Origin of the sequence: Chitinophaga sp. S165 (genome assembly GCF_003182155.1) — a bacterium.
Lineage (GTDB): Bacteria > Bacteroidota > Bacteroidia > Chitinophagales > Chitinophagaceae > Chitinophaga.
Genome location: NZ_QGTG01000009.1, coordinates 173015 through 230685, shown reverse-complemented (window position 1 = coordinate 230685; position 57671 = coordinate 173015). Strand labels below are relative to the sequence as shown.

At 42.9% G+C, this 57671-nt stretch carries 42 protein-coding genes (2 of these 42 running past the window's edge); 22 read left to right on the top strand and 20 right to left on the bottom strand.

Annotated features, from left to right (window positions below; all coding sequences use genetic code 11):
- The 5 genes from mobC (C7475_RS27555) to C7475_RS27535 form a co-directional block, all read right to left on the bottom strand.
- A protein-coding gene (gene mobC, locus C7475_RS27555) for a conjugal transfer protein MobC (RefSeq protein ID WP_110056649.1) crosses the window boundary here: on the bottom strand, positions 1-318 show its 5' portion. Its footprint begins 1683 nt before the window's first position; the window shows 318 of its 2001 coding nt (coding positions 1-318); the start codon lies at positions 316-318; its stop codon lies off the left edge, out of view.
- A gap of 56 nt (positions 319-374) precedes the next feature.
- A complete protein-coding gene (locus C7475_RS27550) occupies positions 375-1883 on the bottom strand; it encodes a relaxase/mobilization nuclease domain-containing protein (protein WP_110056648.1) in 1509 nt (502 codons plus the stop codon).
- Positions 1868-2272 (bottom strand): plasmid mobilization relaxosome protein MobC, encoded by a 405-nt coding sequence (gene mobC, locus C7475_RS27545; RefSeq protein WP_110056647.1) that lies wholly within the window; start codon positions 2270-2272, stop codon positions 1868-1870. Before mobC (C7475_RS27545) ends, C7475_RS27550 begins: the two co-directional genes overlap by 16 nt.
- A gap of 604 nt (positions 2273-2876) precedes the next feature.
- A complete protein-coding gene (locus tag C7475_RS27540; protein ID WP_110056646.1) occupies positions 2877-3356 on the bottom strand; it encodes a hypothetical protein in 480 nt (159 codons plus the stop codon).
- A 103-nt stretch (positions 3357-3459) separates the two neighbouring features.
- Positions 3460-4011: a hypothetical protein gene (locus C7475_RS27535; RefSeq protein ID WP_110056645.1), complete on the bottom strand. Its 552-nt coding sequence runs from the start codon at positions 4009-4011 to the stop codon at positions 3460-3462.
- A 420-nt stretch (positions 4012-4431) separates the two neighbouring features.
- On the opposite strand from C7475_RS27535, the gene C7475_RS27530 reads away from it, so the two are divergent.
- From C7475_RS27530 to C7475_RS27515, 4 genes are all read left to right on the top strand, one after another.
- Entirely contained in the window at positions 4432-5457 is a 1026-nt protein-coding gene (locus tag C7475_RS27530; protein ID WP_110056644.1) for an AraC family transcriptional regulator, read from the top strand.
- A 354-nt stretch (positions 5458-5811) separates the two neighbouring features.
- Positions 5812-6810, top strand: coding sequence for a helix-turn-helix transcriptional regulator (locus C7475_RS27525; RefSeq protein ID WP_110056643.1), 999 nt, complete (start codon positions 5812-5814; stop codon positions 6808-6810).
- Positions 6811-6945: 135 nt separating this feature from the next.
- Complete coding sequence (locus C7475_RS27520) at positions 6946-7506, top strand: peroxiredoxin (RefSeq protein WP_110056642.1); 561 nt, start codon at positions 6946-6948, stop codon at positions 7504-7506.
- Positions 7507-7771: 265 nt separating this feature from the next.
- A complete protein-coding gene (locus C7475_RS27515) occupies positions 7772-8008 on the top strand; it encodes a hypothetical protein (RefSeq protein ID WP_110056641.1) in 237 nt (78 codons plus the stop codon).
- Positions 8009-8189: 181 nt separating this feature from the next.
- Here C7475_RS27515 and C7475_RS27510 read toward each other — a convergent pair whose 3' ends face one another.
- The 4 genes from C7475_RS27510 to C7475_RS27495 all read right to left on the bottom strand — a co-directional run bounded on the left by C7475_RS27510 (position 8190) and on the right by C7475_RS27495 (position 17132).
- Complete coding sequence (locus C7475_RS27510) at positions 8190-10877, bottom strand: S9 family peptidase (protein ID WP_110056640.1); 2688 nt, start codon at positions 10875-10877, stop codon at positions 8190-8192.
- 100 nt (positions 10878-10977) lie between these two features.
- The gene (locus C7475_RS27505; protein WP_110056639.1) at positions 10978-12267 is read right to left on the bottom strand and encodes a thioredoxin family protein; all 1290 of its coding nucleotides are present in this window, start codon (positions 12265-12267) and stop codon (positions 10978-10980) included.
- A gap of 53 nt (positions 12268-12320) precedes the next feature.
- Complete coding sequence (locus C7475_RS27500; protein ID WP_110056638.1) at positions 12321-13769, bottom strand: RagB/SusD family nutrient uptake outer membrane protein; 1449 nt, start codon at positions 13767-13769, stop codon at positions 12321-12323.
- A 75-nt stretch (positions 13770-13844) separates the two neighbouring features.
- On the bottom strand, positions 13845-17132 hold the full coding sequence (locus tag C7475_RS27495) for a SusC/RagA family TonB-linked outer membrane protein (protein WP_158286632.1): 3288 nt from the start codon (positions 17130-17132) through the stop codon (positions 13845-13847).
- Positions 17133-17616: 484 nt separating this feature from the next.
- Here C7475_RS27495 and C7475_RS27490 point away from each other — a divergent pair, with 484 nt between their 5' ends.
- The 5 genes from C7475_RS27490 (at position 17617) to C7475_RS27465 (ending at position 21512) form a co-directional block, all read left to right on the top strand.
- Entirely contained in the window at positions 17617-18171 is a 555-nt protein-coding gene (locus C7475_RS27490) for an RNA polymerase sigma factor (RefSeq protein ID WP_110056636.1), read from the top strand.
- A gap of 54 nt (positions 18172-18225) precedes the next feature.
- On the top strand, positions 18226-19329 hold the full coding sequence (locus tag C7475_RS27485) for a FecR family protein (RefSeq protein WP_110056635.1): 1104 nt from the start codon (positions 18226-18228) through the stop codon (positions 19327-19329).
- A gap of 737 nt (positions 19330-20066) precedes the next feature.
- On the top strand, positions 20067-20543 hold the full coding sequence (locus C7475_RS33585; protein ID WP_110056633.1) for an AraC family transcriptional regulator: 477 nt from the start codon (positions 20067-20069) through the stop codon (positions 20541-20543).
- A gap of 39 nt (positions 20544-20582) precedes the next feature.
- Positions 20583-21023 carry a MauE/DoxX family redox-associated membrane protein gene (locus C7475_RS27470; protein WP_110056632.1) on the top strand — a complete coding sequence of 147 codons (441 nt, stop codon included), beginning with the start codon at positions 20583-20585 and terminating at the stop codon, positions 21021-21023.
- A 15-nt stretch (positions 21024-21038) separates the two neighbouring features.
- Positions 21039-21512, top strand: a complete 474-nt coding sequence (locus C7475_RS27465; protein ID WP_110056631.1) for a peroxiredoxin — start codon at positions 21039-21041, stop codon at positions 21510-21512.
- A gap of 578 nt (positions 21513-22090) precedes the next feature.
- Here C7475_RS27465 and C7475_RS27455 read toward each other — a convergent pair.
- The 5 genes from C7475_RS27455 to C7475_RS27435 all read right to left on the bottom strand — a co-directional run bounded on the left by C7475_RS27455 (position 22091) and on the right by C7475_RS27435 (position 32514).
- Positions 22091-24922 (bottom strand): S9 family peptidase, encoded by a 2832-nt coding sequence (locus tag C7475_RS27455; protein ID WP_110056629.1) that lies wholly within the window; start codon positions 24920-24922, stop codon positions 22091-22093.
- The gene (locus C7475_RS27450) at positions 24909-26237 is read right to left on the bottom strand and encodes a DUF255 domain-containing protein (RefSeq protein ID WP_110056628.1); all 1329 of its coding nucleotides are present in this window, start codon (positions 26235-26237) and stop codon (positions 24909-24911) included. Before C7475_RS27450 ends, C7475_RS27455 begins: the two co-directional genes overlap by 14 nt.
- 52 nt (positions 26238-26289) lie before the next feature.
- The gene (locus C7475_RS27445) at positions 26290-27750 is read right to left on the bottom strand and encodes a RagB/SusD family nutrient uptake outer membrane protein (protein WP_110056627.1); all 1461 of its coding nucleotides are present in this window, start codon (positions 27748-27750) and stop codon (positions 26290-26292) included.
- 33 nt (positions 27751-27783) lie between these two features.
- Positions 27784-31116, bottom strand: coding sequence for a SusC/RagA family TonB-linked outer membrane protein (locus tag C7475_RS27440; RefSeq protein ID WP_158286631.1), 3333 nt, complete (start codon positions 31114-31116; stop codon positions 27784-27786).
- Positions 31117-31581: 465 nt separating this feature from the next.
- Positions 31582-32514 carry a FecR family protein gene (locus tag C7475_RS27435; protein ID WP_158286630.1) on the bottom strand — a complete coding sequence of 311 codons (933 nt, stop codon included), beginning with the start codon at positions 32512-32514 and terminating at the stop codon, positions 31582-31584.
- 442 nt (positions 32515-32956) lie between these two features.
- Between C7475_RS27435 and C7475_RS27430 the strand changes: the two genes are divergently transcribed.
- Positions 32957-33559 (top strand): RNA polymerase sigma factor, encoded by a 603-nt coding sequence (locus C7475_RS27430; RefSeq protein WP_110056624.1) that lies wholly within the window; start codon positions 32957-32959, stop codon positions 33557-33559.
- A 2-nt stretch (positions 33560-33561) separates the two neighbouring features.
- Here C7475_RS27430 and C7475_RS27425 read toward each other — a convergent pair whose 3' ends face one another.
- A complete protein-coding gene (locus C7475_RS27425) occupies positions 33562-33861 on the bottom strand; it encodes a hypothetical protein (RefSeq protein ID WP_146217672.1) in 300 nt (99 codons plus the stop codon).
- 483 nt (positions 33862-34344) lie between these two features.
- Here C7475_RS27425 and C7475_RS27420 point away from each other — a divergent pair, with 483 nt between their 5' ends.
- The 11 genes from C7475_RS27420 (at position 34345) to C7475_RS27370 (ending at position 48128) form a co-directional block, all read left to right on the top strand.
- Positions 34345-36744, top strand: coding sequence for a glycoside hydrolase family 2 protein (locus C7475_RS27420; protein WP_110056622.1), 2400 nt, complete (start codon positions 34345-34347; stop codon positions 36742-36744).
- Between the two features lie 234 nt (positions 36745-36978).
- Complete coding sequence (locus C7475_RS27415) at positions 36979-37506, top strand: RNA polymerase sigma factor (protein WP_110056621.1); 528 nt, start codon at positions 36979-36981, stop codon at positions 37504-37506.
- Between the two features lie 72 nt (positions 37507-37578).
- A complete protein-coding gene (locus C7475_RS27410) occupies positions 37579-38769 on the top strand; it encodes a FecR family protein (protein ID WP_110056620.1) in 1191 nt (396 codons plus the stop codon).
- Between the two features lie 100 nt (positions 38770-38869).
- Positions 38870-39229, top strand: a complete 360-nt coding sequence (locus tag C7475_RS27405; protein ID WP_110056619.1) for an AraC family transcriptional regulator — start codon at positions 38870-38872, stop codon at positions 39227-39229.
- Between the two features lie 184 nt (positions 39230-39413).
- On the top strand, positions 39414-40163 hold the full coding sequence (locus C7475_RS27400) for a hypothetical protein (protein ID WP_110056618.1): 750 nt from the start codon (positions 39414-39416) through the stop codon (positions 40161-40163).
- A gap of 309 nt (positions 40164-40472) precedes the next feature.
- A complete protein-coding gene (locus C7475_RS27395; RefSeq protein WP_146217671.1) occupies positions 40473-41756 on the top strand; it encodes a hypothetical protein in 1284 nt (427 codons plus the stop codon).
- Between the two features lie 12 nt (positions 41757-41768).
- Entirely contained in the window at positions 41769-42575 is an 807-nt protein-coding gene (locus C7475_RS27390; RefSeq protein ID WP_110056616.1) for a hypothetical protein, read from the top strand.
- A 5-nt stretch (positions 42576-42580) separates the two neighbouring features.
- Positions 42581-43843 (top strand): hypothetical protein, encoded by a 1263-nt coding sequence (locus C7475_RS27385; protein ID WP_146217670.1) that lies wholly within the window; start codon positions 42581-42583, stop codon positions 43841-43843.
- Positions 43840-46446, top strand: coding sequence for a lanthionine synthetase LanC family protein (locus C7475_RS27380; protein WP_110056614.1), 2607 nt, complete (start codon positions 43840-43842; stop codon positions 46444-46446). The genes C7475_RS27385 and C7475_RS27380 overlap by 4 nt, the downstream gene beginning before the upstream one ends.
- A gap of 10 nt (positions 46447-46456) precedes the next feature.
- Positions 46457-46900, top strand: coding sequence for a MauE/DoxX family redox-associated membrane protein (locus C7475_RS27375; RefSeq protein WP_110056613.1), 444 nt, complete (start codon positions 46457-46459; stop codon positions 46898-46900).
- 877 nt (positions 46901-47777) lie between these two features.
- Positions 47778-48128: a hypothetical protein gene (locus C7475_RS27370; protein WP_110056612.1), complete on the top strand. Its 351-nt coding sequence runs from the start codon at positions 47778-47780 to the stop codon at positions 48126-48128.
- Positions 48129-48236: 108 nt separating this feature from the next.
- Here C7475_RS27370 and C7475_RS27365 read toward each other — a convergent pair whose 3' ends face one another.
- From C7475_RS27365 to C7475_RS27345, 5 genes are all read right to left on the bottom strand, one after another.
- Positions 48237-49727 (bottom strand): TlpA disulfide reductase family protein, encoded by a 1491-nt coding sequence (locus tag C7475_RS27365; protein ID WP_110056611.1) that lies wholly within the window; start codon positions 49725-49727, stop codon positions 48237-48239.
- Positions 49728-49730: 3 nt separating this feature from the next.
- On the bottom strand, positions 49731-51131 hold the full coding sequence (locus C7475_RS27360; protein WP_110056610.1) for a RagB/SusD family nutrient uptake outer membrane protein: 1401 nt from the start codon (positions 51129-51131) through the stop codon (positions 49731-49733).
- Positions 51132-51163: 32 nt separating this feature from the next.
- Positions 51164-54712, bottom strand: coding sequence for a SusC/RagA family TonB-linked outer membrane protein (locus C7475_RS27355; RefSeq protein WP_158286629.1), 3549 nt, complete (start codon positions 54710-54712; stop codon positions 51164-51166).
- A gap of 361 nt (positions 54713-55073) precedes the next feature.
- Positions 55074-56234, bottom strand: coding sequence for a FecR family protein (locus C7475_RS27350; protein ID WP_110056608.1), 1161 nt, complete (start codon positions 56232-56234; stop codon positions 55074-55076).
- Between the two features lie 128 nt (positions 56235-56362).
- Entirely contained in the window at positions 56363-56965 is a 603-nt protein-coding gene (locus C7475_RS27345; protein ID WP_110056607.1) for an RNA polymerase sigma factor, read from the bottom strand.
- A 540-nt stretch (positions 56966-57505) separates the two neighbouring features.
- Between C7475_RS27345 and C7475_RS27340 the strand changes: the two genes are divergently transcribed.
- Positions 57506-57671 carry the start of an AraC family transcriptional regulator gene (locus C7475_RS27340; RefSeq protein WP_110056606.1) on the top strand. The gene runs 872 nt beyond the window's last position, so 166 of the gene's 1038 nt are visible here — the first part of the coding sequence; the start codon lies at positions 57506-57508; its stop codon lies off the right edge, out of view.

Sequence of the window (57671 nt, the reverse complement as noted above, 5' to 3'; positions counted from 1 at the left end):
CCAGAACAGCAGCATCCCAAATACCAGCAAAGCGATAATTGTCGAGACGCTAGCCTTTTCATCTTTTTTGCCTTTTATACCCAATAGCGATAGTGCTAGCAGACCAATTACTGCAGCTTTGGTATAAATGGGCTCTTTGAAAATAGCCGCCCGGGCGATGTTGCTTAAAACCCGTTCTACTATGGATGGCACGAGCCCCCACTGTACAAATGCAGCATAACAGTAGATAAAGAAATGTAATCCAAGCAGGATAATGGATGACTTACGGACAAAGTCAATAATAGCCCGTAGGCCCTGTTCATTTTCACCAGTTTGCATACTTCACACATTTTCAAACTCACAAAATCACGCATGTACCCTGACCAATTGACCGATCAGGACAAACGCCGTTTTTTCCTTTTCTTCTTTTTCGCTTCCCTCAGTAATGCTGCAGGCACCCAATTGTAGATATCTTCAGGTTCCAGCCAGGCGGCAAAAAGACCACAGAATTGCTCGGCCAGTACTTGTAATCCTTCGAGTAGCACTACGGCCGGCGGCGGAAGGGTTGTTCTGTTGCCACCGCCTGTTGTGGCGCCAGCATTCCCTGCAGACCTACCCATTCCTGCAGCTAGCAAATACGCGGTGATGGATTTATCAGCCAGGACAAAATTGGTCGGATCACCGCCTGACCGCCCGAGCCAAAACTGAGGCGCTTCACCCGGGATGGGTTGAATGACAATCTGTAGTCCCGCTTGCTTCCAGTTTTGTAAAACAGCATCGATGCTACCGGTAAAGTTGGTACGCTGCAAGAGCCCACTCACAAAGGAGAGATTGGATGCTAGAGTCGCATTCTCTCCCCGCGGAAGTTTGCGTAAGAGTGCGTGTGCGCTGTATTTTTTTCCCAGGGCATTGCCATTAAATACTGTGCAACTCAAGTGGTCAATGAATGTAAAACCATAGATAATCCCTTGTGGATTGGTGCGTGCTACCAGACTGATATCTTCTTTTTCGAGCGCCGCAGACAACTGCTCGAGCGAAGTGCCGGCTATAAGCAGTTTATCGATCGTGCGCGTGAGGCGCCCTGCAAACGCTTTTCTTTTGCTGGCACCAATGACATAGAGCGGTTGCAGATTTGCTAATGTTGGTGACTTATATAAAATACTGGCTTTGATGCCAACGCCTTTTGGGGCACCGGTGTCATCGAGCAGTCGGTAGACGAGTCCTCCGTGTTCATAAAGACTGCTTCCTGGCTTGCCAGGATCTGCCAGTACCCCAAAATGCCGCAGAACGGCATTATATTCAGAAAGGCTACCAAAACGATAGTTGCTAATAACCCCTCCAACAATAGCAGCGATCGTCGCTTTGGTAGGTCGATCCCCGTACCTGGCCCTTTTAAGCCAGTCGGCAGGAAGCTCTCCTGTAGTTTTCACTCCACGGACTTTTGCTGGTATCAGTCCATACTCTTGTTCTATGGCTATCCTTGCCGGACCAGATCTATCGCGCCCTATGTAATGCGTTGGGATACGGCTGCCATCGGCTCTAATGCAGGTAGTAACGATATGCATATGAGGATGGCCCGCATCGGTATGTTCGTAGACCAGGTAGGGTTGGTCAGCAAAGCCGATACGCTCCATATAGTCGCTGGCAATTTGACGCATAGTGTCCAGCGGCAATATCTCTTCAGGAGGAAAATTCAGTGATATGTGGATGGCATTGGTCTGGGCAATCTCACTACGTTCGGTCAACATGTTAAACCGGTTGATCTTTTGATAAAAATTCAGTCGCTCCGGTCCCAGCCCGAAACCTTCGGCAGCGATACAATGCGCATCACCATTTTTCACCTTGACTTCATTGTAGCTCAGCAAGCGCCGAATGCCTTTTCCACAAATCACTTTTGCAACCATTTTTCCGCGAGCCTTTCAATGACAGGAAACAATTCTTTCTTGACAGCTTCTACCCCACCCAGTAGCGTCGTTAACGATAATGCATGAAGTAGCTTTTGAGACGCTTCCGGTGTGCTGTTGATCTGACGCGTCACTTGATTGATATTGATACCGATGGCGTTGATTTCTTTTCGAAGCCTGACAAGTTCTTCCATTAAGGCTCCAAGGCTGTCATCTTTGTTATAGAGGGTAATTGGTTTGTCACAGATGATTGCACGTAATAGTTCGCTCATATTCTTATGGTGTGAAGACAACAATAGCTGCTGCAACTTTTGGAAATTGCGCTGATTGATCCGTGTCTTTACATCATAAGACAACGCGTCCTGCACTGGTACTTTCTTTCTTGCCATAATGTTGTTTGTCGTTAAAAAAATCCGACTTCGGAGGATTTTGAGGCGCCGGATACCGAAGGCCGGCACCAACCAGTTGCGCAATTTGTGCGCAACTGTACATCTTGCTGGACACACCGATCGTGGCCGAAACGACCATAGTTATTGTAATAACATTGATTGTTGCCACCATTCGATGAATTAGGAAATTGATACAGTGAGACCCACAATTCGCCTGACACCATTATATATAGCATACTATGGCGCCTAGACATTGGCTATCGCCAGGAAATCATTATTTGTTATGCGGTGAACAAATAGTTGTGGCAATAGCATTATTTAACCAACCTTTTGGAATCGCAATAGGATGAGGCAATCCTCGTGGTGACTAAAACCTCAGAGATTTGATAAGAAAAAGGGGAGGCCGTTTTCTAATAAATGCCATATCCTACATCAAGTGAAGGCCTCTCCTATCATGAGTTAAATATTCCTAATTTTTTGTCGAAAGGAATAGGTGTGCAAGATCAGTTACTGGAGAAAACAGATTGGCACTTAGCTTTATGATTTCTTACTAAATATTTGTTATAGCTGCCGGTGGACAGGGACAGCAACTAAATTAAAACGGCTAATAAAACCTGTTACGCGGACCTTTCTTTTTATTAGAAGGCTGGACCAAGCGGTGATTTAAATTATTGGGAACATGAATTTTTTTTCCAACAGCATACACGATGGCGGCATCAATGGAAGGCATCACAGCGGGAGACTCCACTGGTACATGTGACGTTTGTCCGTCTGCCAGTCTTACAGAGAGACTACTGATAGTAAGTTGCCGGGTGTCAGTCTCAAGCTTAAAGTATATCAGAAACTCAACTTGTTGTCCATTTAAATTGGCACGGATTGGCAGGTCAAACAATTCCCATTCTCCGCTCTGGGTAACTTCTGCTTGCCCCGGAAATTGTTTATTCAGCAAAAGTTTGTGGATTTGGCCGCGCAGCTCATGTTCAAAATCTGCACTCGTCGTGCCGTATCCATTATCCAGGTAGCCCTTACTTTTCAGCAAGGCAATATTGGTCTTTATTTGATCATCTATACTTTTAATTGCCATGATCACTGGTATTTTCACACGTTATAGATGTAGTTGAATTGGACTATTCAGGCTGGCTGGCACCCACAAAACCTGATCAGATGGCCTGGTCTTGAAAACTCCATTATTGTAAAAGTATCTGAAGTAAGAAAAACGGGATATTTTGATTCAATATCCTTTCTCCGGAACTCAAGTAGGGCACGATTCCTCGAAGTGCAATTTCCAAGATCTGGCACCCCTTTTTAGAAGACAGCAGTTCTTCAATCGGCGTGGAGAGTTGATGACAGTATAGAGGTCCATCTATACCGCCATACAAAATGGCCGATTCCATCATCATAGCAAGTTCAGGTTGTTCCTGCCACATCATCCTGGATTGCACGAGTTGACAGACCTGGTGTTCTATGAAATGGGCCAGGGCGCTTTGCTGCGTATAGACGCTTCCCAGCTCCCACGCGTAAGTCACCTGTAGCGTATAGTGTAGGGCGCAAAAGCGACTGGCTTCAGCAATTATCTGTGCATCGCTTTTGCGTAAAGGCAATATTTCTATACCTTCCCCTACTCCCTTGTCCCGAACCAAAGCCACAACCTGATCATTAACCAATAGCACTGCCGTAAATGCCAGAGAACGCGCACATTCCAACTCATTGATATCTATGTTCTTTATCTTCAGTTGCATGATTGATACTGTTAATGATCCGACTCCATTATAGCTGCCATCGTCGCCGTCCTGTCATAGTTTAACCTTTATCGTAGCTCAAAGGTAATTGTGCACAAAACCACGCCCGGGAACCTTTTCCCAGTTGGGAATAATTTTTTTCCGGGTGCCGCCATCAAAGTACGAGCTGTGTTAATACTCATTTTGTCGAAAATCAATGGCCTTTAGCGAGCGCTGCAACCCTATCTCAGCCGTATATATTAAATTGCCACTTTATGTACTCATGTCAGACTGAGATGCAATAATTATTTAAGGTCTATGCTGAACTTTAGTATAGGTAGGGAGTCATTTAATGTCTATCTGTTTTTTGAGGGAGTATACTAGCGGTAACCAATCTAACAATACCACTGCTAAAGAGAAGGCAACAAACTGTCTTTGCAAATGCACCGAATTTTACGTGCGGAGCAATATGTGCCCGTGAAAATTAATGGGAAGGACTCCCCGTTTACGACGGCGGCGCCAATTCCCAAAAAATATGAAGCGAAACTATATCGTTTTGCCCCCGCCTTTATGGACCGGTCCGCGGAATGTGATGTACTCTACCAATCATTATTAATTGACGGATGGGCTGTACGCAGTTACCAAAATTACGCGCGGGAGGAGCACATTCTTGAATTAAGCGTGGAGGAGCCTTTTTTCATGCTTCATTTTAGCCTGGAGGGGTATGTTGACCTGGAGATGAGTGATGGCAAAAAACATCGTTTGTTGCCCGGGCAGTACCGGCTCATGCAATTCAATACCGGAAAACACATGTTGAAGTTTAAAGGAAAGCGTTGGTACGAGGCCTTTTTTATCGATTTCCCCGGAGACTGGACCACTCAGATGGCATCAAAGTCAAAGGTGCTTAAATGGCTACTGGACAGGATGGAAGAAAACCAAAATGGGATTATCCCTTGCGCCAGCAGGATAATGGGAGATCAGGTTTATGAACTTATCGAGGCCATACGCAACCGCCAACCAGCTGCAGATTCAATATCCCTAGCCCACACGGAAGCCCAGATCCGAGATTTAGCACTTTATGCGATCGAGCAACTACCTCCGACTTTGGAAAGGCTATGTATGGAATCCCCATCTCAAATTGGCACTATTAAGAGTTTCATGACAAACAATATTACCCGATTCTATAGTGTTGAAGAAATTGCCGCCAATTTTGGATTTAGTGTTCGCTCCTTTCAGCAGTTATTTAAAAACAGCACTGGGGAGACAATCCGGGATTTTATCCTACGCAGCAAAATGGAGAAGGCCCAAAAGCTGCTATCCCGCCCTGGGTTTAGCATTAAGGTAATTGCGGCAAAACTGGGCTATCAGCATCCAGGCAACTTTACACGAGAATACAAAAACTTCTACAAGCGTCCTCCCCGCCCTGCCGGGAACAATACCAACTTGGTTGCAGAAAATGATCACTAAGCTCAGCTTTTAAGGATAAGTCTGTCTGCCAGCTAAACCCGATTTTTACGGCTGATGACCTTTAACTTATTTGTAATAGACGCACATGCTTACCGTTTTTAACCTGTCAAACAGATTCACTGTCCCTTGACGCGGAATGCATATCTATCCTATTTAGTGGGTTTTAAGGTCAACGTTTGGCTCTCCTCTCGGAAAGCAAGGGGAAATTCAAGAAAACTACATACACAACATTTATCCATTCTTCAACGCAACCTTTTATCGAACTACGCGCGTTAGGGCTTTTTTGGCAGAACGTGGTATGACCACAGCTAACAAAGCTTATGCGGCTATTGGTAGTGGGCCCATTTTATTACCATGCATAGATTTCTCAGAAATAACCACCACGACAATGTACGCGTCACTGACCAACACGCACCATTTAGAACAGTCGCTTCCATTCCAAAGAAGTATAAACCTTACCAATATAGCTTTGCGCCGGCCCAACTGGACAAAAGCTCAGTTATTGATGTTCTTTATCAAACACTCATTATCGATGGTTGGACCATCCGTAACAACGTTTTGTTTGTCAAGAAAACACACAAATTAGCCCTCGAGATAAGTCGACCTTGTTTCATTTTACATTTTAACATTCAGGGAGCTATCGACATGAAGTTTGCAGACGGCCAAATCTTCCGGGAAATCCCAGGAATGTACCAATTATTACAATTCAATATCGGAGATCATATTATTAGCTACGAACCAGGTATCTACGAAACTTTTTATATAGATTTTTCAGAAGATTGGGTCAATAAGCTGGCACCGGATTCCCAATTACTTAGCCATGTCCTGAACAATATTGCTACCAACAAATCTGAGGCGATCCTCTCTAACAATGTGATCATAACCGAAGAAATTCGGGAAGTCTTGGATATCATACGAAACTTTTCAAGAGGTAATGCTTTGTCCACAGCTCGCATAAGCGCTAAAATAGTCGCACTGGTATCACTCTCTCTAATAGAACTAACTAAAACTGAAAATACAGCAGAGGCCTCAGATCAAATTTTAATCCAGTCAATTACATCATACATTCAAAATAACCTGGATGACACAACGCTCAGCGTGAGACGACTGGCAGCAATCTATGGATTAGGCACTAGAGCATTCCAGACATTCTTCAAAAAACATCTGGGGCAAAATGTCCGAAAATACATTTTGTCGACAAAAATGGAAAAGGCAAATGTTTGGCTAAGTACAACTGAAAAAACAGTTAAGGATATTGCCTATGAATTAGGATATGAACATCCTGGTAATTTTACAAGAGAGTTCAATAAGCATTTTGGATATTCGCCCACACAGATTCAAAAGAAAAATTAACCGTGCATAAAATGATCAATAGAATCGATTTTCATGAATGCTGTATTTGATAAGAAATTAGCAATTTTACAATGAGCTGATAATAGAAAGTATTGACTAGCTGTTAATCCACTTGAGTAGCAAGATGCCAATGTTATGAAAAAACAAATTTCACTCAAAAAAGAGTCTCGGGTAACCAGTTCATCGTTAATCGACAGTCATTTATTCATCCTAAAGTTCGCTGCAGTATTAATTTTTGCAGTAACAAGCTGCAAAAACAGTGTTTTGAAGAAGGACGCCGCGCTTCCGCACTTTGCGGTGGATGGTATTTTTCAATCACAAGATACAGCTAAGGTAACAAGCATTGAGTTTAACAATGGTCATCCTTTAGTGATGATGTATTTCAATCCAGACTGTCCATCCTGTAATAAAGAGACTCAAAACATTATTGCCAACATGAGTATGTTGTCAGACATTAAATTCCTTTTCGTAACCAGTAGCCCTTTAGAAGATGTTAAGCGATTTGAACAGCAGTACAAATTGAAGCAGTTTCCAAATGTCAAATATGCCCACGATTCAAAATTAGAGATTTACAGCTTGTACAAAATTCGGGCAATCCCGTTCATGGCCGTTTATAATAGAGAACTAAAACTGTCCAAAGTCATAATTGGAGACATCGATGCTTCGATAATTAAGTCATTTGCTCTTCAGATTTAAGACAAACAAATCCTTCCCTTCATTCTTTTTCTCAATTACCGAAATTATCCGGATACTTCATCGATGTGAAAGTCTGCTACGTCGCTTGAAGTTATGAGAAAAAGCAGACCTTATTAAATTGCTGCTAACAACAAAATTTATGACGCAAACCGTTTCTATGATTGATTCAAAACAACTTTTAGACTAAGGTTCAAGAGCGTCATCATTTTTTTGCAAGCCGTACCAAACATTACTGGACCACACTCCAGTTAAAAACTTTAAAACCATGAAAAGAGCTAAGATCATCCTAACAGCTATAGCTGTATTAGGAGTTACAGCTGGTGTTTTTGCCTTCAAAGCTGCAAGGCAAACCGATGTAATTTACACAGGTCCTGCTGTAGGTGAACCATGTACCGTTACGGTACAATTCAAGAAAATTGATGCCAGTGGTATCAACACATTCGCAACCTTGGATTTTGGCGCCGATTGTGAACAAGTGAAAACAATCAACAGTAATTTGTAGGCCGTTTAGGCCCACTACGCCTGTCCCGCAACCCCAGCGCAATTAAGTGCCAGCGGCTGCGGAGACAGGCGTAGCTCTTTTTTATACAGTTAAAATCAAATTTTTCGTACTCTGCACAGCCAAAAAATCCACCTGGAGTTTCTTGAAAAATGAATTTTCACTCCCACTACTTCCAGCTTCGTTACCGCTTCACACCATCAATTTGCAATGAGCGATCATAGAGATCTTGGCTGAAAACAGGCTTTACTTGCATCCACAGTGGTAACGGCCGTCCTTTTAAACAATAGTCGAAAAATTGCATCATTCGTGTTGTATAGTCTACCGCCGGCGGTCCTAATAGCATATGATCTTCCGTGGCATAATTTAATAACCAGGCGTGCTTTCCCATTCGGCGAAGTGCATTGAAAAACTCGAGCCCTTGGCTAAAGGGCACAATATTATCCCCGGAATTGTGCATAAGTAGTAAAGGCGTTTGCACATTGTTGGCACGAAAAATAGGAGAATTGTCAATGTAAATTTGAGGACTTTCCCATAGTGAAGGCCCCATCCTGATCTGGCCGCTTTCGTAAAAATAATTACGGCTTTTTTTTCCATGACTGATCAGTCCGTAGTCACTGATTAAATTACTGAGGCCAGATCCGGAACAAGCAGCACTAAAGCGGCGGGTGTGAGTAATGATATAGTTGGTCAAATATCCACCAAAGCTATGGCCCTGCAAGCCGACTTTTGCCGAGTCCACATAGGGGAGTTTATTGATATAGTTCGATACGCCTAATACCACATCTAATGCATCTTTACCGGTAGTTCCTTCTCCAAAATATATGTCTGGAGTAACAATCAGATACTCATTACTAACAAATGTGGGGATATCCAGCGGCCCTGTACACGCTGTTGGGTATCTAAAAACATGCATTAGATCACTCAGTCGCTCATAATAGTAAATAATTACCGGATATTTACGAGTACTATCAAAGTTCTCAGGTAAATATAAAACCGCGGCGGTACTTTTTGAACTGTTAAGTGGAATACGTAATAATCTCGCAGAAATCCAATTTATCTCCGCTTGAGGCCGATAATTAGAAAGTGAAACAAAGGTTCGGAAGTCTCGGGTAAAGTATTGATTGGGGGCCTCTCCTGTGTTCTGACGTGTTACTACATAGGCATCGGCACCTGTTGCCTTTATGGGCCGTGCTCCGAGGGTGCGGTCTAAATGGTAAAACAAAAAGGGATCCATGGTCAACATAACAGGAGCAGCCCTCCCGGAATAATCTGCTTGGTAAAACCCATTGTCTTTTGAAACAGTGTTAAATGCAGAAACGATGACTGGTCCGCTGTTCCCTATGGTTTCTATAGAGGTTGACATTGCAAACCTAAAGTTGATCTTGTTTGTAGAACCGATAAAATGGGTAATATTGACCGGCTTGCGCTTACCAGTCAGGTCACATTTCCAGATATCGTACCGGTCATATAAATACACTTCTTCATCGTCCGTCCACCCAGCAACGCCTACGGGATTCCGGCTGGGCCGTGGCACATCACAATTGTCATCAGTTATCCAGTCCGTTTGTATACCAGCGGTTAAGTTAAAAGAAATAGCTGTTTGAACATTATAACAAAAATAGGTATTCGCTAACCTGTCGAAGTACACGTTAAATGAGCCATCCGGGGAAATGTTATTTAAATACGTGATTGGCGCAGGTTGACGCTCCGCAGTTGAGGCATCGAAACGAAAATAACGCGGAACGGCAGCGTCGTTCCAGTAATGTTCCGTGTAATCTCCAGCCAGCCTTTCTATCAGGTAGCAGTTATTGACCTGGTGATTGTTATTTTTCAATGGCAACAGTGTTGACTCATTGCTTGAATCTACCACTTGTAAATACCCGGTTGAGAGGTCAAGTAAGCAAAATCGACTGCTTTTGAGTGCTTCTTCGCTATTATTCTTGTATGACTGTATCTGCTGCGATTTCAGTCGAATATCGGAGGTTTGCCAGACCTCCAATTCAAAAGGAAACTTATCCTGCACCGCCAGTACACCTGGCCGTAGGAAAAAAGCGAAAGCACGCCCACGATTGACAAACCCGAACGCTGGCTTTTCGCTGATGCGCCACTTACCAGATGATGTATCAGCACTGAAAGTGTCGTATATTTTGTGCACGTCCATCCCCCACTGCTGAAGCCAGATCTGCCAAGAAAACGGATCTTTTGTGTTTTTGATAACTAACAATATTTGCCTGCTCTCAGAGTCAAAATGCACATCACTTACCTGTAATAGGCTATCCGTTGCTGCGGCATGCCAAAGCTTGTTTTCGACCAGATCGTCGATCATAACTTTGTTCAACTGTTCCCCACCATCAGTCGTCCTAGCAATCACAATGTTGCCACTCATATCAGACCAGTAGCGACGTACATTTTTGAAAGTGTGTTCACGACCAGTCTTAAAATCATAGCAAATCACGGCCTTTTCAGGTCCTTTGACTGTAAATAACAGATAATCCTTTGCCTTGTAAGAAACTAAAAGGTATTCACTCACCCTAGGAAATGCTATCATTTTGCCGGTCCTTAATTCCAGTGCTTTCAAACTATCACCATTCTGAATGAATAGCAGATAATCCCCATTTAACGAAAATGACTGGCGGGACACTTTTGAAAATGTGGTCTGTTCAAGGGTACGTAGATTCTTTAATACCAATAGCCTTTCGAAAGGTTTTTTGCGAAGCTCAATCCAAAGGCAATAGGACCCGGATTTGTTAATCTTCGCATTTAAGACGGTAGGCCAAACATCATAATCGCTGGTCGAAATAGGTCTTTTCTGTGCAGAAACCAACAGGGACAAAAACAATAGGGCGGACAAAGTAGCAAGTTGTTTCACAATTATACATTTTAAGATCCAAGCATAGTTGCGTGTTGTTGCATATATAAACAAAAATCCTGGCTCCCTACTAAGGAGCTAAAGAATATGTTATGGCAAACTACCAGGTGGGCAGTCCCTGTTTCATCTTATCCAAAGTTTGTTGATATCGGTAGTCGGGTTTTCGTTTGTCCAGTGCCGCATTTTTTTCATCTACCAAAATGGCAACCTGCTGCCATTGCTTTGCATTAGCAACATCACCAACCTTATAGAGAAGGTTAGCATAAGTGTCGATGGTAGTCGGGCGCCTGGTCTTCCACAAAATGTCCTCCATCCAATTTATGGCCTTTCGGAGTATGGTGGTATCTTGACTATGTGCAAAAATGACAGAAAATATGGTGTTATTCAGCATAGCCATGCCGATGGTAGTGGTATCGTACCCAAAAGCATCAATTCGAGCTACGCTATATTTAACCACGCTGTCCCACTCTTTTTTTTCGTCAAACCAATCGATCTTTGCATTCACCATCGTTTCGCCGATATAGGGAGATTTATACTTTATTTGCAGGTCATTGCCAATGCGTTGCCAGTCAGGGGTCAGCCCTGCACGGCGCATACTCTCGATATAAGGCTGAACGGTTTCTTTGCGCATAATTGCCCCAGCAACAGAGCAACTGTAACCTTTTTGGGCCATACTGCTGTCGATACAGGCACCTCTTTGCTGGAATACGCTAAAGGCCTGCTGATGGGAATCGGTGATGAAAGTGGTCAGAAACATAATATTTGACCGCTCAAATAACACACTATCGGGTGCTTTCAAAAGATATCCGTCAATAAATTGCCGTGCAAGTAATGCAGCCTGTTTTTTATCTCCTAACCTGTCAGCCATCGTAGCAAGGTGTTTCAAGGTAGTGGGTGGCATTTTATCTACTTTCGTTTTCTGCATCTGTACATAATATTGCCGGTCAGGGTTCACAGCATCAGCAAGCAGCTCTATAAAGTCGGCCGGCGCATAACTGCCTACACCTCGGTGTACCAGCTTACCTTTCGGTGAAAAAAACAGCATTGTCGGAAAAGACGTCACATTATATTGGCGCATCATACTGGAGGCCTGTTCCCTCCACCCGCGCACATGGGTGTCGTCCTTTTGTGTACTATCCATTTGTACTCTGACTGTAATAAAATTCTTGTCGGCGAAACTGCCTACTATTTTATCAGAGAAAACATAGTTATCCATCACCTTACACGGTCCGCACCAGGTGGCATAACAGTCCACAAAAATCATCTTATTTTCAACTGATGCTCGTCTCAGTATTCCCGACCAATCATCTTGTGTGAAAGTAATTCCTTGGGCAGAAACGTTTATATTTAACACGGATAGTAACAAAAAAATAGACAACCGTCTCAGCATGCATATAATTTTTAATCGGTGATAGAACTATTGAATAGTGCGTTTTTGACATATTAATATCCAAGATTCTGTTTCAGGTTGGGGTTAGCCGCCAGGTCTTTACTTGGAATTGGATATAACTGGGCAGTACTTTTCCAGGTGCCACCTTTTTTAGGAGTAATTACCTTCATCAAAGCTTCTGCGGTTTCCGTCCTCTTGAGGTCCAGCCATCTATGGCCCCATTCAGTAAACAGCTCCAGTTGTCTTTCTTTAGATATTGCCAGCAGCGTGGTGGGTTTGTCGACATAATCAAGCTCGGGCAAACCAGCCCGGGTTCTTATGGCATTGAGATCATCCATGGCCCCCTCATCGTTACCGTTTTGAGCACGCGCTTCAGCGCGTATCAAATATTGCTCTGCTAATCTTAGCACTGTATTGTATTCTGTAACAGGAGATCCAAGCGTTGCATTCTTATATTTTGCCGGGTATTTATATTCTTTCCCGGACACACTCAAACTGCCAATCCAATCTATTTGGCGGTTATCTCCGACTGAAAAACTATTTAGTAATGTGTCACTTAAATAGACAGGGTTTAGATTACCTGGCCCCGTAGCTGGCAACACAAAAAGGCGGGCGTCTTCTGTATTCCAGCCGGCGTTTACCGGCTGAAGCTGCCATATGGCTTCTTTGCTAGTATTGACAAAAACACCCGCTAAAGGTTCCAACTTATATGAAGTGGTTTGACCGAGTACTTTACTGGCTTCCGCCTCTGCTTTACTATATTCTTTCATATATAAATATGTACGTGCCAGGAGTGCCGTTGCAGCTGCCCGGTTAGGTCGAACCCGTGCAGTTGACTCCTTGGAGGTCATTCCATCCGCCTCCACATAGGCGTCCGTCAACAATTGCTGAGCTGCCAGTAAGTCGGTTTCAATTTGCTTATAAACTAAACCGACTGAACTTTTGGGCTCTACTGCATTTCGCTTGTAGTCAGAGTTAAGCAGTAGGGGTACTTCTCCATATAAATTTGTAAGATAGAAGTAGCAGAATGCCCTGGTAAACCTTGCTTCCCCCAATAATCGATTTCTTAACGCCTCCCGGATATCAGTGGCAGCAGTGAGCCCCTCCACGGAGGCGTTTAGAGCAAAAACGTGAGGATATATGCTATTCCAAAACTCGCCGCCCCCAGCATCAACACTGGCTAACTCGTTACGATAATAGGTATTAGCTATAAGTGGAATCATATCATACATAGTAAACTCATCTGCAGAAAGACCACCATAATAGGAAACACCGGTCAATCCGCCATTGCTTAATTCTGGCTGACTCATTCGGATATAAACACCGGTCAGTACCTCAGGTGCATTATCTTCACTATTATAAACATTGCCGGCGTTTGTACTTGTCACAGGACTTCCTACATCTACGAACTTTTCACATGAAAGCAGGCAATGGCTGCTCACTAACAGCAGGATTCCAATAATTATTCGAGAGGAAGTATGCGGGATGTAAGTCTTATTCATAAAAATGCTTAAGCAGAAAATGAAAAATTATTTTTAGCAAGTCTGATCCGCAGATCAGCCCTGAAACTTCGATTCTCAAAGATTTACCATTAGTCCAAAAGTATACACCTTTAAAGGAGGTAAGAGATTATTGGACAAGCTCTCTGGATCCAATCCTTTGTAGCCAGTAATTGTGATCAGGTTCTGTCCCTGCAGATAAAGCTGACACGAAGAAATGTGTAACCGTCCTAACCAGGCCTTCGGAAGTGTCCAGGACAACTGGACGTTCTTCAATCGGGCAAAAGAGGCATCGGCATAGGCATCATTGCTTGTATTTGCTCTACCAAAAGGCGTGTTCAAACTGGCGTTTGAATTAAAACGCTGAATATCGGTTTCATCACCTTCTTTTTGCCATCGGGATAATACTGTAACAGGCTGGTTTCTATTGAAGGAGCCAGGGTTTACCCCTCGGCGATAATTGAGGGCGTTCCGCTTTATAAACTGAAACAGGAAGTCCAGCTCGATGGATTTGTATTTAAAAGTATTCTGCAGTCCGCCATAAATGGTTGGCAATGTGTTTACGAATACAATTTGGTCTTGTCCAAAAACGGGGGCGTTGGTTAAATTGCCTTTTGCATCCACGAACTGATATGTGCCAGTTTGTGCATCCACGCCTGCAAACTGATAAACTTTATTCAAAGAAATAGATTCCCCCACCTGTAATGCAGATGCCAGGCTGGAATTTTCTATCTCAGGAAAGCTTACCAGCTTATTGGCTTGTTTAGTGATATTTAGCGATGTACTCCACCGGAAGTTTTTGGATTGGATATTTGTCGAAGTAAAAGATCCTTCGAAACCAGTATTGCGTACTTCAGCTGGCAGGTTCGTAAAAACAGAAGAATAACCCGTCATGAGAGGTAGGGCATAAGGCAACAACTGATTGGAAGATTGGTTACGGTAATAAGTGAAACCAACCACAATCCTGTCCTTGAGAACCCCCAAGTCAAGGCCCAGTTGAAGTTTCTTAGTCTTCTCCCATTCAAGATAGGGATTAGGCAGCGAAGCAGGAACCAAGCCTGTCGAGCCTTGGTAAGGAACACCAACGTTGGTAGGAGGATTGTACAGATTCAAGTATTGATACTCTCCTAACTGGTCATTTCCGGAGATGCCATAGCTACCTCTGAATTTACCATAGCTAACAAACGGGATAATATTAAGTAACCAGTCTTCATTGGAAAAGATCCAGCCGATACCCACGCTTCCAAAATTGTTAAACCTGTTGATAGCACCAAATCTGCTGGACCCGTCCCTTCTTACTGATAGATTAATCAAGTATTTTTCATCGAAACTGTAGTTAATGCGGCCAAACACTGCATTATACCGATAAGTCCAAATAAACGACTGGCTGGGAATAACAGAGGCCGCTGATTTAACATCCTCCATGATCACATCTGTTCTAAAGCCGGATGCCGTATAGGCGGCGTAATCGCTTTTATTTTCCTGAAAAGTCAAGCCTCCCAGGACGTCGATTTTGTGTTGCCCCAATCCGACACGATAGGTCACCTGCGGCTCGGCGATCCATGTCCGGATTTGTCCATCATTTAATAATGACATCCTGGTTCTGTTAGGATGCTGGTCTGGGGATAGAGCGCCAAACGGCAACAATGTGACCTCTTTTGTTCTCAGGTCGTTGAAACCGATGCTGGCCTTTAATTCAAGATTGGAAAGAATGGTGTAACCCAAAACAGCATTTGACAAGAAATTGGCGGTCTTCATCCGGGTGGTATTCAGTAGCTGGGCGGCAGGGTTACCTGCCGTCCCCCAAGTTGATACGCCTGCTGCGTTAAACGCCCAGTTATAGCTGCCGTCGGCATTAAAGAGAGCCGGTGCATTTGGCGCTAAGGCGATACTCATACTCGTAAAATCGGAAGTAGGGACAATGTTGTTATCAACGAGGTAGTTGGTGGTAAGTTGAAAATTAAAGCGCTTATCATCGCTACTGTTTTTTAACGATAAGTGTAGCGCCCCTTTTTTGTCGGTAAAGTCATTTTGAAAGACGCTGGTTTCTCGGTGGTATGTGGTAGACACAGAGAACTGGGTATTAGCGTTGCCGCCGGATATGGCGGCTTGGGCATCCGTGTAACGGGACCAATTGCCAATAAGTTCCTTCTGCCAATCCGTATGCCGAGTAGTATCCCATAGTCCATTGATATCATAGTCAGTGGAAAGAACAGCCGCGTTATCATTTAATTTAGCTTCCCTGCGCATGGCCAAGTACTGTTGAGTGTTCAAAACGTCCAGGCGACTGGCAACTTTACCAATGCCTTGTTTTACATTGAGTGTTACGGTTGTCGTACCTGCTTTTCCCTTTTTGGTCGTAATTAGGATCGCGCCGTTGGCGGCGCGGCTCCCGTAGATAGCGGTGGCTTCGGCGTCTTTTAAGACGTCGATGCTCTCGATATCGGAGGGGTTTATGAAATTAAGCGGGTTACCGGTGCCCTGGACGTCACTGAGCACTGAAGGGCCACCTGACGCGCCCATCAAGCGCGTATTGGTGGGCAGAAGTTGTGGCGTGAAGGGGATACCGTCGATGATGTACAACGGATCGTTTCCGCGCCTGATGCTGTTCTGGCCCTGGATGCGGACAACCAGTCCGGTTCCTGGCAGACCGGTAGACTGGGTGATCATCAGGCCGGCAACGCGGCCTTGCAGGGCTAACAGGGGGTTGTTCACCGGCTGTTTTTCGATGTCTTTGGACTTGACTGTACTCACGTTACCAATTCCGGTTCTACGGGTGGTAACACCGTAGGCGATCACGATGGTTTCGTCGAGCGTGCTAACCGCCTCTTTGAGTGTGATCAATAAGTTGGTATGCTTTCCAACATATATTTTTTCAGATTCGAAACCGACGCTAGTGACGGTAATTACCGATTTGGGAGAGATTCCTTTCAAACGAAAACGACCATCATTATCAGAAGCAGTACCGGCTATGCCTCCACTTACCTGTATTGTAGCGGCGGCAACGGGCTCGCCGCTTTGGCTGATCACCCGGCCCATAATATCTATCGTAGTATCTTGGATTACTTTGGGATCATCTGCTGGTAATAGGCTTTGCCGGATTACTTCACTTTTTTTTACTACAACAGCTTTGTCTAATATTACCCAGGAGAATCCTTTTGGAGTAAGTATCACTTGAAGTACTTCTGCCAAAGGCTTATTTTTAAAATCAATTTTTGTCAATCGCTGTTGATCATGGATTTCGTCATTGATATAAGTAAATCTTAGTCCCGTTTGTCTTTTAATACGCTGAAAAAATTCAAGTAGCGTAATGTTTTTAGCCGACACACTGACTTTATACTCGTCCTCCTGCAAGGGGATGGCCATGACAGTCGGCATTTTTAGAATCATGAGCAATACAGAGCAGATACAGAAGATTACTCTTCTATGCAGTAAATGTGACCTCATAAGTAGTAGTTATAAATGTTTACATTCCGGTTGGTTTATCCATAACAATAACATAATACCACGAAGAGCAAAAAGCTACTTTGGAAAAGTTTCATTTTTTTGATTTTTTTAACCTGACTGGTAAAAAATGGGATTTCCGAGCATAGTGAATGCAGCAAAAAATTTGTCTTTTATGAGAAAATTGTAATACTTTTAATGCAGCGTACCAGCCGTACGTAGCATTAACGTTGCGTTTTGCCTGTTCCATTAACCTCAAAAAGTATTCAAAGCAATTCATTAATTAATGTTTCAACATTACAGCGGAGCTGATTTTTCAGATGCGCTGTTACAGTAAGCCTTTTTCCTCAAAAACAGCTAACTAAATAATTAATTTCAATCGCTTACGAATCCAGTTTTGGGACTTATGAACAGTCAATTGGACGATAATACACTGTTACTGCAATTAATCCGGGGGGATGCACAAGCGTTTACTGCGTTATTCTACCGATATCAGACCTTCTTACGTGCGGAGGCCTTTAGCATGCTTCGAAATCACCAAGAAGCAGAAGACATCACCCAAGAGGTATTTGCTGATGTATGGAGACGCCGCCAGAAACTAAACCCCGAAGTACCTATTCGTTTTTATCTATTTAAGGCAATCCGATTCCAGGTGTCCAAGAAATACCGAAGTCAAAGCTACGAGCAGCGCTATAAGGAATATGTAGCCCGTGACATAATGGCTACGAATACCAATGATTTGGTCAGTCAGCAATTGGAAAACAAGGAACGTGTGTTGCGGGTCTATGAGGCCATGCATGCCATTCCGGCTTATACGCAGGCGGCCTTTCGAAAGGCTTATCTGGAAGATGAAAATTGCAAACAAATAGCGGCTGATCTTAATATTGGACTTCAGACTGTATACAACCAGCTCAGCAGCGCATTAAAATCCATTCGTAAACATCTCAAGGTTAAAGAATAAAAAAGTGGTAAAGTAGTTTTATGTACTTTGTGGTATTATGGTATAGCAAGGGTTATGAAAATTTCAACTCAAATTGACCAATTAATCACCGAATACATCGTAGGAATCATCTCTGAGGATGATAAGCTTCTGCTTGAACAAAAGCTAGCCGAAGACCCTATGCTAATGGCCTACTATGAGCAAAAAAAAGCCGTGATTGGCACTCCCCACACAAACCCCCAGCTATATCAACCAACAAATTTCCGGGAACAATCAATTCTAAATAAAAAAGCAACACCCCGATCATATATACCATGGGCAGCTGCTATCGCTGCAATGGTGGTCATGGTTGTTGGCGCATACCTTTGGCTTCAGTCCGACGAAAAAACCTCTACCAGTTCCACAGCTGTAAAAAGTGTTGAATTGGTGCTGGCCGATGGGCAAAGGGTAAATTTAAGCGACGTTGATACTTCGGGGTCACTGAAAGGAAAATCGTTTCAGACCCAGCAAAAAACGCTCTCCTACTCTACTGCAGGAAAACCAAATTATGAACAAGTCTCATTGGTAGTACCAGCAGGTAAGGATTATACTATCATACTCAGCGATGGCAGTAAAATACACCTGAACGCTGCCAGCCGTATGCATTTTCCATTCACATTTCAAGGTAACTTCAGAGAGGTACAATTAGAAGGTGAGGCGTATTTTGAAGTCGCCAAGGATCCCAAACACCCATTCATTATTCACACCCCTCACCAGTCCGTACGTGTATTGGGTACTGCCTTTAACGTGAATTGCTATGACCCTGGAAAAGAGGTTGTCGCACTACTTCATGGCTCCGTCATGGTGTCAGCGGACAGCGACACTGTTCGCCTTTCCCCGGGACTTGCCAGCACCACCGACGAAAAGGGAGAGATCAAAACAGCTACATTCGATAGCACGGATCTTTTAAGTTGGCGACAGGGAATATATGAGTTTTACAACACACCGTTGGAAAAAGTGATGAAAAACGTCCCTCGACTGTACGGTGATTCTGTAATCATTACCAATGCAATTGCCGCCCAAAAGCGAATCAGCGGCTATATGGATCGAAACAAACCACTGAACTTATTTTTGGAGCAGCTAAAAGCCACCAATGCCATCCAATATACACGAAAAGAAGGCGTATACTACTTGCGTTAATCTCACTTTAACTATACCACTTTTGCCGATAATGATCGCTTTTTCACAGCGAATAAGATCATCCGCATTCCACAAACGAACAGATATTTGTATTGCAATTCACTGCAACAGCAACCAATTACGCGCAACTAGACAATGCAAAGGAGGACAATGCTTTTTTCGTTCTTTATCGGGAGGCCAATTTGGGATAACCAGAGCGGCCTCCAATTCTTTTAGTATAAAGTATTTATTAGCCAGCTTAAGGATAATAAAGGAAGACACTTCAGACAATAAAACTTTTGAAAGAAACATTTTAGAATAATACTTGTCACTGTAGGTTATTGCGCTTAACGACAATGGACAATGTTACGAACATTGATGGTAAATGAAACCCTGAATATCCATTCAGGGTGTTTATTCTTTTCAGTTAACTCGCGTATTTGACAACGCCCTAAATCCAAGAAAGGATTGCACAGTGTGAATCGAAAACGCCTCTTACCGGTAAGCAGCTAAAAAAAAGAGAGTTAATTTTTTACAATTTGCAACTACGTAAAATGATTAAATACTTAGTATTTCAAGAAAATAACAAATAAGAAACAAAACAGAACTTTATACAGAAGATCGAAATAGCCAAAACTGGCAGAAAGGTTAATCAACATACAAGAACATACGCACAGACGATAATAGGGCAAATTCTCGACGTCGATCAGCCCATAATCAAACACTAGACATTAACAATCCTCAGCAAAACCATTATTATGATCAGTTTACAAATATCCCCAGCATCGCCTACGAACAATGGCACCTATACCGAACGTTCTCAAATATTATTTCATAAGAAATACCGCCATGGAACAGTCTGGGCGATATTAACTATTACTGCAATTAATGAAAATCATACCAGATGGGGAGATCGACAAAACGCTACTTACGTACTAACCTATATGCTGAACAACCTGTATAGCAACCACCTCATGACGATAAAGCAATTGGCACACATTCTTCACACCAATGAAAAGAAGCTACAAGAATCATTTAAAAGGATATATGGAAAGACTATACGCCAGTTACATGAAGAACTCAGAAGGCTACTAATAGTACACTTGATTATACAGTCGACAATTCCACTCATGAAACTTTCTGAGGACTTCGGATACAGTGATTATTCCACATTTTCAGCTATGGCAAAACGAACTTTCGGATTATACCCTCGTCTATTACGTCAATCAGCGTAACCACTGTTAATACACAAATATCTCCAAGCAGTCCAACGAATGAAAAAGCAATTACTCACTCACATCACCTCCTACCTGATCATAATACTTTTTCTGTATACAGGGATTAATAAGCTGATAGATCACGCGCTCTTCATAGAGCAGCTTGCAGATATTACCGTATTAGCACCGTTTCGACAAGCAATTTCATGGGGACTGCCACTGTTGGAAATTACTCTGGCAATATTACTATTTATACCCGGTACAAAACTGCTGGGGCTATACGCAGCAACAATAGTTATGACCATATTTACGATGTATGCAGGATTTCTAGTAGCTATTAACAGCGATCTGCCGTGTAGCTGCGGGGGAATTATAGAAGAAATAACTTGGCAGCAGCACATTTGGTTGAATTTACTGTTAACCGCCCTGCTTACTTGGTCAACTATCCATCACAGAAATCAACAATTACAAGGGCATAAAGACTCTGTAATGAAATAATTATAAATCAGTACTATGAAACGAATTTATATTTCATTAATTTACATATGCTGTGGGTGCTATGTTCCCGGTCAGGACATTGCTCACAAAGGAGAGCCTATTCCCTTAGTCAATTTATTTCTCGTAGACAGTGTTTCATATTGGAACACCTCAAAAATTGAGGAGGGAAAACGAACGCTAGTCCTTATGTATCGTCCCTCCTGTCCATACTCCAGAACACAGATACAATATATTATAGACGACATCGAAGAATTCAAGGATTCACAAATTATAGTTGTGACCACAAGTGCATTTGGTGAAATGAAAAAATTCAGCGAAAGGTACGCTCTGACTAGGTTTTCAAATGTTAAGGTGGGTTTAGACTACCAAAACGGCTTTTTGAATTATTTCGAAGTTCAAACTGTACCCTACATCGCGATTTATGATGCCAATAACAAATTGGTCAATTTCTTCGACGGGTTGACCCCTGTCAAACGGCTCAAGGAATAAAAAGTCACGCATAAACACACAAACTATTTAATAGCTGTTATGCCAGGATCAGGCATATCAGTATTCTCATTAGGTATCGAGTTGCAATAGATACTTCATGAGAGTGGCACTCCACCACATGATCCAGGAGAAGGGTAAGCTGAAAACCTTATAACAGAGTAAGCAATTACTAAAAACTAAAGTTAGCTTTTTAAAACAAAAGCATTTTATCATGACAAAATCAAAGTTAATGTTAGTAGCCATAGCCATTTTAGCAACTGTTGGAACCGCATTGGCATTTAAAGCACAGAAAGGATACGGTGGCGATCTACGTTGTGGTCCTAGTGCGGCAGAATGTACCAATAGTTCATATGTACTAGACAATGATGGAGATGATCAGTTTTGTGCTCCAATACTTGATCCTAGCGCTCCATGCGAACCGGCTAAGGTGATTCCTCAGTCTTAAATTTTAATTACAATATCAAGAACCCGTTAAACGGGTTCTTGATGAATTGCGGCCAGTATCCTAAATTCAGTTGAAAATCACGTACTGACTTGCCATGGATAAAGAATAATCCTTCAAATTGTAGTCTATCCGGCTACTTTGTTAATCCCGGCGGAGGTGAAGTAATCGCTGAATCAATTTCAAAGCCCCACTCCCGCCCTTTCAGTCTAGCAGGAATTCCCTTCGTCATCCAGACAGGTGCAGGTTCGCCTTTCAAATAATGATTGAAAAATTGGTATGATCGGATCAAACCGTCGATGTAGTCGATACCTGTTAATCCATGCCCTCCATTATCATATTCCAATAACCAAGCAACCTTTCCGGCTCTACGCAGGCCAATAAAGAAAGAAACACCTTGTACAAAATGTACGTTGCTGTCATTTCGATTATGTATTAAGAGTACCGGTGTTTGAATGCTGTCAATATGTAAGATAGGGCTGTGATCAATATAGGCGCGTGTATTAGTCCATGGCCGGCTTGGCATGCGAGACTGACCCAATTCATATATTTCGCTTTTCGCATTGCCGCCGGGCCAAATAGATAGATAGTCTACAATTAATTCCGTCATTCCACTAGAGGAGATGGCTGCGGCAAATCGGTGCGAGTGTGAGATTAGATAATTGGTTTCGAACCCGCCAAAACTGTGCCCTTGGATGCCTATTTTCGTAGAATCCACCCATGGAAATTGAGAAATGTAATCAGCAGCCCCCAATACAGCATTTAGGATTCCTGCTCCTGGATTATCTAACTGGTAATGTATATCTGTGACCAACACTACATAGCCATGTGTGGCAAACCAGTTTACATCTAATTCTCCGCCTCCCGGGCGTGGCGTCAAAAAGGTGTTCGCGGCCTTTGATTTCTTGTCGTAGTAGTGAATAATGACAGGATATTTACTTTTTGCGTTGAATGACGCAGGTTTATATAGTATGCCCTTTGTCGCTATTCCAGCCCGATCAGCAAAATGGACTAGTTGAGAATTGTGCCAATAAAAATTACGTTCAGGATGATTTAAACTCACTGGTAAGAATGAAGCGAAATCAGCAGTCAAAAACAGGTTCCGCGACTCTGTTCCTGATTCACGACCGACCAAAAACATATTAACATCATTAGCTTTGGCTAGGTCCCCCCATACATTTCCAGTAGCCTTAACAAATTGATAATCGCCCTGAAAATGCCATTTTTCACTATTTTTCAAATAGGGGTTAATCAAGCAAAAGCTGCTTTGATTCGTCATCTCGTGGCACCCATACAAGATCATGGTTTGATTGCGGCGGACGGCTTGAGCAGCATCCTCGTAATTGGTAAATGGAACAAGTCTTATTTGCTTTTCCTTTGCGTGCGTCAATCGTACAGGGTGCACTTTCGCAAAAGGGTCAATGCGCCAGATGTCATATCCGTCGCTGACAAGTAAAAACTGTTCATTGGCGGCCCAACCAATGGGGACGACCCCTTTTTTTCTGGCACTACGCCCCTCATCGCTCATATCAGCTGTCATAGTAGAGGGGATAGAAGCTGTCAAATTTCTATATATACCGGTGCCTATTTCATATGACCAAACGTCGGTGGGATCTAACTCAGATTGATATCCAATGATGAATTTAGAAGTAGGTGACAAAGCCCATTGTGCGCTTGGAGGTAATTTAAGATCAATTTCTGTTTGTACACCACTGATTGAGGACTTCAAGATCAGCGCACCTTTTGCGCTATCGTTCCAATTGCTTTCGCTCCAATGCCCTTTCCTTTTTATTATCAGTACTAGATCATCCCAAATGGATCGCCACCTTGTCAGGGGACGTTCTCCCTCCTCAGTCAAGGCACGGAGTGTAAAATCCTGAAGGTCAATTACAACCAAACGGATTTCGGAAATATTTAATTCTTTTATTTGCTGCGACTGTAATTTCGGATCCAAATAAGACCATACATTCAATTTCGCGCCAGGTAAAACCCTCGCTGGCTTGAGCGGTTCAATTTGTAAAAACAACCTTTGTTCATCTGGACTAAAGTTTACTAACGAGTTTATCCGGTACCCCTTATCACCCGGCGCCATATGTCCGCTAAATATTAGTTTTAATTGGCCGGGTGTGCATTTTCCGGCCCATACGGAGTGAGTGTGATCAGGATTTGAAGTTCTGAACGCGATTTGCTTTCCGGACGACGAAAAAATGAGCTGGTCAATTCCTTTGCCCTGCCATAACGGTTGCATTTTATTAAACTTTACATTTAACATTTGCAAGACCAAATCGTCCTTACCGTCCAAATTTTTCAGCAAAATGCAATGCGCTCCACCATCATATGTATAGAATTGGTGAACGCCTGTATGAGTGCAGCGATTTCTCGTCTTTAGGTTGATGGATAACAATATTCCGTTTTTAAACAAAATCATCATCCATTCTTCACTATTTTGTTTAAACAACCTAAACATGCGGACAGCCGGAAAAAAATCTTTTTTCAAAGTGCGGACATCAAGTAGGCAAAGGCTGTCCTTACTGAAAGTTACGATAACATGATGGCTAAGTTTGCAAAATTGCAATTGTCTAACCTCCCTGAAGGAATCAATAAGTTCACCGGCAGTTTTCTTAATGTATCCGATAGGCGGGCGTTGTAGGGAGCCTAGGGAGTAAGCAACATAATTACCGTCATCACTAATGGCTACTTGGGGGTTCGTAACTCTCACCTCCGGCCAACTAGCAATATCACAAGTATCGAATTGTTTTTTTTGATAGTGACTATTTATGTGTTGACATTGCACAGAAAGACTAACACAAATTTGTAAACTAACAAAAAAGAGGGTCCAGCAGAAATAATAATAACGCAACATAAAATTGTTTTCAAGAAAATAAGACCATAGAATTGAATCCTTATTGAGAGAGAGGGAAAGTTTTTCATGTTCATACTGCTGTCTTCTGGCGTTACTGTCGGTCAAATTTTGCGTCCAGCCAGGTCGACAGCCCTTGCTGCATTTTCATATACCTATCTTTTATTCCCTGATCGGCGTATCTGTGGACAACTGCTGCTTCCTCAATAACCATTGCCTCTGCCACCCTACCCAACTTATATAGCAGACTGGCCCGAGTATCCTGATATTGAACGTTGGAAGGATCGATGGCGCAGGATTGTTCTGCCCAATTTAGCGCCTTTGATAAAACCAGGGAATCACTACAGAATAAAAAAGCATTCCAAGCGCCTAAAGTATTCAACTCAGTAGAAGCAAACCGGATCTTTGCTTCAGTATCCGTGGGCATATATTTCTGAATGAGCTCGTCACGACAACTTGCCCAAAGGCGCCAATTCAGGTATTTCCAGCGATAATAGTTCACTTTATAATCCAGGACAATCCGCGCCGCATCCACTGTTGAATATTTTTTCTTAATGCACTGTTCATGGCTTTTCCAATCAGGATACTTTAAGACACCCTTACCGTTTTCTAAAAGTGGTTTATCTAGTTCACTTTGCACTATCCAGTCATTTACTTTACGAGCAGCAATCCTATATCCTGCTATTGAATCGATAAGGGCGGGATGTTTATTAAAAATCTGAAAATATTTGTCACGAATCGAAAAGACACCAGAGAATTTAAGCGCAAACGTGATATTTTCTTTAGCCAAAAGAACATTTGTTGATTTGTTATCCAACACTTTCTTTTTATAATCTCGCGCCATTTCTTGCGCAGTACTTTTATCTTTGATTAAGTCAGCCGTATAAATAGCCAAATCACGCAGATGGTGGGTGTCAGTTTTATTGTTTTTATAGTGGAGATACAAATTGTAAAATTTCTGACGTAGTGGGTCCTTTGCTAAATTAACTAAATCAATAAAGTCTTTGATGTTTTTAAACCCTGATCCACGGTGAACTAGTTTTGCATCTGGTGAAAAAAATAGAAAGGTTGGATACCCCGCGACACCATGCACACGATTTATATTATCAGCATCTGCATACCATTGCCGGACATCGTTTGCATCCGTCACCGTGGAATCCATCTGCACTTTTACCGAAATATAAAATGGATTAACTGCCTCACCAACCCGCCAGTTCGGAAACGTCTCTTTTTCCATCCTTTTGCAAGGACCACACCAGGTAGTGTAACAATCTAGGAATATAAATTTATTTTCCTTTGATGCTTTTTCTTTGATTTGTTGCCAGTTCAGTCCTTTAGTATACAGGATACCTTTGTACGCCGAATCTGACTGTGACCAAGAGATTAAGGGGAATAAACAGGTTATTAAACTTACTATTTTCATTGACCTATAATTTACTTATTTATTAGAGATGCTGTATGAGATACCATGTATATCAGTTATACCCCGGGTTTTGGCGTAGATTTAGTGCTTTACGTAACTCGTCTTCCGGAATAGGTAGTAAGGCTTTGTAGGACTGCCATGTGCCACCTTTCTGGGGGGTAGCGACAGACATGACAACATCTATTGTACCAGTGCGCTTGAGGTCCATCCACCGGTGAGCCCACTCCGTAAATAGCTCTACGCGTCGCTCCTTCAGTATTGCCGTCACTAATGTATGCTGATCATCTGCGGGAGTATCGCCTAATCCAGCACGCTTGCGGACAAGATTTAGATCTGATTGTGCACCGGAGACATCGTTTAAATATGTTTTAGCTTCCGCCCGTATCAAATAGAGTTCGCTCAATCTTAAAACTGTTGAATACTCTTGGGTCGTAGCGCTGACATTTCCAACTTGATACTTGTACGGGTAACTATATGTATTCGGTCCGACCGAAACGGATTTCACCCATTGTTCTCTCCTCAAATCGCCTGATTCAAATGCATTAACCAAATCAGTATTCAAATAAACAGGATAACCTGATGCGGAAGGACCAGTATTCGGGAGAACAAATATTTTCCCTTCACCTGTATTGGCATTTGCGTTATTGCCAATAGGCTGCAGCTGCCATATGCTATCACGGCTGTTTTTTTTGAAGACCGCAGTTAAATCTGGCAACAAACCATAGTAGGAGGTTGCACCTATTACTTCGCTTGCTTGGGCAGCAGCTGAAGCATAGTTTTTAATATATAAATAAGCTCGGGATAACAAAGCAGCGGCAGCCCATTTAGTCGGCCTGATCCGTTCCTCAGATCCAGCAGAATAACTGCCTACCAAGTCTGATTTCAGGTAGTCGGCACTAAGCAACTGTTTTGCTTCAGTCAGGATTTCAATGATTGCATCATATACTTTCGATGATGGCGTTCGGGACATTCTTGCAATTTCTATATAATCCGTGTTTAAAACCAAAGGCACATCACCGTATAAATTGACCAAATGGAAATATAAAAATCCTAGCATAAATTTCGCCTCTCCCAATAATTGTTGTTTTACAACTGGCGTAATACTAGTTGATTGATCCAGCCCTTCAATTGCTGCATTCAATTTGAAAATTATCTGGTAGGCATTATTCCAAAGTAATGACCCTGTTGTTGAAATGACGTCATTAGTAAAATAAGGCTGTAAAAAAGAGTTTGAATTGTCAAACAGGGTGATTTCGTCTGCGCTCAACCCGCCATACAAAGACAATGAAGTGATTGCTTGGTTCTGTTGATTAATATTTTGAGCGCTGAGTCCGGCATAAATATCCGTCACCACGGCAATTGCTGTAGCGTCCGTAGTAAAAACATTGGCCGCATTTAAACTATTTCCAGGAGGGTCGACAGCTAATAGCTTCTTACATCCTGTTGCAGCTATCAATAGATTGACACTTATTAGTAGAATGTATCTATTTGTGGACGTCAAAAAATAAATCATATGAAAATAATTTAAAGTTGTAGCATTGGGAAATCATAGCGACAGATGTATACCAAATGTAAATACTCGTAACGGTGGCAGAGCAGCGGATGAATATGGCCCTCTCGTTTCCGGATCAAGCCCCTTGTAGTTGGTAATAGTGAAAGTATTTTGGCTCCGTATAAAAACATTTAAGGCGGCGACACCCAGTACTTTACTGTAACTAGCTGGCATTTGCCAGGCAATTGAAACATTTTTTAGACGGAGATAAGAGGCATCTTGATATATCGCGCTGGAAAGTCCACTATTAGAATACGGAGCAGAGATAGCGGCAGGATAAAGTGCACTGAACTGCTGGTTTTTGGCAACATCCCCTGGCTTTCTCCAGCGATCCATCACATACTCCGGCTGATTGCCTAATATGAAGCCAGAGGTGTTACTGGCAAAAAAACCGGGCATATTTCCTATTTCCATGTTTAAAGCACGCTGTGTGACAAACTGAAGGTTTGCATCGAATGTGAAGGACTTAAGTGATATGGTATTTTGAATACCGCCATATAGAATTGGGCTTGTATTAATCCATTGTGTGGCATCTATAGCATAGGTAGGTGTTGAAGTAATACTACCGTCGGCCGCAACGAATGTATAAAGGCCTGTTTGTGGGTCAACACCCGCTTGTTCATACAACCGACTCACTGTAAAAGGATCTCCAATTCGTAAAAAGTTTGCCCTTGTTGAGGTGCTCAAGTTCTGATATGATACCAGTTTATTTCTAGGTATCGTTATATTAATTGCACTATTCCATCTAAAATGCTGCTGTTGAACAATATCGCTGTTCGCAGAGAATTCTAACCCGGTGTTTTGAATTATTGCTGGAAAATTGGCAGGAAAGCCGCTGGAGCCAGTAATAATAGGGAGAGCATAAGTTTGGAGCTGATTAAAGGATCTATTGTAATAGAAAGCGATATCCAATAATAGCCGATTTGAAAGCAGTCCAAGTTCGATACCACTTTGCAATTTCTTAGTTTCCTCCCATTGCAAATACGGATTGGGATATCCACTGGATGATAATCCGACAATAGTCTGATAGGGAACGGTTCGTGAGACGGAGTTATATAAATTCAAATATTGATAATCGCCAATCTGATCGCTACCGGTTGTACCAAACGATATTTTAAGTTTTCCATAAGTCAGTACCGGCAACTTGTCTTTCAATAGACTTTCTTCCGTAAATACCCATCCCCCTCCTAGTGACCAGAAATTATTGAAAAGATTTTTTGTTCCAAAACGAGAACTGCCGTCTCTACGCACTGTAGCACTGAGCAAATACTTTCCTCGCCAACCGTAATTCAGTCGACCAAAAACGGCGCTATACCGATAATTACTGCTGACATTGTTAAAATTGCCGGTAATGGAGGTTGCTGACCTAAAGTCTTCCATCAATAAGTTACTGCTAAATCCTCTCGCAGTTACATCTTGTCTATTTGATCTATTATCGAGATACGTTGCTCCAATAAAGGTCTCCATGTCTCCCCAAGGAAAACCTTTCTTATACGTCAACTGAGGTTCAATTAGGACACTGACAATATCATCATCGCCAAAATTAGTGGAGCGGATACTCGAAGCTCTGTTTTCGGGGACATAAAATTCCAGGGGAAAGAGACTAACTTCACGCCTATTAATTTGCGTATATCCTAAATTTGATTTAAACTCCAGGCCTTGGATCAATTGATAGCCGAACGTAGCATTTGCAATGACACTGTTACCTTTTAGTTTGTATGCGGAGAGCAGGTTAGCAAGAGGATTTCTCCAGGTGGAGATGTTATTTTTATCAGGCGCCCAATTGAGTGATCCGTCTGCTAAAAACAAAGCAGGGGCATGTGGCGCAAGGGCTAATGCTGTCTTAACAAGGTCAATACCTGGCAAGCGATTGTCCATGGTCATATATTTGATATCCATACCAATACGTAGCCTCCCATTGAGGGATTGGTGGTTCATATTAGCATGCACAGAATTTCTACGATCCTTGAAATCACCCGGAAATACTGATGATTGCGAGTTATACCCAACAGATAATAAGAATGACGTGCCATTGCCACCTCCTGAAACAGCTATCTGCCCATCATTATAGATTGCTGTACCGCCAAATAACTCCTTTTGCCAATCTGTATATCTTGTTGTATCCCAGGTCCCATTGATATCATTGTCACTTGGTCCAGCAACTATTCCATCATTGCGAAGTGCTTCGTGTCGCATTTCCAGATACTGTGTTGTATTTAGCAGTTTTAGAAAGCGGCTGACGTTTCCTCGACCGTGTTGAAAGTTTAGATCAACCTTGGTAACACCACCCTTTCCTTTTTTCGTCGTAATGAGTAATGCGCCGGCTGCTGCTCTGCTTCCATAAATTGAGGTTGCATCAGCATCTTTCAAAACCTCAATACTTTCGATATCATGCGGATTGATAAAGTTAAGCGGGTTACCGCTGCCAGATATACCATTGACTACATTTCCAGAATTGCCCAAAGGACTTGTTAAGCCACGTATTGATTCTGAACTGACAAAGGGTATTCCGTCAATCACATACAGCGGCTCACTTCCCGACGATAGACTGTTCTGGCCTTGAATTCTTACCTTGATACCACCGCCACTCACACCTGTAGTTTGTTCGATCATCACACCCGGCACCCTACCCTGCAGCGTCAGCAGCGGGTTATTAACCGGCTGCCGCTCAATATCCACCGCTTTCACCTTCTCAATATTCCCGACCGACTTCCTACGGGTGGTCGTTCCGTAGGCCACCACCACGGATTCGTCCAACAGCGAAAAACTTTTGTTGAGTGAGATCGCCAAAGGTTTATCGTATTGTACAGCAATCTCCTTTGATTCATACCCCACCGAAGAAATCTCCAGTCGACCTTTGCCACTCACACCATTGATCGAAAATTCTCCGTTTGCATCTGTAGTTACTGTCCGGCTAGTACCGGATAAACGCACAGAGGCGCCCACCACGGGTTGCCCCTTATCGTCGGTCACACGACCCCTCACTTCACCTGGAGGGGCCACGCCGACTTCCTTTGCCGGCGCAGGCACTTCTTTTCGTTTAATTACCACATACTTCTTATTGACGATATTATAGGAAAAGGGCTGATCCTCCATACAAATGTCCAGGGCTTCTGTGATGCTTTTGTTGGAGATCTTTATGCTGACCTTTTTAGCGCCCGCCAATGTTTCTGTGGTATATAAAAAGCGGTAGCCAGACTGTTTGGCGATAGCGTCAAATACCTCCTTGACGTTGGCATTGTTCATGGAGAGGTTGATCCCTTGGGAAAACCCCTTGGCGCCAGCCTGCAGGCAGCCGGCTACGGTAAAAAGAATGAGCAGTTTCACGATTCGAAAAGTTTTGGCGAGTTTGGATGGTGGACTGCCCAATAAAATGGGTGTAACCATCCCGACCCGGTAACAAAATGCATGTAAAAGCATAGCTTTGCATTGTTTGGGTTAATGAATGCCCTGTCTGACAACAGGGATAAGCAGTCTTACAATTGCCAATCAACCTGATCACTGCCGTAAGTGTCACTACCACTTACGGTTTTTTAATGCAGGTAAACCAACTTACGATTTTCAGGATGCGAGGTTTTGATGCTTTGTAAAAGGGCGTCATCAGGCGACAGCGCCCTGATTACAAAACATGGTGTTCTGTTGTCAGAAAGGCTTTCGCAATGGTTAATGGTAGAAATTAATGGCTTGAAAACAAGGTTTAAAATATCGGGGTGCTTTTGATAGCTATGCCGTTCTTGTGGCATGTGTTATAAGTGCGGATAAGATGGTAGGTATATGGTTAGTTAAAACGTTTCAAGGTTGCACACCGACGTTGCTCCCGTCGATGGTAAAATGGACACCACCTGTCATTTCCAATAACTGAAGCACCTGGCTAAGACTTTCGGTGCGACTGATATCCACGGTAAACTTTTGGGTAACCGGCTGCTCGATGGTAATATTGATATTATACCACCTTGCCAGTTGCCTGAGTAAAGGGCCTATGGGGCTGTCCCGGAAAACAAAACTTCCTTCTTTCCAGGCGGTCACTGATTCAATATCTGAAGCTGCCATGACATGTATCTGGCCGGCATTGTTGATTTGTGCCTGTTCGCCGGGTTTTAGTCGTTGACGCGCATTGTCCCGGCTAATTTCAACACTGCCATGCACGAGGGTGATGCGCTGGTCCGGTTCGTCTGCATAGGTATTGAGGTTAAAAGCCGTTCCCAGCACTTTTACCTGGGAGGCAGCTGTCTTTACAATAAATGGTTTGAGTTCATCGGGCTTCACTTCAAAGTAGGCCTCACCGGTCAATTCCACGTGGCGGGTCGGCCCAGCAAACACTACCGGATACCGAAGGGACGAGGCGGCGTTGAGCCAAACGATCGTGCCATCGGATAATGTAAGCCGGTACTGACCGCCACGGGGTGTGGTTACCAGATGATACGTGTGTACTCCGGGTTTTATAGGTCGAGCGTAATAAGTCAGCTCTCCCTGTTTTTCTTTCTGGGCCACTGCTCCTGACGATACGTCCAATGTCCCATTTTGGGCGCTGGTAAGGTCAATCGTAGTCCCATTATCAAGGGTAAGAATTGCCCGATCTCCCCCCGGCGCCACATCATTGTGGTATCGCTCCGAGAGCGACTTTGGCACAAGATCTTTTCCTTCAACCTTTTCTGCTCGTTGTTGCCACAGAAGCCAGCCTCCAATGACAGCCAAGCCTACCGCCGCCGCCCAGAATAACCGCATGTTAATGATTTTGTTATCCGTATGTTCTCCCGGATCTCGATCAGGAATTTTTTCGGACACAACCTCCCACAGCCGCGTCTTTACTTGTTCATGTTCAAGATCAGAAAGCAAGGAGCTGAGATCATCCCCTTCGGCAAGCAATTGTTGGTCCCAGGTCTGCAACTTCTTGAGCTCTGATGTGCTGATCGTTCCATCATGCAGCCGTTGTAACAGATTTTCCAGCTCCTGGCTTTCCATGGTAATTATTTACAAAAGGTTAATACTTCCATCATATAGTCGTAATATCATGGCCCTACCCGCCCATCCGCCTTAAAAAATATGGAACTTTTTATTTATCCACAGGCTGTTAGTGTTTAATAGGTTGCCAGCGAGATTGTTTTGTAAATTGCCAGCCTGACCTGATCTGCCACATTTAAAGGTAGACGCCGGGCGATATTACCGGATGCCAAATGAACAGACCATATTAATTAACAGCCTACTTCTGCAACAGCTGCAAGCCGGGGAACAGTCGGCCTACCGCCAGCTCTATGAGCTGACCTGGAAGCCGCTACTAAATGCCGCCTATAAACGTTTGGGGCTGCAGCAGGAAGCCGAAGAAGTTGTGCAAGATGTGTTTACCAGTTTATATGAGCGCAGGCAGGAGCTGACAATCGCTCCGGGTAAATTATTCGGCTACCTGCAAAGGGCGGTACAATTCCGTTGTTATGATATCTACCGTCAGTGGAGTGCCCAGCGAAAGCTGCATTTAATCCCCGGTTTGACAGACGTGGACTATGCTGTGGCACCGGACTACCTCTCGGAGATAAAGGAACTATCTACTCAGATCGATGCGGTCATTGCCGGCCTGCCGGAGCGCTGCCGCCAGGCATTTCGGTTGAGTCGTTTTGAACAGCTGACCAATAAACAAATTGCTGAGCGGATGGGAATATCTGTTGGGGTGGTAGAAAAACTGATGTCGCGGGCCTTGCGCGAACTCAGGGTGCATTTTAGCGATTATGAGCTGCTTTGGATGGGTTCCTGGGTATTATATCAACTGTATCAATAGTGTTAGGCTTGCCATTTGCTTTTGGCACTACCCTGTTCAGAATTGGATATTTTCACACTAAAATTACGCTTACCGGTATAGGATACCTCTGGCGCTAAGGTTTGCGCCATCACGGCTCCTTCTTCGATGTTGCCGATCAGATTTAACAGTTGCGGTACCGTTTTCGTCGATTTGAATCTCACCTCTACGTCCGGCAACTCTGGATCGATTGAACAAATGGTAAACTCAATCTCAGGAAGCATTTGTTGAAAGACCAGCGCGTCGGCCAGGCATTCGGCACGAAAGCAATAGGATTGCTCCATAAAAAACATAATTTATAATACCCTCTGGCTGTTATTGACTCCTCCACACTTTGAAGCTGGCGTCCCCTTCTTTTTCTAAAGTTAGCTACGTGCAAAAATGCAGCTATTTTCCTGTAAAATCAACAGTGCATATTGGGTCTTTTGCCTTTTAGATACCGCCATAAACCTCTCGCTTAAAAAGCCCCGATAACGCGTCCTGCCAGCCGTTAACAGGACTGAAACTTTTCGGCACTTAAATATTTTCCATCGATACCCCGGGTAATGTTGCCGGAATTGTTCATCTTGCGCAACAATTAGCAAGAGTATTGAACCGCTAACAAAGTAATTGTTTGTCTCCCACTAGCTTTCACTTTGTACTCTCATGTCCTTCAGGTAATAGGGCTATTGCCACTTTGAAGGATATACAGATCTCTGTCTGAAGACAGAACGACATTTAATCATTTTAATTCAGGCAATCCATTGTAAACGAAAAAGCATTTTCGCATGAACACACGTCATTTATGGCTATGGGCCGTCCTTGCTTTAGCAAGCACAACGACAAATGCCCAGTCATCTTACGCCCAGGCACCAACACCCTTGCAGACCCGCTGGGCTAAACAGGTTACCCCGAGCAACGTATTACCGGAATATCCCCGCCCTCAAATGGTGCGTGCCAGATGGCAAAACCTGAATGGGCTATGGCAGTATGCCATCACAGCAAAGGATAGTGCTATGCCGACCACCTATGCCGGACAGATTTTAGTTCCCTACCCCATAGAGTCTTCGCTCAGCGGCGTAGGCAAACCATTACAGCCTACGCAGCATCTATGGTACAGGACCTCCGTTACCATCAAAGACTTACGCCCCGGCGAAAAGACGCTTCTGCATTTTGGCGCCGTGGACTGGCAGGCAACCGTTTTTGTCAACGGTCAGGAGGTTGGCGGCCACCGGGGAGGCTATCAGCATTTTACGATCGATATTACCCGCGCGCTGCATGCCGGTGACAATGAACTCGTCGTAAAAGTCTTTGACCCCACCGATCAGGGTCCCAATCCCCGTGGCAAACAGGTACTGAACCCAAAAGGAATATGGTATACCCCGTCGTCAGGTATCTGGCAGACGGTATGGACCGAAACAGTGCCTGCAGACTATATCCAGGACTTACGACTCACCCCGGATATTGATAAGTCAACGCTAAATATCCAGGCTAACGCACCTGCAGGATACCAGATTGCCGTAGTGGCCAGTGTCGGGGGTAAAGATATCTCCCGGTCGAAGGGCAAATCCGGCAGCGTTCTCACACTTCGAGTCCCCAATCCTCATTTATGGTCGGTTTCAGACCCATTTTTGTACGATCTGACCGTCAGTCTACAAAAGGCCGGCAAAACCATTGACCAGGTTAAAAGCTATTTTGGCATGCGAAAGGTGTCTGTACAAACCGACGAAAAAGGGATTTCCCGCCTTTTTCTGAACAACCGCTATACGTTCAACCTTGGGGTGCTGGATCAGGGATTTTGGCCGGATGGGCTTTATACAGCCCCTACCGATGAAGCGTTGGCATTTGACATTCAGGCCATCAAGGCGATGGGCTTCAATACGATCCGTAAACATATTAAAGTAGAACCTGACCGTTGGTATTACCATGCCGACAGGCTGGGAATGATGGTCTGGCAGGACATGCCCAATGCAGCTTTCAGTTTGAGTCAGGAGGCAAAAGATATATTCGAAAAAGAAAGTGCGCGAAATATTGATCAACTTTATAATCACCCTTCGATTACCACCTGGGTGCTGTTCAATGAACAATGGGGCGCCTATGATCAGCAGCGGCTTACGCAGTGGATGAAAAGCTATGATCCCTCCCGGGTACTCAATGCGCATTCAGGTGAATACATTTTCATTGACGGCAAAGAGACTAAAACCGGAAAGGCCAACTGGGTTGGCAGTGACATAGCCGACGTTCACTCCTACCCCGATCCCATGAATGCGCCGCTGTTACCGGGAAAAGTCCGCATTTTGGGTGAGTTTGGCGGTATTGGTGTCTCGATCCCGGGCCACCAATGGAACGAACTCCAAGGCTGGGGATACATTCAGGTAACGCCGGGCCAGCTTCAGACAAAGTACACGATCATGAACCAACACATTAAGATGCTGGAAGCAGAAGGGCTTAGCGGCTCTATTTATACAGAACCCTTTGATGTAGAAGGTGAAGAAAACGGGCTGATGACCTATGACCGGGAGATCGTAAAAATTCCCCTGAGCGTTCTTCGCAGCATCCATGCTGAACTGGTACCACAAACAGGTTCACTTCCTGATATTAGCGCTGCATCTCCCGATCTGACTGATCCTGCCGCTGGCTATAGCGCGCAGCTTACCAGGTTCATGCAAGGAGAGAGAAACCCGGCCTTTTTGAAGGCTTTGTCAATCACCGCTTTGCGCGTTGGCGACAAAGCGGGTGCTGCTCGTATCTCCAACGCCTATATCAGTACCCTACATCCGCCCTACTCTAAAACCCAGTTTGACTACATTCTGCAGTTCACCAACAGTGCCAAAGACAGTGCAGGCTTTGCTGTAATTCAAAACCAAATACCGGCGATCAATGCGCTATACGGCAGCCGCCACGGAGAAACCAAGCTGTTTAACCTGTTATATGCTGAACATGTGGCGCCGGCATTCGCCCGCCGGGAAACCATACCGGACTGGGATCTGATAGAACGCCGCTTACAACCATACGGCACGCCCGGTGAAGAGGTATTCCTTAGATCCAAAGCCATTTATCTATACAATAAAAGTAATTGGAAAGACTACAAACCGGTAGCAAAGATCTACCTGGAAAAATTCGGGTCGCATCTTAGCCAGGAAGAGCGAAAAATGCTACAAGGTGCACTGGACAAAACCACCGAATAACTCACTTAAGGGGCTGACACGATGCAGCCCCTTTTTCATATCCCCCGGCCAGTCAATACACCCCAAGACCTACAACTGCAGTATCAGGTTACACCAGAACGTGTATACTATCAAGGTAGCACACCTTTAAAACATAAAAATCAATGCTAATATTAGCGAGGCATTAAAATTAGGCGCGCTGCCGGTCAGTAAAATCATTTCTTTGTAAATTAGTATACAACCAATCGTGCCACCTTGCGCCCGTCACAGTCGCTGGATTCCGTGTTTAAGGAAATATACATAAAGTACTATCCTCGCGTGTATGCCACAGCATACTCACTGCTACGCCAACGTGAAAAGGCCGAAGACATTGCACAATCGGTTTTTTTACGGCTATGGGAGGGCTGGGAAACCATCGAGCCGGAAAATATCGAAAGCTACCTGGTAACTATGGCCAAGCATGCCGTTTTGAATGAATTCCGCAGAAATGCCGTACAGGCACGCTACAGAACGTATTTAAAAGAACGCTTTCAGGAGGCCAGCGAAAACGTGGAGGAACTGACCATCTCCCGGCAACGGCACACTCTACTGGAAAAAGCGATCGGGCAACTGCCACCCCGTCAACAGGAAGCCTGGCGCTTGTCCAGAGATAAAGGAATGACCTATCAGGAAATCGCAAAGTCCATGAACATCTCCAAGGCGACCGTAAAAGAATTGGTGCATAAGGCCATAGCCGCGTTAAAATCTTCGGTACGATCATTTTTCTCCAACCTGCTTTTTTGATTTTTTTTGGTAACCTACCCTCCCTTTGTTTATACGAAAGTGTCTTATTAATAGAGAAGCCGCGAACATAACATGACAACTGACAAGTTCCAGCGTTTGCTGGAAAGCTATTTAAATGGACGAATATCCAATCGTGAATTGGCCAGGTTTCTTGTTGCCCTTGACCAGCCCGAGCACCAAGAGCAGGTACTACAATACCTGGACTCGAAACTTCAGGAAACCACGGTGCCTCCAGATGGCGAGTTTGTAGAAAAGAGTTATAACAGATTGGTCGATTTAATCAACAACGGTATGCATGATCCAGGCGCCACCCTTTTTATCTCGCCGGTTTATAGACGTATTGATAGACACCTGGTTCGGTATGCAGCGATCCTGATTGGTGTTGCGTTGATTTCTGTGATTTGGTACTGGTTTGCCGAAAAGCAGCCCTATGATGTCCCCAAGCAGGGAAGGCGTACGGAAGTTAAATACGCGGATACCTTAAAGCATGCATATTTAGCCTTGGCAGATGGTACTATCCTGATATTAGACAGTACGGCGCCTCAAAACGACACATTTCTAAAGCTAGGCGCCACCCTAGACTATAAAAACCACCGGCTTTCATTTGGATCGGCTCTTAATAAGCCACGAAGTTCAATAGGACTCCTGACCTTAGTCACGCCGCGGGGTGGTCAGTTTAGTGTTAGGCTTTCTGATGGCAGCACGGTATGGTTGAATGCTTTATCCCGACTACAGTTTCCAGATCTATTTCAGGGTCAGGATCGCCGGGTAACGTTTAGCGGGGAAGGATACTTTAGTGTAACAGAGGCTGCTTCCAGCACTTTCCGCGTGGAGGTAGGCCCGGTTAATGTAAAGGTACTCGGCACAGAATTCAATGTTCAGGCGTATACCACAGGCACGCAAATGCGTACTACACTGGTACGTGGCAAAGTGGAGATTACAGGTGAGAAAAAGCAGTACACGCTTTTCCCCGGGCAGGCGCTGACCGTTTCAGGCGCCAAATGGAAGGTGTCGAGAGCAGATACCTCACAAGTCACAGCCTGGAAACAGCAGCTGTTTGACTTTCGAAAAGCAAACCTCCAAACAATCATGCCTGAACTAGCCAGATGGTATGATATTACTTATGAAATACCACCGGGAATCAAAAAGACCTTTACTGGCAAAATTCCCAGGACGGCTGACATCTTTACTGTTTTACTGATACTCAAAGAAGGAGGCATCCAGTACCGCCAGGAAGGCAAAAAAATTGTAATTCTCCAATAATAATCTGATACGCTTCTATGCTTAAGTGTGCCATTGTCTACGGCAATAGGCAGCCTGGATCCTTATTGAATACAAATAATAAACCATTAAATCTTTTCCGATGGCCGGTTCCTCATCAATACGCGTGAGCAAAAGAGACATGGAGGCAGGAAAAAAAGTGATCGCCTATATAGATAGCAACTATGACCAGGCAATCACCCAGGAATCGCTCTCCTATTCATTTAATATTTCAGTGAAAAATCTACAGGCAGCCTTTCAAAAGTTAGTAAAAGTCTCCATTCACAAATATATCGAACAAAAAAGACTGCAGGCGGCCATGGCGATGCTGGAAGATGACGAGTATTCAATTAAAGAAATATTTAGCAAGGTAGGCTACAGTTCCCAAAGTCACTTTGGGGAATTCTTCAAAAAGCACACGGGTATCACCCCCGCCCAGTATCGGGTACGAAAAACTGCCTAGCGGTCTCATAAAAAAACTGTGCACGATTTCTATAAATTTTGACTTGTTTTCGACAAAGCTATCAAACTATATTGCACTTATATCAACTATACGTACCCGATAGCAACATGTTTTCAGCCTATACAATCGCAAAGTATCCCGAACAGAAACATATCATAATCCATAACAAACCTTACCATATTTTATGCCACTACCAGACAATGCAGATCTCCTAAAAGATGATTATGGTGAGCTTGCACCTGAGCAACTGCCGGTGTACACTACGCACTTAGATGAAGCAGATGCACTGTCCATCAATAAAAAGCTCTTAGCCGAAGCTGATTTTCAGAAATTCATCCAGCTATGGTGTGACGCTCACGAACAAACAATGGATTCACGCTCCCTCGTCGAATTATTGGGTGGCTATCACTGTCAGGAAGTCGCACGACTATGCGAAAAGGAGCTGGCAGCACACGAGCTTTTACTGCGTTCAGCAAATCATTACTCTAAATTCCTGCAAGATCAAAGATGCGACCCTGAGATTAGATATTTCGCGCAGTGGCAAATGGGTCTGGTGATGGAAAGATTAGGATCGCCATGGGCAGAAGTTGAAAAATGGCTTTTATCAGCCAGCAAATACCACGAGGGACGTGGAGAGGCCATGCGATATGTCATCCAGCATTACCGGGCAACATCAGGATGGTCCTTTGGCTTTATTTATAGCAGTATTGCGATAAAGAAATTCCACGGCGCCCTGCCCGGGCAATGTCAATGGTTTGTAAACCCGGGTTTCTACAATTGGAAAGTAATGTATTACCATGCCAACATCTGTTCAAAACTGCTGATGAAAGCCGAATCAGCTAACTCATACCGGAAAATATGGCCATATGTAGAGCAACACCCGGATGAGTTTACCGAAAATCAAATTCAATTTTTTAAACAATTCAAAAATTAAGTGGTCTTGAAAAAGTCAGCCACATATCGTTCATTTTTCAGCCATTTGATCCAGGGTGGGTCGCAAACAAATGGCGCATGTAAAGATACCTACCGGTCATTTACAACATTTGTCTTTTTCAACACTGCCAACCGACACTTTTTGCTGTCAATCCTGCTCTGCACGATCATAGAGTTTTGGTTATTTAAAATATGTTATCCATACCCTGACTTTTTCTCAGACAGCTATAGTTACATTTTTGCAGCGTATGCCAATATGGACATCAACATCTGGCCGATTGGATATTCCAGGTTTCTACGAATATTCCACATGGTTACATCCTCAGCAACTGCACTGGTGTGGTTTCAATTCCTGTTCTTTGCATGCTGTTGTCTGCTGTTTTACTTTACAATTATTTACTTCTATGCCTTAAGAACGGGGTTCAGGCAGATGCTGTATTTGTTCTTGTTTTTTAACCCCTTGTTTCTTTACCTGGCCAACTACATATCCAGTGACACACTTTTCGTTTCCATCAGTATCCTTTGGATCATTCAACTGATATTTATACTGAACCGCCCACTGTGGTACCACATACCGTTGCAGGCCATCCTGTTGTTCATCGCCTTTAGCGTCCGGTTCAATGCCATGGTCTACCCCTTGATCGCCATGTCGGTTTTTGCGCTTGCAAGATATAAGATGCTGTGGAAGGTTGTAGGCATGCTGGCCGGACCTGCGCTCATCGTACCATTCATTATCCATTCCAGATCGGTAGCCCGGCAATTGACCGGTGCGCCACAGTTTCCTATGCTCTCGGGCTGGCAATGGGCGAACAATGCACTATACATGCGGGGATACGTCAGCGTACCACCTGGCACCTGGAGTACGCCAGCGCTGCGGGAATTGGATGATATCTCCATCAATTTCTTTAAGACGACACCCCCTGAAAAAAGGAACCTGAGTGCCTATGTCGCCAATTATTTTATCAGAAAACCCACGGCCCCATTAAAGATCTACATGGACCGGCATGTAAAGACCACAAATTTCTATCAGTACCTGCTGGGATGGGGAGTCGTATCGCCACTTTATGGAGACTATGGCCTTACATTAATTAAGCAGTATCCGATACAGTACATCCGGTATTTCATCATCATGAATTCGAAGAATTACTTCTACCCTCCCCTGGAAGTGCTTTCGCTATACAACCTGGGCAAAAATCAAATTTACCCTTTTGCCGTGGATTGGTTCGAGCTAAAAAACGACCAGGCAACAAGCGTATCAAAATACCTACAGGGAGTGATCCTGCTGCCGTTCCCATTACTATTCCTGGCCTTGAATATTTGGTATATGACGACCCTGGTGATCCTAAAAATAAAAGGAGTGTTGGGATCGATGACCAAGTCATCAAATATTGTTACGCTCCTATTACTGCTCAATTTCGTTTTTAGCATATCGGCAAATATCATCGTTATCCGGTACCAGGTATTCCCGATGCTGCTAATGCTATGCTTTGGACTGGTTAACACAGAGCTATTGATAAAGAAAATCAGTCAGGTAAAGAGCAGTATTCCCGATCGATTGAATACAACACTGCCCCAACATCTAATTACTCAATAAAAACGCAATGATATGTTTAAGATGAATGCCAATCTTTACAAACTGCTGGCACAAAACATTGAGTATGGTCCCCATTATGTAGAATCTGTATTGGATAAGATAGCCGGTAACCTGAGTGCAGGAAACCGAAGCCCCTATGAAGTATATGAAACCTATATAGATTCAATTATCCCTGTCAGAAAAAAGATTAATCAATATCGATCGAATGCTGACCATTTCTTGCTTGGCTATCTGCACATGCAAGCGGGAAATGCCTGCATGGTTGACAGTCGCAAGCAACATCACTTTGACCTGGCTGTAAATGAGTACAAGCAATACATTCACAAATCCCGCAGACAGGACGAGACTCTTTACGTGGCTTACTGGAAAATGGCCGTCTTGCTGGAAAGATTAAACACCCCCTGGGCCAGCGTGGAAGAATTGTTACTGCAGGCCTTTCAGGTCTATCCGTACCGGGCAGAATCCCTGCGTGAGATCATTGTTCATTACTACCGCCAGGACAATGCAAGAGCAGCATATATTTTCAGCTCATTTTGCAGCAACCGGTTTTATAGGGCACAAGCATTATTGACGCAAAGGTGGTTTGTCAATGAAGCTTTTTATAAGTGGGAGCTACTTTATTATCATGTACCCATTTGCCTATCGATCGGGAAATTGAAGGAAGCTCAAACCTGGTATCAAGAATTACTTGCCTGTATTAACCAGTATCCAGATGCGCTGCCTGCAGAAGAAGTTGTTAAGATTAAGGCGTATGCGCAGCACTTTGATCCGCCAAAACGAAAATCCAGCCCTTCAGCACTTCAAATTACTATATCATGAAAAGGATGGCGCTCAACTTCATTTGTAAAAATGAAAGTCATATTATCGAAAGAATGTTGCATTCAGCACTACCGATCACTGATCTGATCGTAGCGGTGGACACCGGATCAAACGATCATACGATTTCGATCATCAGGACCTGGGGAGATGCACATGGCATTCCCACTTATGTTTTCGAGCGACCTTTTGATGACTTTGCCAACTCCCGTAATTATGCTTTAGACAAGCTGATAGAGATAGTAGGTCGCCTGGGCTGGAATAGGAATGAAACCTGGGGATTTTGGTTTGACTGCGACGAGGTCATGAAATTTGTGGACGATTTTGATAAAGATGCGATCAGTGACGACCTGTACTTTGTAACGGGCATATCCGAGGATATGGCGTTTTCCAAACAACTATTTTTCGCCTTATCAAAGCCATTTAAATGGGAAGGACCTGTACATGAATATATGCGCTGTGAATCCGAACAGCTTTCGGTGTCCCACTGTAACCAAATCATCATCAACTATGAGATGAAAGGGGCAAGCTGGAAAACCGATATTGAAAAAAAATACCTGTTCTACGTCGAGAAACTAAAAGAGTACACGTCTCAGGGACATAGAACGTACCGGTGGCTACTTTACCTGGCTGATAGCTACTATGCTGCCGCTATTAACTGCAAAGATCCTGTTCGCAAAAAGCAATGGCATCTGTTCGCTCACGAATCTTATTTAGACGTGGCGGGTTTAAAAGGCATGGAACGGTACGAGCAATGCAGGTTGTACTCCCATATAGCCGCTAATCAAATGGACTTAAATGAGACTTGGCCACTGGTAAAAGAGAGCTTGTTAAAAGCATTTAAGGCGGAAAAAAGGTTTGCAGAGCCTATAGAAACTATCATTGAATTTTACATCAACATGCAGCAATGGCACATCGCCTTAATCTGCAGCACATTTGCAGTGATACAATATCAAGGCCGGCGACCACATGGACCAGGTGTCGCGGATATAAAACCGTCGTTATACCAATGGAGGCTGCTGTATTATCATTATTTGATCCTCATGCATCTTAGAAGATTTCGGGAAGCCCATGATGTGTACCAATTAATTAAGCACGAGCAAAGCAAGCATCCGGATAATTTTTCCGTAAAGGACGCTGAAATGCTATACGTCAACGCTCCCCATTTTATAAAATACCGCCTGAAACTGGAAACCGTAAAGAATATTATAAAGCGGCATCTGACTCCTATCTCAAACACCATTCCAAGGTATTTAACATCAGAAGTATGAAAACCGAACATGACCTTTTCATGGAAAGTACTTTACCAGTAGAATCCGAATATAGCTCTGCTGCATATAGACAGATTTTACAGCAGTTTCCGGTATCATTGGTTGAGAATGGGAAGTACCTTAAAGTAAATCAGCGGCAGCATAAGGATGGCTGGGTCTTTTATATATCCGTTGTGGTAACCGAGGTAGAGTCACTAATCAGACGAATAGTTCCTTACTTGGTGGATCGACATTTGTCTTTCGATGTCGCCAAGTCACCTGCTGTTGTCAGGGCATTGTCTGCTGGTTTTTTTGGACATGAGATGATTGGTAAAATTGTAGTCATATACCCGGACGCGGTAAGCGTAGCCGACCTTGCGCCGGCATTATGTGAGCTTACCGAGGGTGTTAAAGGGTCAATTATTCCCACAGCCTTCCAGTTGAAAGGTGTTGTGCATGCTAATTTTGCCGCCGGAGACATTGAAATAACGGAACACGAACAAAATACCGCAGTAAATTCTGATTATACTACAACAGGGCAAAACAACCTGGTCAAAAGGCAGCTTGCCTGGCCATTTGGTACCATTACTCCTCCAGTCGTGCGTAAATCCCCTAAAATTATAGCCAGGAGATATCTTATCGATAAAACGCTAAAAAATGATGCAAAAGGAAGGGTCCTTAAGGTGCTCGATCTAAAAACGCTACGGTTCTGTGTTATAAAAGAGGGCATTAGATACATGTCCTATGATTACGCCGGCCGGGATGTTACCGATAGGCTTCGCTGGCAATTTGAGATGCATAATACGCTACATCGAATCATCTCCGCCCCGGGCGCTAGAGACTTATTTGAAGAAGCAGGAAACTGGTATTTGGTAATCGACTTTAAGAAAGGCATCCCTTTCAGCCAGTTTATCGATGAAATCTATGCCAATCGACATTGTGCGGCTTTGTCATCAGACAAATGGGAAAGGCTCATAAACGGCCTAAAATCCATACTCACACAACTATCTAAGTTACATTCAAATGGGTATATATTCAGAGATGTCAATCCACGTAATTTTTTAATTGATAACTCTGGGGCCATCACCTGTATTGATTTTGAATTAACATATCAAGGAGAAACGGGGAAACCAAGTCCTCCATTTGAACTGGGAACACCGGGTTATATGTCACCTGAACAAGAAGCCGGCGCGCACCCTACCATTCACCAAGATATTTATGGTGTTGGAGGGCTAATGATCCGCTGTCTGACCGGACTATCCCCAATGGTGTTTGACCTGTCCGACGTTGACGCTCTGTGCTGCCAGCTCAACTTCCATATGGGGCCACAACAAGCTAATTTGGTCAGCCAATGTTTTTCTTTTACTACTGAGGAACGACCACCGTTACCCAATATTATTGCTTCTTTAGACACCTGGCCTAATAATTACTTTAACCCGAAGCTGTTTGAGTTGGGTGTGCCAGATCGAAATCAGATTAGATCAACTGTCCAGGATGCAATCAAGGGCCTGGCTAATCCGAAGTTACTGAATCAAGAGCACCTATGGGTGTCAAAATCCTTCAACACAGATAAAAATCTATCCAATGAAGTTGTCCAAACAGACATTAAGGATAACCTATACGACGGCATCGGTGGCATTATTTACTTGTTAATGGATGCAAAAAGCCTTGGATTTGACCTTACCCCGTGTAAAGGGATTTTGGAGGCCAACTTCAACCATGTCTTTAACAATTATATCAATGGGGCCTTCAGCGGAAACGATGGCTTGTTCCATGGCAAGCAGGGAATTACACTACTGGCTTTAAAAGCGTTAAAACTCGAATGGACGTCCCCTATCCCTGGAATTCTAAGCGCCATTCGCAAGTCTACCGAACAACAATTCGCAAATAACAGTTTATCCAGCGGTACTACAGGCCTGGGATTAGCCTTAATTGAAATATCCAAATATGTAAAAGAAGATTGGCCGGGCAATATCCTCAATGCGATCACCGACGAACTCATAGAGAAGCAATGCAAAAATGGTTCATGGAAGATCTATACCCGTATTGGAACGAACTCAAAGAACATTGATATCGGATTTTTTACAGGCATATCAGGGATCATATATTTCTTATTCAAAGTATATGAATATTCGCAACATACTCTGATACTCTCCAGCGCAATGAAAGGCTTAAACTATCTGATCAGGCATGAACGCCAGTTATTCGGTGAAGCATCTAAATTGTGGGGTGGGTCAGGGTCCGCCGGAGTAGCCATACCGTTCATACAAGGATATGCAATAACAGGCGATTTGCTGTTGCAAAGACAAATTGACAAATTATTAAGGCGAATACCTCATAGAATAAACTCACCACACTTAGGATTTTCTGACGGGATCACCGGTATGGGTGAGGTCTACCTACAAGCTCATAAGGTGCTGGGCATTGAGGAATGGAAGGAAAGAGCTGACTGGATTACGAATTATATACTCCATAGAGCAATCCGCGATCCGACAGGCGGGTTGCACTGGGCAACTGACACAAGTGGGCTCTTTTCGGCTGGTTTGATGTCAGGCAATGGTGCGGTAATCCATTATCTATTAAAATACCTGGAGCCAAATGAATTGAACTTTCCCATATTCTAAACCACATATCATGAAAAAAGACCTAATAGTTACCATTCTCGGCGCCGTCATCGTGTTAACTTTTCTGTATACAGCGTCGGACAAATTGGTCAAGTTTAATGATTATAGTGAGATCATGACTCGACAACCACTACCTGAATGGTCAAAGCCTGTACTAATTTGGTTAATTCCATCCTCTGAAATTCTTGTGTCCATATTACTATTTATACCTAAAACCAGAGTAGTAGGATTTACAGGTGCAGTAATCCTGATGACTTTGTTCACTGGATATATCGGGCTTGCGCTAATTCACGCATTCAAGTTTGTTCCCTGCATATGTGGCGGTATATTTAGAAATATGAGCTGGGAGAACCATTTTATGTTGAATATTGTCTTGTTAGCTGTCGCAGCTTCAGGATGGATTTTGGCAGTAAGAAAACTTAAAACGTCTAAAATTAATAGAATGCAAAAGTAGATCAATTATTTCGACATTTAATGTCATAAAGTTGAGTAGTTAGGGTACTATGTTGATTACCAAAAAGACTCTATAAAAAACATATACATTTTAAATCTTAATAGGTAAATTATGAAAAGAATATCGATACTGTTAATGACCATCGCCGGCATTACGGGCGCAGGAATTGCCGGTTCAAGATACACTCTAAAGAATAAATTCGCGACAATCACAGTTTATGCCCTGAAGAACTCAAATGGATTATACAGTTATTATACCCAAGTGCTTCCAATAATTCTTATGGGTGCAACGTGTAAATTTAGCGCTTTCCCTGAAACATGTACATTTACAACAACTCTTTCGCTTACGCGACTAAACGATCCACTGCAAATTCCCAACTATACTACATGGTTTCCCCCTGAAAATATATTTGGTCACCCATATGTTAACTACCTAAGTGGCACTTATCGAATTTATAAAAAATAGTTAAAATGTTTATGAATGTACAAACGTTAATCCCTTGGCTCGACATGTATGAGATCAATGTTCGATCAAACAAAAAGGAGTGATCAATTGAAGCTCCTTGTTCATGCGATCACGTTTATATTTTTGTTAACCGAACTGAAAAGCCAATAAATCCGTAGAAGATGTACTGAAACACAGGAGCAGCAAATCAGAAGATCTGATCCCATGACACAAAATAAATAGAGAACGCAAATATCGTTTAAGCAGGTAAAAACACTAAATACATCCCTAGCAAGGTACTCCATCTTTCCTTAAGTATTGGTTCGATTAAAAATATGCATACATATTTTAAAATATTTCTAGCGCTTGAAATCAGGTTAAATGTCGAATCCTGTCAAAATTCGACCATCGTTAATCATTTAATTTAGGGTTTATGAAAAAATTACAATTAGGTATTATGGCAATCGCTTCCCTTGCAGGTGTTGGCATAGCTTCTTCAGGGTTTATGCCTAAGCATAGATTCACAACAATTACAGTTTATGCCGCGAAAGATGCAAACGGTACTTACAGCTACTTCACGCAAGTGGCTCCGATTGTCGCACAGGGGAAATCTTGTCAAGCCGTCGTGCCGACAACTGAAGCCTGCACATTCACAACTACGTTGTCTCTTGCGAGGCTTAATGACAATACTTTAAGTCCAAACTACACAAGCACGTTCCCGGTTGAAAATACAACCGGCCATCCATACGTCAATCTTATCAGTAACCAAACAGTTTGGAAATAATGATTTAAATAACCGGGTAGCCGAACTTTCGGCTACCCCATTTAATTTTTTGAACAAAAATAACGCTTGAACCTTACCTGAAACTCCAATTACACCTTTAAAACTCAGCTAAAGATTATCTTGAATTATATTATTTAAATCAGCACCATTATCCAAAAGTGGCGAGAATGGGCTACCGATAAGCGTTCCATTCTTTGAAATAAAAATCAATGTTGGAAATCGATAAACTTTATACCTGCTTGATGCCTTGTCTAATTTTGTGTTAGCAGGCATATCTATAAGGTTAATATCATTGATGGATGAGTATGTCTGATCTCGAACCAACCTCTCCCATATTGTAGTATCTTGACTTCCGCCTGGAACAAATATGCTGACGACTACTAGCTTCCCGCCACTGTATTGCTTTCTTACTTTCTCAATAATTGGATGAACCATTCGACATGCACCGCATGAATGAGAATAAAAATCCAGCAAGACTAGTTTGCCATAATAATCTGATAGTCGCACAGTTTTTCCCTCTGCATTCGGTAATACAAAATTAAAAGCCTCTTTCCCAGAAGTCAAATTATTAACATAGTCAGAAATTACATGCCGTATTGAATCGGTAGTTATGTAATTTTTTCTTACAGCGTCATCAAAAACAGCTTGAATATGTAACTTATCTTCAGAATCCAAACTATGTCGCCGAATTAAATTCATCAAAGCCAATTCCCTTGACATGCCATTTAAGTTCTTGGCTAAATATTGATAACAATTAGTTAAATTAAATTTTTGTTTTGGCAATATGGAATTATCAAATTCATACTGTTCGACCATGAAATCGGAATATCTACGTGAGGCATTGGAGATGATGGTAGATGAAAACGAATCGATCACCTGATCATTCCAGATAGGATTAGCATAAACAAACTGTAAACTATCATGCCCATTTAAATGAATGCGAACTCCATTTTTCAGGTATTCATAATTTTGAATTATATTCATCTTCATCAAAAGATACACATTCTTATGAACTTTGTGCTTGTATTTTCCCAATATACTTATACTTTCCAACGCACTGGAGTCCAGGCACATCAGATATTCAATATCAGACTTTGATCCTTGTTGTGAGCAATTAGTTAAAACTTCATCAATCTCCTGTTGACAATTATATTTAGAAACATTTCTGCCGCTGAAACCTAGCTTTCCATTGGCAAACCTAAACGTAATGGAATCGCCTGGCTCCACTATAAACTTATGACTAAACGAAATATTCGGTGCAATTTGACAATCGATCTCCGCATACTTTGGCCCATCAATAGTAAAATGTGAAAACTTTACTTCAAAAAGATTACGTTTAGAAATCTTCGCATTTTCAATAAGCATTAATTGACTATTATCACCTTTTTTTACTTTGTCAATGAAGGCAGATTCTTTAATAAATAGCTGTGCGTATGAGTTACTATTTAAATCATTTGCCTTAATGACAAAATTAACATCTTTGTCACTACGGTTAATGGACTTTATACTTGGAAAAAAGCCGATCAAAAGAAAGATCCCTGGACTAATAAACTTAATCCAAATTCTACTAGCGAATTTATTATTTATAATACATTTCATCGTTTATCTTTTATTTTGTTCAATGCCTGTCAATTGAATTTCATTATCTGGAATCGGCATTGCATAACGAAAGTCGTTAGGAGGAAGTGTATATTCAACACCATCTATATTTCTGTAAAGTGTGGTAGCAAATCTTGCTTCTTTATTTAATCGCCTTAAATCCGTCCACCTTGTACCTCTAAAAGGCATTTCTTTACGCCTTTCATTCAAAATTAGCCGTAGTGCATGTTCAGCATCAGTGGTTACTTGATTAACGTATGTACCCTTTTTATATCGCTTAGATAATAGTCTATTTAAGTCATTCATTGCACTGTCCACATCGCCCATTCTAGCCGAACACTCGGCTCTTATTAAATACATTTCGTCGGTTGCAATCCCTTCAAATTGGACCAGCGGCAATTTAAATTCATATGATCCTCTGAATCTAATTTGTCCTAAAAACTCCATAAAAAATAAACTTTTTCGCAGATCATTATCTTCATAAGAATTGTAAAGTGTTGTGTCAACAATGGTTCTTAATAGCGATGCACTTGCTCCATCATTCAAAAAGGTTGTATGAAAAATATCTTCCGGCAATGGGTATTGACCTGAACTCATAAAATAAAAGAAAACTTCCCCTGGTTCGGCGAAATTGTAATCAAATAAAGTATCGGTGATGGACAAAGCAGAATTGGCATATAATCTCGCATCAATGTATTTACCCAGTATCAAACTCACTCTGGCCAAAAAGCCATATGCAGCTCCTTGGCTGGGAAGAGTCATATATTCTGGTTTCCTGGGCAAGTACATAATATTCGATAAGACATCGGATATTATCTGGCGGTAGCATTCTTGTTGCGATGACCTTTGAAAATTTTCATTTAAGTTAGATGTCAATTTCATTGGAATTCCAAGGGCAACTGAAGCTGAGGCGGAATCATATGGAAGAGTATATATCTGCATTAAACTGTTAAATGCGTAAGATCTGTAGAATTTAGCGGACGCTTTAATTCTATTCACTCTTTGTATATCATTTGAACCTATAGGTATTGAGTTGATCGCATCTAGAATGGTATTCGCGTAAAATATGCGTCTATATGCAAAAGACCAATTCGGATCATTTTCTCCAGGAGCATAAATCCTTTTGGACCATGTATATATATTTTGATCAAATGGCTCCATTGTTTGCCAATCATTAGCACGGCAGTAATAATCATCTGTGGAAGCTTTTCCTATATAAGGTTGATTGCTGGAAAATACCCGTTCATTCTGAAGAAGATATTCGCAGTCTCGCAACGTGCTTATTGTGCTGAGTCGATCTTGTGGTTTCGCGTCCAGGAACTCGTCTTCCTTTTTGCAAGATAACAGTATCAACAGCAATGAAAGGGCTATGCTTATGTACTTTTTATTTATATGTTTACACATGTCTATTGGTTTAGGCTACGTTTATCGATCAATTATATTTTAATTCTCAATCCAACCGAAATGGTTCTGGCCGCTGGTATGCCGACGCCTTGAAATAGATCAGGATCAAGACCTTCTTTGTTAGCACGCCAAATGATCGCAACATTGCTGATATTGGAATAAATTTGAACATGGTCAAATGGAAGCCACCTACTCTCGCTCTTGACTATTTGATAACTTAGTGTGATATCTTGCAGACGTATATTGTCTGCCTTCTCTACGAGAATGGAGGAATATTGGTAGAAAGTCGACCTATTGGCATTGAACGGAGGATATTGCATAAGTGGAATAGTTGTTTTTTCTTCATCTCCAGGTGCCTTCCAACTATTTTCGTAAGCTTTATCGCCTAAAGCTAACCCACTAAAAGCGACGCTGGTAACATCAATTACACCGCTTTTCCTGAAATAGTACTTCAGCTTATAAACCAGGTTACATGAAATGGAGATATTTTTGAAACTAATTGTATTCCTTAGATAACCAAAGTATCTTGGCCGGGCAGGCCCACTGTATAACAAACTATCAAGGTGACTGGAATTAAAGATGGACGCATAATCGTTCGTTGATTTACCATTCAGATAACCCAAAGGATCCCCAGTAGTATGATCAATTCCAGCCCACGGATAACTGTAAATCCCATACATTTCCCTCCCTTCAAGAGGAACAATCGTACCAGCTGGATTATTATTTCGAATATATTGCAATACCGTTGATTTGACATTGTATTTTGTCACCTTGTCGTATACATAACTAAAGGAAAAATTGGCCGTCCATTTAAAGTTTTTGGTGTATAGGTTTCTACTATTTAAAACAATGTCTGCTCCACGTCCAGAAGTATTGGCCGTGTTACCAAAAAATGACTGAAGCCCAGTAGTCGGTGGTAGAGGGGAATACCCAAACAAATTCATTCCACGTTTTAAGAAATATTCCAGACTCCCAGAAAGAACGTCGTTTTTGCAAGCGAAGTCGACACCAAAATTCACGATTTTCACTTTTTCCCACCTCAAATCAGGATTACCAGGATTCTCTACAGTAGCATAATTAAACCCTGAAAATGGAGAAACAGTATTCAATGAAATTGTCGTTACAGCAGTCGCACTTTTGTTAATATTTGCATTATATCCATATGTGACTCTAGGACGCAAATACGGTATCGAATAGAACCGATAAAATTTCTCACGACTAATGTCCCAGGATGCACCTACTGAATACAAAGGCACAGCCTTTTGGTTGGTATTTACACCGAAAAGATTTGATCGATCGATCCTACCACTAATGGATATTGCATACAAGGATTTATATGAGAAAGTACCGTTTGCATAATAGGACACAAATCTGTCTGTTCCCCGGTTGAACCCTACTCCATTTGGGATCTGCCCTGAACCATAAGGATTTATTGGAAAGAAATTTTGAAAGTCGATAATGCCTACACTATTCCTGGTTTTCTTATCAAATCCATAGGCAATGCCTCCCTGACTCTCAGCTACGGAATGCCGTATCTCTGAACCAGCAATGATATTGGCATCATACTTATTCTTCCAGGTGTGATTGAAATTCATTTGTAATCTTCCCTGATGAGAATATATACCTGACTTAGAATATTGCAAGATTCCAGCCAGAGGAATGGGATAAGATAATTCTCCATCCTGGGAAATCTGGGTATATTGGTTAATCAGATTCCGTGTATAATAAGTCGAGTCACTAAAGTAATTTTCGTTAGTATAGTTCAAACGTTCATACTGGTACTTTGCTTCAATAGATAGTCCCGGAAACAGGTTATAACTTAGTCCTAAATTCAGACGGTTATCAACGCCTTTGTTGGTATTGTCACTCAACTCCAATTCGGCAAGCGGATTATACCTCCAGTTCAAAAAGCCCATTCGCTGCATGCTATCTTTATAATGGTTCGACCGATCCTTCAATGTAGCAACCGGATTCCCATTTGCATCGGTGAATCTGCCGTACGGGTATAAGGGTTGCAGTTCCCCTAAAACTCCTGAAGTCTTGCTTTGAGTTTGAATAAAATTTAAACCAACAGATAGCGTAAGGTTCTTAACCGGTGAGTAATTGTAGGCGGAGTTGATCGTTATTCTGCTATTTTTATTCCGTTTAATACTGGGCAAACTGCGATCATAACCGAATGACACAATAAAATCGTCGTTCATGCCACCTCCGGACATATTAATAGCATACTGCTGGTTGACGGACCGCTGATAGAAATGTTTGAGCAACTCATCCCTAACATCATGTTTACTTAGCGCAGCAAGTTGCGCATTTGCATCTGACTGAGATATATCACCAGATCGTTGGCTATTTAATATCTGGACTACAGGGGACACAATTGCTGTAGGATCCTGCAGTGTTCCATCGTAAAATCCGGACCCAAACAGCTTTTTTTCCACCTCTATATAGTTGCCGGCACTGAGGTAGCGTGGATCATAATATAAATCTGGCTTTCCCTGAAACGTTACATTGGCATTAAACTCAGTTGCTAGTTTTCGATTTCTGGCACCCTTTTTTGTCGTAATGACAATGACCCCGTTCCCGGAGCGCACACCCCAAATGCTGGCAGCAGCGGCGTCTTTTAATACAGTAATGGATTCGATATCATTGGGGTTAATGTTGTTGATATCTCCATCGTAGGCGAAGTTATCCACCACGATTAATGGCTGATCGTTTGCGAAAAGCGTATTGTGTCCGCGAATACTGATGTCATATTGATTCGGTGAGTTGGTATTCTTATTGAAAATTAAGCCAGGGACGTTGCCTTCCAGCCTCCCTATTACATCGGGACTTACCCGTTGATTGAATAATTTGTTATCAACAAACGCGAAGGAACCGGTTGCGCGCTCTTTGGGGATCTGTTGAAACCCTGTCGAGACGGGAATGACCGTCTCCGCCAGCTGTAGCGTTCTCTTTTTTAGCTGAACGGTAATAGCCGTTCGGCCCGCAAGCTGAAACGTCGTATCAAAGAACCCCATACTGGTTACTCTAATACTAACGTTCGGATCTACATCTTGTAACCTAAAATAGCCGCTTTCATCGGTAGTCGTCATTTTCTTGGAACCGATAACGAATACGGATGCACCCGGCACGGGACTGTTCTTTTCATCCTGTATTTGCCCCAGGACATCTATGGGCGCCGAAAGTAAAGGAGCGCCAGGTGCGGGGCGCCTGGCTGGCTCCTTCGTCTTTATTAGGATTGTCTGGGTCTCACGGGATATGGTGTAAGTCAGAGGTTGGTTTTTGAAACATTCAGCTAAAACATCCTCCAAATTGGCACTGCGAACTGAGATCGTTACTTTGCGTGTATGTTCTTTTGGTTTGTCATAAAACATAAAATGGAGGCCCGATTGTCGTGAAATTTCAGCGAGGACATCGTCAAAGCTGGCATTGTTGGCCGTAAGGGTAATCTTACCCTGGCTTAGTGCCAGGGCGTTTACCTGCAGGAAGGCGATCAGAAGAATAAAAAACAATTTCATAGCAAGTCGTTTTGGCGTTTCGCAAAGTGCAAAGGAATTTTGCACTGGTTGGTTGATCTGCATAAGTTTTGGCTCGTATTGTTGTGGTGTGTTACTAAAATCTATACAGGACGGCATTTTACGGTCATTACAAAGCAATAACAGGCCTCTCGCCACCGGGGTGGCCAGTTTTATTTATGAAGCCCATAAAATCGTTGATTTAACTGTAAAGAGACAGGATATTCAGATCGATGCCTTAAAAGACAATCATCTTAATATGCCTGCAAATTGGGAAGAAAGGAAGGAAACATGTTTTTTCCGCTATCGGTATTACCAATCGCAACAAATTCAGCCAGTCATACGCTACCAATTACAAGCAAGGCGAAGCACATGCTAACGCTAATTATCCGTCAATTCCCAATTGAGATGTTGCCACCAATTTTTGTCACGGCAGCACGGTAATCGTTCTGTTTTCTATTTTTAAATTAACGCCTGCGCTTTTGAGCAATTCCAGGAGCGCATTGGCATTTTTCATTCGGCTGATCCGCGCAGATAATTGTTTATCAGGTATCGGTCCCTCATATTTCACCTCCAGATCATACCAGCGGGCAATATCTGCCATTACCTGACGAATGTCAGCCTGCTTGAATTCAAAATACCCCATCTTCCAGGCCATCACCCGTGCAGTGTCCGCTTTCGTGACGGCTATTGTGCTTCCTATCCGGGCTTGCTCACCAGGACGGAGTAATGTGGCGCCGGCAGGTGAGCTGACTTTCACAGCCCCCTGCATCAGCGTCGTGCTTACTGGCTCGAAACCATCGTACAATTTTATATTGAATCGCGTACCCAAAACTTGTATCTGATTACCGCCAAAATCCACCAAAAATGGTTTGGACGGGTCTTGCGCCACCTCAAAGTACACTTCCCCAGTTACCCTTACCTGGCGGCTGGTGCCGGTAAAAGCCGTAGGAAACCGGATAGAAGAAGCGGCATTAAGCCATACTCCTGTCCCGTCACTGAGCACAATGCGGTATTGTCCTCCTGGTGGCGTAACAACGGTATTATAAACTGCCACTCGTCTATTGGCTTCCAGCGTTTTATAATCTACTCTACCCTGGTCAGTCTTTACCAGTTGGGCACCTCCCTGGGTGGCCAGTGCACCATTTCCAGACTTTTCCAGATCCAATTGCCTGCCATCTTCCAGTACTACGTATGCCCGGTCCCCGCCAGGAGAAAGAACGGCTTGCGCAAGCACAGTCGGTATCTTTTTATCCCCTTGTCGCCCCCGATAAAACATAAAGACGATCGCCGCAACAGTAACAATAGTGGCAGCCGCGGCGAATCGCCAGATTCTAATGGTTGTCTTGATGGATAAAATTCTATTAACCAGGCGCTCATAAGATGCCGGCTGCAGGCTTTCCCCACGCTCCAGCATCTCCAAGGCAGTCAGAATATTGTCCACATTCGTTCTTTTTTCAAAGGCTGCCCGGTGTACAGGGTTCTCCAACCAACGCTCCAGTTCCAGTTGTTCGCTGGCAGTCATCCGGCCGGCCGAGTGTTTGACCATAAGGTCCCTGATCCTTAATAAATCCTTTTCTTCGTCCATGGTTGGATAAACTTATGTATCGATGTCTTTTGAAAAATTGCTTGTTGCCCTTAGATACTATACAAACGCTTGAGTAAAAAAAAAGTCGACAACAATTGCCAACTTTTTTTGAAACTAGCAGAAATATCTCAATCTAACTGGCAGATAAAGAAACTCATTATCGCTAGCCCTTCAATGAATGTCTGTGATTGTAGCAGTTGCCTCAAACGCTGTATAGCCCGGTGCCTGAGCTGTTTGACCGTATTCACTTTTTCGGACATTTCATCGGCTACCTCTTGCAAACTATACCCCTGTAGGTATAATAGGTCCAACACCTGATGCTGTTTAGCCGGTAATTGCTCCAGGTATTTATTCAAATGTGCGCGTAAAGCTTCGTAGTACAGGCCATCCAACACATCATCGGCCGATGCCTCGACACGCAAGGATGGCAAAATGATGGCTTTATGCTTTCGGGTAAGTTTGGCCTTTCTGAAATAACTTATGCAGCTATGCCGGGCGGTGATATAAAGGAACGATCGTATAGAGGGTATGGAAGCAAAACCTTTATGCCCTTTGTACAATTTATACAGCGTATCGGACGCAATGTCCTCGGCCTCCTGTTCGTTATTCAGCAGATTATTACAAAAACGGAAAAGTTCGGCAAAAAACATCTTATGGAGCTGTTTAAAGGCTTCTGTGTCCCCTTTTTGAAATGCTAACACCACTTGTTCCAAGTCCGTCAAATCACACATACTACAAATTTTAGGTACGGATATAAGGAGTCTATTGTATTTTAAAGCTAAACTTTATAGTCCTTTCAATGGTGCAGGTATACCTGTGTATCTTATAACTGTCATGAAAATATTCTGAGGGAAGGTTCTAATTGAAAGTAGTGGAGGGAGCACTTACACCTAACATGGGAGCTGTTCTATGACTTATACGAAGTTAAATGAGTCCGTACAATAAGCCGAGTGACTATTAATGGTTGACTATATGCGATCTTTACTTCTCCTCCATTATACCGATAGTTTCCTAACCTGTTGCAACGGACTTTCGTCTTTTTAAAAACACCTGCCCAGGAAGGGAAGTTCAGTAAAAATTATTTTCAAACAAATTTTTTTTACACTTTTTTATTGCCATGCCCGCAAATACAAAATTAGAACTTGTTAGGTTGCACGTCAAGTGTAAATAATTTTTAGTTAATTTTGTACTGCTTGTTGTCTTAGATCTTCACTTCTTTTTCCCGAAACAGCCAGGTACAATACATTTTTTGGCATTTAAAGTGATTTTCTATGAACAGCATCTTGCCATTCGACGTGTTTTTATCAAAAAAAGCGCGACCAGCAGTTTGGGAGCGAGTGTTACCAAAATCGTTAGCCGACTATCTATCTCCCAATGGATCTACCTATTACCTGGGATTGAAAAGAACAAGACATTTAGTAGCCAAACAACTTTTTT

Excerpts from the sequence above, each read along its gene's own strand:
- C7475_RS27550 (WP_110056648.1), bottom strand. The coding sequence starts at position 1,883 with ATGGTTGCAAAAGTGATTTGTGGAAAAGGCATTCGGCGCTTGCTGAGC.
- mobC (WP_110056647.1), bottom strand. The coding sequence starts at position 2,272 with ATGGCAAGAAAGAAAGTACCAGTGCAGGACGCGTTGTCTTATGATGTA.
- C7475_RS27540 (WP_110056646.1), bottom strand. The coding sequence starts at position 3,356 with ATGGCAATTAAAAGTATAGATGATCAAATAAAGACCAATATTGCCTTG.
- C7475_RS27535 (WP_110056645.1), bottom strand. The coding sequence starts at position 4,011 with ATGCAACTGAAGATAAAGAACATAGATATCAATGAGTTGGAATGTGCG.
- C7475_RS27530 (WP_110056644.1), top strand. The coding sequence starts at position 4,432 with ATGCACCGAATTTTACGTGCGGAGCAATATGTGCCCGTGAAAATTAAT.
- C7475_RS27525 (WP_110056643.1), top strand. The coding sequence starts at position 5,812 with ATGCATAGATTTCTCAGAAATAACCACCACGACAATGTACGCGTCACT.
- C7475_RS27520 (WP_110056642.1), top strand. The coding sequence starts at position 6,946 with ATGAAAAAACAAATTTCACTCAAAAAAGAGTCTCGGGTAACCAGTTCA.
- C7475_RS27515 (WP_110056641.1), top strand. The coding sequence starts at position 7,772 with ATGAAAAGAGCTAAGATCATCCTAACAGCTATAGCTGTATTAGGAGTT.
- C7475_RS27505 (WP_110056639.1), bottom strand. The coding sequence starts at position 12,267 with ATGCTGAGACGGTTGTCTATTTTTTTGTTACTATCCGTGTTAAATATA.
- C7475_RS27500 (WP_110056638.1), bottom strand. The coding sequence starts at position 13,769 with ATGAATAAGACTTACATCCCGCATACTTCCTCTCGAATAATTATTGGA.
- C7475_RS27495 (WP_158286632.1), bottom strand. The coding sequence starts at position 17,132 with ATGGCCATCCCCTTGCAGGAGGACGAGTATAAAGTCAGTGTGTCGGCT.
- C7475_RS27490 (WP_110056636.1), top strand. The coding sequence starts at position 17,617 with ATGAACAGTCAATTGGACGATAATACACTGTTACTGCAATTAATCCGG.
- C7475_RS27485 (WP_110056635.1), top strand. The coding sequence starts at position 18,226 with ATGAAAATTTCAACTCAAATTGACCAATTAATCACCGAATACATCGTA.
- C7475_RS33585 (WP_110056633.1), top strand. The coding sequence starts at position 20,067 with ATGATCAGTTTACAAATATCCCCAGCATCGCCTACGAACAATGGCACC.
- C7475_RS27470 (WP_110056632.1), top strand. The coding sequence starts at position 20,583 with ATGAAAAAGCAATTACTCACTCACATCACCTCCTACCTGATCATAATA.
- C7475_RS27465 (WP_110056631.1), top strand. The coding sequence starts at position 21,039 with ATGAAACGAATTTATATTTCATTAATTTACATATGCTGTGGGTGCTAT.
- C7475_RS27450 (WP_110056628.1), bottom strand. The coding sequence starts at position 26,237 with ATGAAAATAGTAAGTTTAATAACCTGTTTATTCCCCTTAATCTCTTGG.
- C7475_RS27445 (WP_110056627.1), bottom strand. The coding sequence starts at position 27,750 with ATGATTTATTTTTTGACGTCCACAAATAGATACATTCTACTAATAAGT.
- C7475_RS27435 (WP_158286630.1), bottom strand. The coding sequence starts at position 32,514 with ATGCGGTTATTCTGGGCGGCGGCGGTAGGCTTGGCTGTCATTGGAGGC.
- C7475_RS27430 (WP_110056624.1), top strand. The coding sequence starts at position 32,957 with ATGCCAAATGAACAGACCATATTAATTAACAGCCTACTTCTGCAACAG.
- C7475_RS27425 (WP_146217672.1), bottom strand. The coding sequence starts at position 33,861 with ATGGAGCAATCCTATTGCTTTCGTGCCGAATGCCTGGCCGACGCGCTG.
- C7475_RS27420 (WP_110056622.1), top strand. The coding sequence starts at position 34,345 with ATGAACACACGTCATTTATGGCTATGGGCCGTCCTTGCTTTAGCAAGC.
- C7475_RS27410 (WP_110056620.1), top strand. The coding sequence starts at position 37,579 with ATGACAACTGACAAGTTCCAGCGTTTGCTGGAAAGCTATTTAAATGGA.
- C7475_RS27405 (WP_110056619.1), top strand. The coding sequence starts at position 38,870 with ATGGCCGGTTCCTCATCAATACGCGTGAGCAAAAGAGACATGGAGGCA.
- C7475_RS27400 (WP_110056618.1), top strand. The coding sequence starts at position 39,414 with ATGCCACTACCAGACAATGCAGATCTCCTAAAAGATGATTATGGTGAG.
- C7475_RS27395 (WP_146217671.1), top strand. The coding sequence starts at position 40,473 with ATGGTTACATCCTCAGCAACTGCACTGGTGTGGTTTCAATTCCTGTTC.
- C7475_RS27390 (WP_110056616.1), top strand. The coding sequence starts at position 41,769 with ATGTTTAAGATGAATGCCAATCTTTACAAACTGCTGGCACAAAACATT.
- C7475_RS27385 (WP_146217670.1), top strand. The coding sequence starts at position 42,581 with ATGGCGCTCAACTTCATTTGTAAAAATGAAAGTCATATTATCGAAAGA.
- C7475_RS27380 (WP_110056614.1), top strand. The coding sequence starts at position 43,840 with ATGAAAACCGAACATGACCTTTTCATGGAAAGTACTTTACCAGTAGAA.
- C7475_RS27375 (WP_110056613.1), top strand. The coding sequence starts at position 46,457 with ATGAAAAAAGACCTAATAGTTACCATTCTCGGCGCCGTCATCGTGTTA.
- C7475_RS27370 (WP_110056612.1), top strand. The coding sequence starts at position 47,778 with ATGAAAAAATTACAATTAGGTATTATGGCAATCGCTTCCCTTGCAGGT.
- C7475_RS27365 (WP_110056611.1), bottom strand. The coding sequence starts at position 49,727 with ATGAAATGTATTATAAATAATAAATTCGCTAGTAGAATTTGGATTAAG.
- C7475_RS27360 (WP_110056610.1), bottom strand. The coding sequence starts at position 51,131 with ATGTGTAAACATATAAATAAAAAGTACATAAGCATAGCCCTTTCATTG.
- C7475_RS27355 (WP_158286629.1), bottom strand. The coding sequence starts at position 54,712 with ATGCAGATCAACCAACCAGTGCAAAATTCCTTTGCACTTTGCGAAACG.
- C7475_RS27350 (WP_110056608.1), bottom strand. The coding sequence starts at position 56,234 with ATGGACGAAGAAAAGGATTTATTAAGGATCAGGGACCTTATGGTCAAA.
- C7475_RS27345 (WP_110056607.1), bottom strand. The coding sequence starts at position 56,965 with ATGTGTGATTTGACGGACTTGGAACAAGTGGTGTTAGCATTTCAAAAA.